Below are 56,489 nucleotides of genomic sequence, written 5' to 3'. Positions count from 1 at the left end.
ATTCCGGTTCCCACCAGAACACGCCCTTGCCGCGATTGCCCGGCACGCCCTTCACGATATCGACGACCGCCGCGAGGAATTGCGCCTGACCGGCCGGCGACGGCGGAAAGCTCGTCGAGCCGGTGTTCGTCATCGCGTTCGGCTCCGAATCGCCGTCGCTCGTGGTCCACGGATACGCGGTTTCGACGACGATCAACTCCTTGTCGTAGCGCACCGCGAGATCGTTCGCGTTGTTGCGCAGGTCGTCGAGCGCGCCTTGCCATTGCGGGTAGTACGACAGGCCGATCGCGTCGAACGCGACGCCGCGCTGCGTCGCGCTGTCGAACCACCAGCGGCTCTTGCCGTTGTCGCCGCCGCTGTCGATGTGCAGCATCACCTTGATGCGCGGATCGACGGCCTTCACCGCGTCGTGACCGGTCTTCAGCAACTGCGCGAGGTTGTCCCACTGGTCGTAGCGGCCGAGCGGCCACAGCATGCCGCCCGTGATCTCGTTGCCGATCTGCACCCACTCGGGGCGCACGCCGGCACGTTGCAGCCGGCGCAGTACGTCGGTCGTGTACGCCGACAGCAGCGCGCACGTATCGACGAGATTCTTGCCGGCCCATGCATGCGGCGGATATTGCTTGCCGGGGTCGGCCCACCAGTCGCTGTAGTGGAAGTCGATCAGGATGCGCATGCCGAGCGCGGCCGCGCGCTGCGCGAGGGCAACGACGTGCGCGGCATTGTTGTAACCCGCTGCGGCGCTCTGGTTCGCGGGGAAGAAATCCGGATTGCCGGGATCGTTCCAGACCTTGATCCGGATCGAATCGACGCCGTGCGCGCGGAGAATTTTCAGGCAGTCGCGCGGCGCGCCGCCGCGGTCGAAGAAAGTCGCGCCATGCGCTTCGAGTTCCGGCAACGTCGAGATGTCGGCCCCCATCGCGAACGGGCTCGCCGCCGCAGTGGGCGGGGTGGGCTTTGCAAAGGCGGGCAGCGGGGCGGCCAGGTCGAGGCACGCAAGCGCCGCGCTCGACATGCTCCAGCGCAGCATCGATCGTCTGTTCATCGTCATCCTCCATGTCATGGACCCCGTCGGACGCGGGGTCGGCTTCAGGGTCTTTAAGCGCTTAAATTTCGGCCCGCGATACGAGGCCGAATGGAGCGTAGCGCACCTGTCGCCGCCCATGCAAAGAACGCACGCGTTGCCTACTATCTGGCGAGCACCGTCACGCGCGGCGCTTCATCGCACCGCGAGCCGGCAGAAGAAGCGATCGGCGCGGAGGCGGCCGTCGGCGTGCATTCGACGCCGCACCGCGGTCGGCGCGATCGCGGCTTACGCGCCGCGCTACGACCGGTCGCGATTCCGGGCGCGCGTCGCACCCGTGATGACCGCGATGCCGAACAGGATGACGGCCACGATCTCGATGATGTGCTGAGAGACGTGCAGCGTCATCAAACCCCAGGCGACGCCGCCGATGAAAATGATCCATCCGACCAGATAGATAAGCAGGGTCATCGTTCTTCTCCTTGCCGTGTTGGCCCATGGCGCCGACTGCCGGTCGTGCAAAATTTACCGCTTACGCGGCGAGGCGCGACGAATGGCACGATCCGCGAGGGCAGGAGCATATTGTGCGCCTGGCCTTGCGGAACCTGACGGCGTTCCCGAGGGACGTCGCTCGCCGGGTATTTCATTCCGGCGCCGCAGCGTGCGCGTGCAGCCCGAGCCGCGCCATCAGCCGCCCGGCGTCGAACGGCGCCTGCGTCTTCGTGTCGTTGTCGAAATAGCAGTACACGTCGCGCGTCTTTGCACGCGGCGGTTGCAGGCCCGGTGCGACGAGGTGCGCATCGTCGGGCTGCGCGCCCCGGCTCCACGCTTCGATTCTGCGCGCCCATCGTTCGAGCGCCGCATCGGCGTATTCGCCCGAATACTTCGTTTCGGTGCCATGCAGCCGCATGTAGACGAACCGCGCGCTCAGATCCTCGAACTGCGGCCACGCCTCGGTCGAATCCGACACGACGAGCGCGACCTTGTGGCGGCGCAGCAGCTTTACGAACGCCGGGTCCACGAAGCTGTCGTGCCGTACTTCCACCGCGTGGCGCAACGCTCGCTTGCGGTCGATCTGCAGATACGGCTCGCGCACGCGCGCATCGTGCCGCCGGGCGAGCGCGAGCGCCGCTTCCGTGTCGGGCGGAAGCAAGCTCAGGAAGCGTTCCATGTGCGCCGGATCGAAACGCAGCGACGGCGGGAATTGCCACAGCAGCGGCCCGAGCTTGTCCTTCAGCGCGAACAGCCCCTGAGCGAAAAAATTCGCGCACGCGATCGTGGCCGTTTCGCCGTGAAAGCGCAGCATGTGCGTCAGGTAGCGCGAGCCTTTCACGCTGAACACGAACCCGGGCGGCGTGTCGGCATACCAGCGCCGCCAGCTGTCAGGTGCCTGCAAGCTGTAGTGCGTGCCGTTGATTTCTATCGTCTGCAGTCGACCCGATGCATAGCGCAGCTCGCCGGGCTGCTTCAGGCCGGCCGGGTAGAACGTGCGTCGCCAGCCTGGGTAGCGCCAGCCCGAAATGCCGATGCGAATCCTGCCGGATATGCGTGTCACGTCGATGCCCGGCTGTGCCGGGTTCCTGATGCGGTTCCGGTGACGAGCAATCTGCATGCCGCGGCGGTCGTCGATCCGAATTCTTTTTTAAAGACCGCGCCACGTTCGGCCGGTATGATCGCTGCGCTCGCGAACGATGCAGTCGGCCGGTGCGGTCCGATCCACGCGTCACCGCCTTCGCCGGCACGGCAATCACGACACCATCGGACGGACGCGGCGGCACGCGGCCCGTCGATTCGGCCGAACCGGCCAACCCAGCACGACGGAGTATCGAGACAATGTGGACCGACAGGGGAGCGGGGCGGCACGCGACGATGATCGCGGCGGGCGGCGCGTTGTGCGTGGCCGCCGCGGGCGCTGCGCAGGCATCGGCGCCGGGCACGGCGGTGGCCGTGCTGCCGGCCATCGACGTGCGAGGGCCGGCCCACGCCTCGTCCGTCGGGCTCGTCGGGCAGCGTACCGCAACCGGCACCAAGACCGACACGCCGATCGACGAGATCCCGCAAACGATCAACATCGTGACCGCGCAGCAGATCGAGATGACCGGCGCGGCCGACCTGAACCAGGCGCTGCGCTACGTGCCCGGCTTCTCGACGTTCGGCGCCGACAGCCGGACCGACTGGTATGCGGCGCTGCGCGGCTTTACGCCGACGTTGTACGTCGACGGCCTCGCCGCGCCGAATACGGCCGTGATCGCGAACTGGCGCGTCGATCCGTACACGATCGACTCGATCGCGGTGCTGCGCGGGCCGACGTCGGTGCTGTACGGCGCGGGCGAGCCCGGCGCGATCGTCGACGCACACACGAAGCTCGCCGACGGCGAACGCGTGCGCGAGGCCGGCGTGCAGATCGGCAACGATGCGCGCAAGCAGGCCATGCTCGACGTCGGTGACACACTCGACCCGGACGGCAAGTACGCGTACCGGTTCGTCGGCGTCGCGCGCGACGGCAACGCGGTGACGGGCCCCAACGGCGACCGGCGCGTCGCGCTGGCGCCGTCGTTCCGCTGGCGGCCGAATGCCGACACGTCGCTGACGGTCTCCGCGACGTTCCTGCAGGACAGCGGCGACATCTCGTCGAACTTCCTGCCGGCGTCGGGCACCGTATTGCCGAACCCGAACGGACGCCTGTCGCAGGACATCTACATGGGCGACCCGTCGTTCAACGACTACCGCAAGAAGCAATGGTCGCTCGGCTACGCGCTGGAACATCGCGTGAATGCAATCTGGACATTGCATCAGGACGTGCGCTGGTCGCACCTGTCGCTCGACGATGCAACGGTGTTCGGCAATGGCTTCGCGCCGCGCAGCACGACGAACATGATGCGGTTCGCGGGGCTGTTCCAGCTCAACTACAGCCGGCTCGACATCGACAATCACGCGCAGGCGCGCTTCGGCACGGGGCCGCTCGAGCACACGCTGCTGTTCGGCGTGCAGTTCGACCGGCAGACGACGACCAACAGCGTGTGGCTGGCGCTGGCGCCGTCGCTCAACTTGTACCATCCCGTCTACCGGCCGGTGACGGCCGCGATCTTCTCCGGCCCGACGTCGCTCGGCCATATCGACCAGTACACGGCGATGAACGCGTTCGGCCTCTACGCGCAGGACCAGATCCGCTGGCAGCGCTGGACGCTGACGCTCGGCGGACGCGAAGACTTCGTGAATGCCCGCTTCGACGACCGGACGGCCGGCACACAGACGCAGCAGGACGTCAGTGCGTTCTCTGGGCGCGTCGGGCTGACCTATCAGGGCGATGCCGGGTTGTCGCCGTACGTGAGCTATTCGACGTCGTTCGATCCGGTCGTCGGCGTGCGGATGTTCGGCGGCGGCCTGGCGAAACCGACGCGCGGCGCGCAGACCGAAGCGGGGCTGCGCTGGCAGCCGCCCGGCAAAAACCTGATGCTGAGCGCGGCCGTCTACCGGATCGACCAGACCAACGTCGTGACGCCGACGCCGGTGAATCTCGACCCGACCGGCACGACGTCCGTGCAGACCGGCAAGGTGCGCTCGCGCGGCATCGAGCTGAGCGCGGTGGGCAAGGTGACGCGCGAACTGTCGATCGTCGCGTCGTATGCGTACCAGGACGTCAAGAACGTGCAGGCGAACGATGCGTCGCTGAACAACTGGCCCGTCTCCGTGCCGCTGCCGCGGCAGATGGCGTCGATGTGGGCCGACTGGACCTGGCACACGGGCACGCTGGCGGGGCTCGGAATCGGCGGCGGCGTGCGGTACCAGAGCGCATCGGCCGGTGCGCCCGACAACTCGCTGACGGTGCCGAGCGCGACGTTGTATGACCTCGCGTTGCATTACGACATGCCGCACTGGCGCTTCGCGCTGAACGTCGCGAACCTGTTTGACCGGCGCTACGTCAGCGGCTGCCAGTCGTACGCCGTATGCGTGTTCGGCAACGAGCGGACCGTGCTCGGCAGCGCGAAATACAACTGGTGAGCGCGAGCGTGCCGGCCGTGCCTATGCGCCGCGTTGCGGCTCGCGGGTCGCGGCGCGCGGGCGCGCCTGGCGCTGGCGCCGCCACTCGGTCGGCGTGACGCCGAAGCGTTCGCGAAAGGCCGTCGCGAAATTGGCCGGCGTGGAAAAGCCGATTTCCTTCGCGATGCTTGCAATGCTGAGCGACGTCGAATCCAGCAAATCCTGTGCGATCCGCAGCCGTTCGTGCCGCAGGTACTCGAACACCGTCTGCCCGAGATTGTCGCGAAACGCGCGCGACAGCCGCTTCTCATGCGTGCCGACCGCGCGCGCCAGTTGCTCCACGGTCGGCGGATCGTTCAAGGTGCGCGACAGGTGCCGGATCGCCGCGCGCACGATGATGTCGTCGTCCTTGCCGGCCGCGAACGGGCTGTGTGCCGGCTCCGTACCGGCGGGCTGTTCACGCGTGGTCCGCGCGAGCTGCACGCGAATCCGGGCGACCACTTCCGCCGGCTCGAACGGCTTCACCACATAGTCGACGCCGCCGATTTCCAGCCCTTCGAGGCGTTCGTGCAATTCGCCAGCCACGGTCAGGAAAATCACCGGAATCGCGCGCGTGGCGGGATCCGCGGCGAGCAGCCGGCACGCGGTGAAACCGTCCATCCGCGGCATGCGGACATCCATCAGGATCAGGTCTGGCAACAGCGCCTGCGCGCGCTGGCACGCCTGCATGCCGTCGGACGCGATGCTGATCCGGCAACCCGTGCCGCGCAGGATGTCGATCAGCAAACGCAACTGGTCGGGTTGATCGTCGACGACCAGGATATGGACATCGCTCAATGTGGAGATCGATGAAGGCATCGTGCACCTGTTCTGGAAAGGCGGTTGGCGACGGTTCCGCGGGTGGCCTGCCCGGTTCGGGGGAAACGTCGTGAGCCGCTCTATGACGACGCAACCACGCATCGCACGCACGCATCGATTCCGGAGGATGCCGGCACTGCACGGCAGGCAGCCGGTCGCCGCATGACACGGCGTTCGTTTTTTTGATCACCGAGCCGGCAAGGACGCGGACGATTGCCATGCCCGCGTCGTGAAGATCGCGACTGCGGAAATCAATGCGAGCGGAATTGTAGGAGCTTATTTCGAATCCCGCCAGACGCGACGATGCTATTCGAGTCATGCTGCTTTCCCGATTTTAAAAATGGCGGTTTGCGACAGGAACTCGCGCGTTGATATGTGCCCATACTAATGGTTTACGCGAGTATCAGGTGTACGGTCGAACGGTCGGCCAGCTTTTTTATTGCCGCTTAATAATCCTTTTTAATTCAAATCTGCTTTGGCAAAGCATTTGTCCGCCCGGCAAAACATCCTGATTAATTTTGGTGGCGCGAAATCGTTTGCGAGATGCCTGTATTTAACGTAAGTCGTTGAATATATAGGATTTCACAATCTATAAAGAATGTCGCCTTTAATAATTTAATGTCGTGTCCCATAATTCGTCCGAACTTTGAATGCCGGATAGCACAGCGTAACGAACGGCGCCGCAAGTTGTGACGGACGTTGTGCGATTCGAATCCGATGCATCGATTGATGCGCGTCCGGGCGAATGCTCGTGGTGCGGAAGCGAAACGCCGGCTGCCGAAGACGAAATAAAAGAAGCGGGGTTGGTCGCGGTCGGCGCGACATCACACCAGAGGTATTTGTAACGGCAGGTTGAATCTCCGGATTCAGTCGGGGGTCGACTCGTCCATGAAAAGTAGTACGCATTCCTAATGCAGTTTCCTGATTGACGGAACGGGCCGTGAGAAGACGGCGTGCCCGGAGGCTTCGATCGTCCTGTCGAAACGGACGTCGATGCAGGCCGCTTCCGACAAGGCCACGCCGGATCCAGGAATCGGGTTCCGCACCGAAGTCGCAATCGAAATCGAAGTCGAAGCTGTCGAAGAAAGTAAGTAGTCCATATTCAAACCAGACGCTACACAACGGAGCAGAAGACCATGAAGAGGAAGCAGATTTCGGCGCTTGCCGCCGCGATGTTCACGGGCGCAGGTGTGCTGATCGCAGGTGCCGCGCACGCCGACAATTTCGTCGACCGCGGCAACCCGGACAACGCGCTGAACGGGCAGTGCATCGACGGCACCAACCCGCTGTGCGTTGCCACGAAGAGCGGCAATTTCGTGGCGGTGAGTACCGCGAACGTGACGCAGGGCACGAATGCGAAGGCCGGCACCAGCGGCATCGCGATCGGCGACCAGTCGAACGCGAGCAGCAACGGCGGCAGCAGCAGCGGCGGCGCGATCGCGATCGGTGTCGGCTCGCAGGCGCTGGCGAACTCGTCCACCGCGATCGGAACGGTGGCCGTCGCGCAGGGCAACACGGCGCTGGCGATCGGCCGGCAGTCGGCCGCGATCGGCGATTTCTCGATGGCGCTCGGCAACGTCGCGGATGCGCACGGCACGAGCTCGATCGCGCTCGGCCACTCGGCGCTGGCCAGCGGCGACCGCTCGGTCGCGATCGGCGGCGCGAACCCGACGTCGAGCGACGGCGTATCGGCCGGTGCTTCGTACGACGCGGCGACGCAGACGCGTGCCGCCGGCACGCAGTCGGTGGCGATCGGCGCGGGCGCGCAGACGAACGGCAACAACCAGGTCGCGATCGGGTCGGGCGCCATCGGCGCCAACAACGGTGGCACGCCGGTCTTCGGCGGCACGGCCGCGCCGGTCGGTGGCGCGGTGTCGTTCGGCGCAATCGGCAGCGAGCGCCAGCTCAAGAACGTCGCGGCGGGCGCGGCCGATACGGACGCCGTCAACGTCCAGCAGCTGAAGAACGTGAACAGCACGCTCAGCACGGGTATCGGCAATGTCGACGCACGCGTGACGTCGGTCGGCAATTCGCTGTCGACCACGATCTCGAACGTCGACCAGCGCGTGACCAACGTCGGCAACAGCCTCAGCACCAGCATCGTCACCGCCACGCAGGACGTCGTGAAGTACACCGACAACACGCATGCGGCGATCGCGCTCGACGGCGCCGGCGGCACCACGATCGGCGGCGTCGCGGCGGGCGTAGCCGATACCGACGCCGTCAACGTCGGGCAGTTGAAGGGCAGCGTCGCACCGCTGCAGACGTCCATTTCGACGGCAAGCTCGAACATCGCGAACCTGCAGAGCAGCGTGACCGGCATCAACACGTCGCTGAGCACGGCCGTGTCGAACATCGGCGGCCTGCAGGCGGCCGATGCGCGCAACGTCAAGTACGACGGCGCAAGCGGCTTCGACTCGGTGACGTTCGCGGGCACGAACGGCACGACGCTGCACAACGTCGCCGACGGCAAGGACGTGCACGATGCGGTCAACCTCGGGCAATTGAGCGGCGGCCTCGCGTCGCTCAGCACGAGCGTGACGAACAACCTCAGCACGACGCTCGGCAACCTGAGTACGTCGATCACGAGCCAGATCGGCGACGCGACGAAGAACGCCGTGCAGTACGACAGCGACGCACACAGCGGCGTCACGCTCGGCGGAACGGGCGCGGCAGCACCGGTCGGCCTGCACAATGTCGCGGACGGGGTCGCCGCGAACGACGCCGTGAACGTGGGCCAGCTGGGCAAGGCGACCGACACGCTCAACCAGTCGATCACGACCGTCGGCAACCAGGTGACGACGAATACGGGCAACATCGCGGCGCTCCAGCAGGATGCGCTCCAGTGGAACCCGGGCCTCGGCGCCTACGATGCCAGCCACGGCGGCCACGGCCCGCAGCTCATCAGCAACGTTGCGGCCGGCAAGGCAGGCACCGACGCGGTCAACGTCGACCAGCTGACCGCGGCGATTCATGACGGTACGAGCCAGCTCGACGCGCTGGCCGTGAAATACGACGATGCGAGCAAGCAGCAGATTTCGCTCGGCGCGGGCAACGGCGGCAGCCTGGTGCGCGTGACCAACGTCGCCGCCGGCAACGTGGCGGCCGGCAGCACCGATGCGGTGAACGGCGCGCAACTGCGCAGCGCGATCGACGGTACCGCGGCCGCACTCGGCGGCGGCGCGACGTCGAACCCCGACGGCTCGATCAGCGCACCGAACTACAAGATCGGCGGCAGCGCGTTCAACAATGTCGGCGACGCGCTGACGAACCTCGACGGCCGCGTCGGCAGCAACACGACGACGCTCGCGAATCACGAAACGCGCCTCGGCAATGCCGAAACGAACATCGCCGGCAACACGGCCGCGATCGCCGGGCTGCAGCAGGACGCGCTGCAGTTCGACCCGACGCTCGGCGCATACAGCGCGGCGCGCGGCGGTGCGCCGACGAAGCTGACGAACGTGGCCGACGGCAACGTCGCCGCGGGCAGCACGGACGCGGTGAACGGCGGCCAGCTGTCGGGCGTGAAAACCGCGCTCGAGCAGCAGATCACGAACGTATCGAACCAGGCCGGCGAAGCCGTGAAGAACGTCGTCAAATACGACGTCGACACGAACGGCAACCGGCTGAATTCGGTGTCGCTCGTCGGCGGCGACGTCAATTCGTCCGTCGTGCTCAAGAACGTCGCCGCGGGCACCAGCGATACGGACGCGGTGAACGTGAAGCAGCTGAAGGACGTGCAGTCGAACCTCAACCAGCTCGGCGCGCTCGCCGTGCAGTACGACGACAGCTCGAAGAGCACGATCACGCTCGGCGGCGCCGGCGGCACGCGCATCACCAACGTGCAGGCAGGCACGCTCAGCGCCGCCAGCACGGATGCGGTGAACGGCTCGCAGCTGTATGCGACCAACCAGCAGGTGTCGAAGAACAGCACCGACATCTCGAACCTGCAAGGGAGCGTGACCAACATCGCGAACGGCAAGGCCGGCCTCGTGCAGCAGCAGGATCCGAACGGCGCGATCACGGTCGGGAAGGACACGGGCGGCACCAGCGTGAACTTCTCCGGCACGGCGGGCGACCGCGTGCTGACCGGCGTTGCGGCCGGCGTGAACGCCAACGACGCGGTGAACGTGGGCCAGTTCAACACCGCGCTGCAGAATGTCGCGGCCAACGACAAGATCCGCGCGGCCGCGACCGACGCGAACACCACGTGGATCGCGCGTGCCGATGCGGGTGCGATCGGCTCGACGGCGACCGCGACCGGCAAGAACGCGGTGGCGGTCGGCCAGGGCTCGGTCGCCGATCGCGACAACTCGTTCTCGGTCGGTGCGAAGGGCAGCGAGCGTCAGGTCACGAACGTCGCGGCCGGCACGGCGCCGACCGACGCGGTGAACGTGCAGCAGTTGAACGACAACCTCGCGACGGCGTCGACGCAGGCGAAGGGCTACACCGACCAGCGCATCGGCCAGGTGTACAACTCGTTCAACGACCTGAAGAAGGACATGTACGGCGGTGTCGCGTCGGCGATGGCGGTAGCGGGCTTGCCGCAGCCGACCGGTGCGGGGCGCTCGATGGTGTCGGCGGCGACGTCGAACTATCACGGCCAGCAGGGCTTTGCGGCGGGGTACTCGTACGTGACGGAAAGCAACCGCTGGGTCGTCAAGGCATCGGTGACGGGCAACACGCGGTCGGACTTCGGCGCGGTGGTCGGCGCGGGTTATCAGTTCTAGCCGGCACGTTTGACGTGATGCAATCAACAGTCCCGTGCCGATGCTCGGGATTGCGGAACATCCCGATGTAATCGAACGCGGTCGGCACGTTTCTGGCAACGTGCCGACCCGATTTCTCCGTATCATACGGCTTCGCATCAAGCATTCACACCCTGCGGAGTTGCATCTTGAATGAAGCCAGCAAAGCAATAGCACGCCGTCTGCACGATGTCCGATTCGCTACGCGGTACTTCGTCGGCGACGGAATCGACGTGGGTGCGGGCGAGGATTCGATTGCGCAATATCATGAATTTTTCCCCGGCATGCGCTCGGTCCGTGCCTGGGACCTGCCGGATGGCGACGCGCAACTCCTTGCCGGCGTGCCGGACGAAAGCTTCGATTTCGTGCACTCCTCGCATTGCCTCGAGCACATGCGCGACCCCGCGGAGGCGCTGCACAACTGGTTCCGGGTGCTGAAACCCAACGGCCATCTGGTCTGCATGGTGCCCGATGAAGATCTGTACGAACAAGGCCAGTTCCCGTCCACGTTCAATGACGACCACAAATGGACGTTTACGTTATGGAAGGCACGGTCGTGGAGTTCCCGCTCGCTCAATCTGTTTGACTTGCTTCAGACGTTGGGACCGTGCGCGCAGCCGCTCAAGGCGGAGTTGCTCGATGCCACGTTCCGGTTCCGCCTGCCTCGAGCGGACCAGACATTGACGGCGGTCGGTGAAGCAGGCATCGAATTCGTGATCCGAAAGCGTCCCCCACCGGAAATGGTCATGCACGGGCGCCTCCCGGAAGCCGCCTGATCCGGCCGCGCGGCGCGGTACACGTGTCGTGCGTGGCCGGCCAGCCCGTCCCGAATGCGAGTAGCGCGTTCCGCCGCGATCGCCTCCACACGTCAACCGACGGCCCCGCACGGGTTTCACGCGCGGTCCGGACGCCTGTCCAATGCGAGTTGTTGAATGTGAGCCTTCGCTCGTATTCTGAAGTCGTCGGGCGGAACGGCATGGGGCCTCCGCCCATCACCGCATGCGAGAACACGACGATGACCGGCACCACACACACGATGAAGCTCAATCACCTGAGCTTCCCTTCGGCCGATACGCTGGCGACGGCCCGATTCTTCGAGCGCTACCTCGGCTTCACGATCGCGGGAAGCTGGGACCAATCCTGGATCCTGAAGCGCCCGGGCTTCGACGTCGTGATCGATCACGTCGGCGACGGCGTACCCGCATGGCCGGCGAATTTCCACGTCGGGTTCGAACTGCCGAGCCTCGATGCCGTGCGCGCGCTGTACGAGCGATTCAGGGAAGAGGGCGTCGCGATGGAAACGGACATCTTCAACAACGGGCGCGGTTCGCGATTCTTTTGCCGGGAGCCCGGTGGCGTGATGTTCGAGCTGAACACGCGCGCGGATGCCGCGCCGGAATACCAAGGCACGTTCGACGACTGACGCGGGGCGCCGCTCACGCCGTGCTCAACTGCCGGCGCGGGTATGCCTGTCGATGAACGCGCGAGTATGCGAGGGCACGGTGATTTCCGTCCATTGCAGATGCGCGTATTTCGGGTCCTCGCGCAGTTTCGCGAACTTGACGCGGTTCCGGTCGAACGTGGTGTACGACCACAGTAGCACCGAGTCGCGCGAGCAGAACGCCATCCGCAGCGATTCCCGGTTGCTGTGGGAAAGCTCGGTACGCGTCAGCCCACGGCCGAATGTTCAGGCCGCGTATTGTGCCTTATTCCGTGCCGTCCACACGATCGTGAAAGCGCTGGAACGCACCGAGCAGCCGCGCGCGCAGAGCGGCCAGCGCAGGATCGCGGCGATCGCGCGGCCGCGCGACCTCGACGCGAATCTCGTCGTCGACGCGCCCAGGGTTCGGCGCGAGCATCAGCACGCGATCGCCGAGATACAGCGCCTCGTCGAGATCGTGCGTGACGACGATCGCGGCCATCCGGTGCCGGTGGACGACATCGAGCAGCAGCGTCTGCAAGCGCATCCGCGTGATCGCGTCGACCGCGCTGAACGGTTCGTCGAGCAGCAACAGATCCGGCTCGCCGAACAGCCCGCGCGCGATCGCGGCGCGCTGGGCCATCCCGCCCGACAGCGTGGCCGGCAGTTGCCGCGCGACGCCGGCCAGGCCGACTTCGTCGAGCAGGCGCATGACACTCGGGTCGCGACCGCCGCGCGGGCCGGCCGGGAAGCCGACGTTGTCGGCGATCGACAGCCACGGCAGCAGCCGCGGTTCCTGGAAAATCACGCCGACGCGCGCGGACGGCCCGTCGAGCGCGATGCCGTCGATGCTCACATTGCCACGGAAATGCGCGTCGAGACCGGCGACGATCCGCAGCAGCGTGCTTTTCCCGCAGCCGCTCGGACCGACCACGCAGACGATCTCGCCGCGCGTCACCTGCAACGCGATGTCGGCGAGGATCGTGCGATCCCCGTATTGCTTGCGGGCGATCCGCAGGTCGAGCAGCGGCGTATCGGTATCCGCCATCGTGCGCGCAGAAGCCGCCGTACTCATGCCGAACCCTCGCGGGACGCGCCGTCGAATGCGTCGCGCCAGCCGAGCCAGCGCAATTCGATGCGCCGCATCGCGCCGTCGGTCAGCTTGCCGAGCAACGCGAGCAGCAGGATCGCGCCGAACACGAGATCGGGGCGCCCGGTTTCCCGGCCGTCGCTCAACAGGAAGCCGAGGCCGCGCGTCGCCGCGATCAGCTCCGCGGCAACCATGAACATCCACGCGAGACTGAGGCCGGTACGCAAGCCGGTGAAGATCTGCGGCAGCGCGGCCGGCAGCAGGATGCGGCGGAACAGCGCGAGCGGGCCGAGCCGATAAACCGCGCCGAGCTCGACGAGCTTGCGGTCGACGTCGCGAATGCCGGCGACGACCGCGAGGTGAACCGGGAAGAATGCGCCGATCGCGATCAGCGTGATCTTCGGCGCTTCGTCGATGCCGAGCCACAGCAACAGCACGGGTACCCACGCGAGCGACGGAATCGCGCGCAGCGCCTGGAACGTCGGCTCGAGCAGCGCGTCGATCCGGCGGCTCAGGCCCATCGCCGCGCCGACGGCGAGCGCGAGCCCGGCGCCGGCCGCAAAGCCGGCCGCGACCCGCAGCGTGCTCGCGCCGACATGGCGTGCGACACGCGTGACGCCCAGATGCGCGAGCGCATCGAGGATCTCGCTCGGTGCCGGGACGAGGTGATCGGGCAGCCAGCCGCGCCGCACGACGCACTCCAGCAGCACGAGCGCAGCGAACGGCAGCGCGACGCCTGCGATGCGCCACGCGCGAAGCGGGTCGCGGCGGCCTGCACGGGCCGATGCCGCGTGACGCGTCGCGAGTGCGTTGCCGCGGGCAGCGGTGTCCGTCATCGCAATACCCTCACTTCGACGCGGCGACGAGCGGGCGCGCGAACGACGGATCGATCAACGTATCGACGATCTTCGCGGGATCGACACCCGGCTTGGTCAGTTGCTCGGCCGTCAGCACCGGCGCCGCAGCCTTCAGCGCCGCGCGCTGGGTGTCGCCCGGCACCGGGTCGCTGAAGTCGTTGCGCTGCAGCTGCAGCTTCGCGACCGGCAGCGACACCTTCGATTCGTCGGCCACGATCTGCGCGGTGTCGGCCGGATGCGCAACGATCCACTGGCGCGCGCGGTCGTAGACTTTCAGCACACGTGTGACCGCCTGCGGATACTGGCCGGCGAACGCATCGCGGACGTTCAGAAATCCATACGTATTGAACGCGACGTTGCGGTACAGGAGTCGCGCGCCGTCGTCGAGCTGCGCCGCGGCCATGTGCGGATCGAGCCCGGCCCATGCATCGACCTGACCGTTCGCGAGGGCCGTGCGGCCGTCCGGATGCTGCAGGTTGACGATCTCGACGTCGTCGCGCGTCAGGTCGGCCGTGTGCAGTGCGCGCAGCGTGAACAGGAACGGATCGGTGCCGCGCGTCGCGGCGATTTTCTTGCCCTTCAGGTCGGCGAGCGTGCGGATCGGCGAATCCTTGCGTACCACGAGCGCCGTCCACTCGGGGCGGGAGAACACGTAGACCGCGTGGATCGGGTTGCCGTTCGCGCGTGCGAGCACCGACGCCAGCCCGGCAGCCGAGCCGAAATCGACCGCGCCGCTGTTCAGGTATTCGAGCGCGCGATTGCTGCCGAGGCTCAGCACCCAGCGAATCGACGTGCGATCGGCCTTGAACTCGTCGTCGAGCCAGCCGAAGTGGCGGATCACGAGGCTCTCGGGCGAGTAGTACGCATAGTCGACGCGGATTTCCGCGGGTGTCGCCGCGTGCGCCTCTATCGATACGAGGCCGGCAAGTGCGGCAACGACGAGGGCCGCGGATTGCCACGCGCGGGACCAGAACGGCTTCATCGGGGAATCTCCGGAAGAGCGGCAACGCGCCGCGAACAGGCAGGTGATCGACTAATGTAACGAAGCGCGCGCGATCCGGTAACGAAGAAATCCGCGATTGAACATGCACGCTGCTGCTAAGCGTGCCGGTCGGGCAACTTTATGACGCAGGCCGATTAATTTATCGCTTTATATCGGTTGGGATACCCGGATCGGGGGAACAGAATGCCCGCTGCCGGAACGCAATGACGGCGCCTGTCGACGCGCCCGCGTTCCGTCGAGATCCCGCCTGTCGCGAATGCACGAGCCCGGTTCCCGGCTTCACGCCGAACTCGGCGTGCATTCCGCCAAACACTAAGGAATGCGATGAGTTCGATCGATCTAAGCCCCGCCACACCCATTTCTTCCCCCATCCGCTCGGCCAGCGATGTCGCGCGCCTGATCAATACGGTCGACAGTTCGGTCAGCCATGCGCGGATGATCGTGCTGCTGGCGCTCGGCGGCGTGTTTCTCGATGCGTACGACCTGACGACGCTGTCCTACGGCATCGACGACGTCGCGCGCGAATTCGGGCTGACTCCCGCGCTGACCGGGCTCGTCGGTTCGGCGATCATGATCGGCACGATCTTCGGCAGCCTGATCGGCGGCTGGCTGACCGACCGGATCGGCCGCTACCAGGTGTTCATGGCCGACATGCTGTTCTTCGTGGTCGCGGCGATCGCGGCGGGGCTGGCGCCGAACGTCTGGGTGCTGATCGGCGCCCGCTTCGTGATGGGCCTCGGCGTCGGCATCGACCTGCCCGTCGCGATGGCGTTTCTCGCGGAATTCTCGAAGTTCAACGGGCGCGGCAACAAGGCGTCGCGGCTCGCGGCGTGGTGCCCGATGTGGTACGTCGCGTCGTCGGTCTGCTTCCTGCTGATCTTCGGCCTGTATTTCCTGCTGCCGGCCGAACATGCGGGATGGCTGTGGCGCGCGTCGCTGATCTTCGGCGCGGTGCCGGCGCTCGTCATCATCCTGTTCCGGAACCGGTTCATGAACGAATCGCCGCTGTGGGCCGCGAACCAGGGCGACCTGGCGAATGCCGCGCGCATCCTGCGCGAGTCGTACGGCATTCACGCGCACGAAGCCGAGGATGCGCCGCGCGAGCCGAGCCCGCCGCCCGTACGGATTCGCGTGCTGTTCCAGCGCCCGTATCTCGGGCGCACGATCGTCGCCAGCGTGATGAACCTGTGCATCCCGTTCGAGTACACGGCGATTGCGTTCTTCCTGCCGTCGATCCTGTCGCAGTTTCTCGGCGCGGGCGTGTTCGAGACGATCGCGGCCTCGCTCGCGCTGAACGTGCTGTTCGCATTCACCGGCGGGCTGCTGGGCATGCGCCTCGCGTATCGCTATCCGTCGCGCCATGTCGCGATCGCGGGCTTCGCACTGCAAACGGTCGCGCTCGTCGCGCTGGCGCTGGCGGGCCATCCGCACGGTGCGCTCGCGGTCGGCATCGTGCTGCTGATGCTCGGGACCTGGCTGTTCGCCGAGGGCTTCGGGCCCGGTGCGCAGATGATGATCTATCCGACGCTGTCGTATCCGGCCGCGATCCGCGGCACCGGCGTCGGGTTCGGGCGTTCGCTGTGCGGCATCGGCCAGGCGCTCGCGCTGTTCGTGCTGCCGATCCTGCAGGCGCGTCTCGGCACCGACATGTTCTGGGTCGTCGCGATCAGTGCGGTCACGCCGATCGTGTTCCTGCTGATCGTGCGTTACGAACCGACGGCGTACGACGTCGATGACGAACGCGTTGCGTAGGCGCGACGGGGACGCTCGCCGTCCCCGGAAAACACCAACGGCTTCGTCGGACCGCACGAAGCCGTTTGCACTGCAGCCGGTCGCCGCGCGAATGCGGGCAGACCGGCCTCGACGTCCCGCTATGCGCTGACGGCCTCCCGCTCGGCTTCACGCTTGACCTGCTCGATATCGCGAAACTGCGCGGCAGGATGCTCGTCCGGCAGTCGTGCCGTGCCGCCGAACAGCTTCTCGCGCAGCGTGCCCGGCGCATACGCGGTCGGGTACACGCCACGCCGCTGCAGTTCCGGAACGAGGTGACGCACGACGTCCTCGAAGGTTTCGTGCGCGACCGCATACGCGAGATTGAAGCCGTCGACGTCGGTCGCCGCGACCCATTCCTGCAGGATATCCGCGACGGTCGCGGCGGAGCCGACGAACACCGGGCCCAGCCCGCCGATGCCGCCCCATGCGGCCAGCGCCTCGATCGTCCACGCCGTGTCGCCGCCCGACAGGTGCTCGACGGCCGACACGATGGCATTCGTTTCGACGCGCCGGACGGGATCGGTCGGCGCATACTGGCCGAAGTCGATGCCGGTCCAGCCCGACATGAATACCAGCGAGCCGTCGTACGACACGTAGCGGCGGTATTCGTCGAACTTGGCCTGCGCCTTTTCGTCGGTTTCGTCGACGATCACCGTGACGAGGTTGTAGATCAGCACCTTGGCCGGATCGCGGCCCGCCGCGGCAGCCTGCGCACGCACGTCGGCCACGTAGCGCGCGAGCTGCTCGCGGGTCGGTGCCGCGACGAACACGCATTCCGCGTGCTGCGCGGCGAACGCCTTGCCGGGGCCGGACGCGCCGGCCTGGAACAGCACCGGCGTGCGCTGCGGCGACGGTTCGCACAGATGGTAGCCGGGCACGTCGAAGAAGCGCCCCTTGTGGCCGATCTCGTGCACTTTCTCGGGATGCGTGAACACGCGGCCGTCGCGATCGCGCACCACCGCGCCATCCTCCCAGCTGCCCTCGAACAGCTTGTACAGCACCTCGACGTATTCGGCTGCGACCGCATAGCGGTCGTCGTGCGTGCGCAGGCCATGGTCGCCGACGTTCTTCGCGCCGCTCTCGAGGTACGACGTGACGATATTCCACGCGAGCCGGCCCTTCGTGTGATGGTCGGCCGTCGACAGCCGGCGCGCGAACGTGTACGGGTGCTCGAACGTCGTCGACGCGGTGATGCCGATGCCGAGATGCTCGGTCGCCATCGCGATCGGCGCGGCGAGCTGAATCGGATCGTTGACCGGGATCTGCGCGGCCTGGTGCAGCGCGTGATAGTTGCTGCCCTTGTAGACGTCGTAATAGCCGATCACGTCCGCGATGAAGATCGCATCGAAGATCCCGCGTTCGAGCACGCGGGCGAGGTCGGTCCAGTAGTCGAGATCCTTGTACTGCCACGAGCGGTCGCGCGGATGCGCCCACAGGCCCGGCGACTGGTGGCCGACGCAGTTCATCTCGAACGCGTTGAAGCGAATCGTCTTGCTCATCGTGCGGCCCCCGTTTCCGCGCCGGCGCCCGCACCGTTGCCGACGCGCCAGACGAACGGCGGCGTACGGCCGTTGATGACCCAGTCGCCGACGATCCGCGCCTTGTAGACGAGCGGATTGTGCGACGACACCGTGCGTGCGTTGCGCCAGTGGCGGTCGAGCGCGGTCGTGGTGCGCGTCGCGGACGCGCCGAGCGCGTCGAACAGGCGCGTCGCCGCGCGCAGCACGAGTTCGGACACGACGAGCTGGCTCTGCGCGGATTCGATCTCGGCCGCGACGTTCGCCGCGTGCTCGGCCACTTCGTCGTCGCCGAAGTGCGCTTCATAGGCCTGCTGAAGCGGCTGCGCGGCGCGCAGCGCGAGCGCGTCGGCCGCGTACGCCCACGAAGCAATTTCGCCGATTACCTGCTGCAGTTGCGCGTCGTCGCCCGCGCGTGGTGCGTTGCCGTGGCTGTACACGCGCGTCCGGTTGCGCACGAGCTCGCCCGCGTCGCGCACGATCGCATGACCGATGCCGGCCAGCGTCGCGACGTGGAACAACTGGTAGAACGCGGTCTGGTATTTGAAGCGGCGCGCGAAGTCGATCACGTTGTCGGCGTCGACGGCCGCATCCTCGAAGCGCGTGGTGCCGCTGCCGGTCGTCGTCTGGCCGAAGCCGTCCCAGTCGTCCTCGCGGATCACGCCGGGCTGCGCGGTCGCGACGGCCACGATCACGTCGCTGCCGTCGTGTGCGCGCTGCGCGAACACGTCGATCCAGTCGGCGAACAGGCTGCCCGTGCTGTAGAACTTCCGGCCGTTCAGCACGAGCCGGCCGTTGCGTTCCGACACCTTGGTGACGGTCTGGCCGAGCGGCACGTCGCCGGCCTCCGACCACGCATTGCCGACGAGCTGGCCGCTGGCGAAGCGGTCGAACCAGGTCGTGCGCTGCGGCCCGGGCGGGGCGTTCAGCCAGTCTTCGACGAACGCGAAATGCCCGCGCAACGCCTGCGGCAGATTGGAATCGGCGGCCGCCAGCTCGGTCAGCAGCCGGAACAGCTGCGGCAGCGATGCACCGGCGCCCCCTGCGCTCGCCGGCAACCGTATCGCGCCGAAACCCGCGGCCTTCAGCCAGCCGATCGCCTCGTGCGGCAGTTCGCGGCGGCGTTCGCGCTCGGCGGTGCCGGCGGCGATGCGCTCGAAGATCGGCCTGAACCGGCTCGCGAGCGCGTCGTAGTCGGTGCCGGTGGAAAGGTCGTGGGCTGCGTGCGTCGAAGTCATGCGGTGTTCCTCGAAGAGCGGGGCCGATTGCGCCGGGAGGCCAGTATAGGAAGCGCGACGCGAGCGTTCCAATAACGGATTCGCAGATCGTTATCGTCGATGCGTATTACCGTTGCCGGACGGAGATGCACCGACGTTGACGCGTCGATTTCGATGCCGAAGCGTGTCGTCGCTGGCGCTCATCGCCAGGTCGTTTGTTATCCAAAGGAATATCGTTTCGAGAATCGCTCGTTTTTCCGGCCCGCGCTGCGCTGCTAGATTGAATGCTTTCGCCACTCGACAGGAGAATCCGATGTCAGACACGAGCGCCACGATCCAGGAGCAGCCGGCCGATGCGCAAACGCACGCGGCCCGCGTGATCGCCGACGATGCGCAGGCGATCACGGCCGCGCACGCGCTGGCGAAGCGGCTCGCGGAAGGTGCGGCCGAGCGCGATCGCACGCGCCGCCTGCCGCGCGACGAAATCGAATGGTTCTCGCAGTCGGGGCTGTGGGCGATCACGGTGCCGAAGGCATACGGCGGCGCAGGCGTATCGCATGTCACGCTGACCGAAGTCATCAAGATCGTCGCAGCGGCCGATCCGTCGCTCGGGCAGCTGCCGCAGAATCATTTCGGGCTGGTCGACGTGATCACGCTGACCGGCACCGACGCGCAGAAGCGTCATTTCTTCGCGGAAGTGCTGAGCGGCAAGCGCTTCGGCAACGGGTTCTCGGAGAAGGGCACGAAGCACGTGCTCGACCTGAAGACGCGCGTGCGGCAAGACGGCGACCACTATGTCGTCGACGGCACGAAGTTCTACTCGACCGGCGCGCTGTTCGCGCACTACGTACCGGTGCTCGGCCTCGACGATGCGCATCAGGCGTGGCTCGCGTACGTGCCGCAGCCGACGCCGGGGCTGACGGTGATCGACGACTGGTCGGGATTCGGGCAACGCACGACCGCGAGCGGCACGGTCGTGCTCGATGCGGTGCGCGTGCCGGCGTCGCACGTGCTGCCCGCGCAGCGCGTGTCGGACGTGCCGACGCTCAACGGTCCGCTGTCGCAGATCATCCAGGCAGCGATCGACGCGGGCATCGCGAAGGCGGCCATCGACGATACGCTGGCGTTCGTGCGGACCCGCACGCGCCCGTGGGTCGACAGCGGTGTCGAGCGCGCTGCCGACGATCCGCTGACGATTCGCGAGATCGGCCATCTGCACATCCAGCTGCACGCGGCCGAGGCATTGCTCGAACGTGCGGCACGCACGCTCGACGAGATCACGGCGCGCGGCGACGTGACCGAGGACGACGTCGCGCGCGCATCGGTCGCGGTCGGCGAAGCCAAGGTGCTGACGACCGAGGTTGCGCTGCTCGCGGGCGAGAAGCTGTTCGAGCTGGCCGGCACGCAGTCGACGCTCGCCGAGCACAATCTCGACCGGCATTGGCGCAACGCGCGCACGCATACGCTGCATGACCCGGTGCGCTGGAAATATCACCTCGTCGGCAACTACTACCTGAACGGCGTGCGTCCGGCGCGCCATGCGTGGAACTGAGCGGCTCGCGGGCCGGCCGATCGCCAGCCCGATCGATCGCGGCCCGATCGTCGCGCTAGCGATCGGCCGCCAGCACGGCGCGCGCCAATAGCCGCGCGATACCGTCGAGCGCGAACCCCAGTGCGCCGATGACGAGAATCACCGCCGTCAGTTCGGAATACGCGAGCCGGTCGCGCGTGTCGAGGATCAGATAACCGAGCCCCGCGCTGACGCCGAGCATCTCGGCGGGCACCAGCACGATCCACAGGATGCCGATCGCGAGCCGGATCCCGTTGAGCAGCGGCCCCGCGATGGCCGGCAGCACGATGTGGATCAGCAGTTCGCGGCGGGTGGCCGACAGGCTTGCGCCGAGTTGCAGCCAGCGCCGGTCGATCTGCGCAACCCCGGCGGCCGTGCTCATCAGCACGGGCCACAACGCGGCGAAACCGAGCAGGAAGTAGATCGCGCGGTCGCCGATGCCGAACGACATCACGGCGAGCGGCATCCACGACAACGGCGACACCATCCGCAGGAACTGGAAGGTCGGCGACAGCATGCGCTCGACCCATTGCACGCGGCCGATCAGCAACCCGAGCGGGACGCCGGCCAGCAGCGCCGCGCCAAGCCCGACGCCGATGCGCCGCAGGCTGACGAGCGCATGCTCGACCAGAAGATCGTCCGAACACAGCGCCCGCAGGCTGGCGAACGCGCTGTCCGGCGCGAACTGCCGGCCGAGCGAGCCGGGCGCGGTCAACACGTGAATCGCGGCCCACCAGACGACGACGGTCGCGACGAGGCCGGCCACGCCGAGCCATCCGGCGGTAGCGCGCACCGCGTAACGGGCGCCGCGGGTCCGGTGCGTTTCGCGAGCGGACGAGCGGTGGCTGGCAAGCGCGTCAGACAACGATGATCTCCTCACGCTTGAAGGCGCCGGGCAGGCCGAACGCGGCCATCCCGCCGACCGCGTCGATGCTCTTGCGCACGAACCGGTCGTCGACGAGATCGCGGGCCGCGAACGCGGGGTCGAGCGACGCCAGGAATGCACTGTCGCCGTCGACCACCGTGCGCTTCAGCCGCTGAACCAGCGCCTCGGTATAGCTCGGAAACGGATACGGCTGGAAATCGATCCGTTTTCCGTTCCAGTCGGCATGGCGGATCGCGCCGCTCGCACGATAGGTATCGGCAAGCGACGCCGACGGCACCAGCACGCGATCCAGCGCCGCGGCCGTATGCGGCGAATAGCGGTGAGCGCCGTCCTTCGACATCAACTGCGCGGTTTCCTGCGGATGCGCGCGCGCCCACACCTGCGCCTTCACGATCGCGTCGACAACCTTCTGCGACCACGCGGGGCGCCGCGTCAGATCGTTCTCGTGCATGAAAACGACGCAGCACGCGTGGTTCTTCCAGACATCGCCGGTGAAGCGCAGGATCTTGCCGATCTTCATCAATTCCGCCGTCGCGTTGAACGGCTCCGCGACGATATACCCGGCGATCTGGCGCGCGGCGAGCGCGGGCAGCATGTCGGACGGCGCCATGACGACCAGATTCACCTCGTTCGGCGCGGGCGTGCCGCGCCGCTTGAGCACGGGCACGAGCCCCTGCTGGCGCAGCATGTCCTGCAGCACGACGTTGTGGATCGAGTACCAGAACGGAATCGCGACGGTCTTGCCGCCGAGATCGCGCAGCGAATCGACGTCGGGCGCGACCGTCAGCCCCGAGCCGTTCACGTGATTCCACGCGACCACCTTCGCCGGCGCGCGGCTGCCGTAGCGCGCCCAGAGCGTCATCGGCGACAGCAGGTGCACGACGTTGACCTGGCCGGACAGGAACGCTTCGACGAGCTGCGCCCAGCTGCGCAGCAGCTTCGGTGGCTCGACGTTCAACCCTGCGGACGCGAAGTAGCCGTTGTTGTGGGCCACCAGCAGCGGCGCCGCGTCGGTAATCGGCAGATAGCCGATGCGAACGGGCGCGTCGGGGTCCGCCGCGGCGTGCGCGTTCGCCGTGGACAGCAGCGGGGCGGCCCCCGTCGCGGTGAACAGGGCCGCAAGCTTCAGCCATTCGCGGCGCGACATCGGAATCTGGCACATGGGTAGTCAGGTCAGGGAGGAGGGTTCGGTGACGTGCGGGCGCTTCATGCCGGCCTGCAATGCTTTCAGGATGTCGATGCGCATCGTGCCGAGTTCGCTGACGAACGCGTCGCGCGGATGCGGGAAATCGACCTGCCATGCATCGATGAAGCGGCCTTGCGTACCGAGCAGCACGATGCGGTCGGCCACGAGCAGCGCTTCGTCGATGTCGTGGGTCACGAGCACCGTCGCGCATCGTGTGGTCGAGACGATGTTCACCAGCAGCCGTTGCATCGCGGCGCGCGTGACTTCGTCGAGCGCCGAGAACGGCTCGTCGAGCAGCAGGGCCTGCGGTTGACGCGCCAACGCCCGCGCGAGCGCCGCGCGCTGCGCCATGCCGCCGGAGAGCTGGGCCGGACGCAGCGCCGCGGCGGCTTCGAGCCCGACCGCACGCAGCGCCGATTGGACGCGCTCGCGTTGCTGGTCGCGCGTGAGGCGGTCCTGATGCTTGAACGCGAGCCCGAACGCGACGTTGCTTTCGGCCGACAGCCACGGCAACAGGCACGGATCCTGAAACGCGATCGCAATCCTCGGATGCGGTCCCTGCAGCGTCGCGCCATTGACGGACACGGTGCCCGATTGCGGCCGCTCCAGGCCGGCCAGTGCGCGCAGCAGGCTCGACTTGCCGGTGCCGCTCGGGCCGATCAACGCGACGATTTCGCCCGCATCGACCGACAGCGAGACATCGGCGATCACGATGTTGCGCGGCGGTTCGCCATAGCCGAGCGTCACGTTGCGGGCATCCAGCAGCGCGGGCGTCATGCGGCGATGCTCCGCGTCCGTGCCGCGAGTTGCGCCTTCAACTGCACCACGCTCGGCGTGACGATCGGAATGAACGCCGCTTCGCGCCAGCGCCGATCGAAGCCGAGCCCGGCATCGCGCAGATAGCCGCGGCCGCCGCTCGCTTCGAGTTCGAGGTTCACGGCGGTCGCCACCAGCGTCGCGAGCGTGATGCGCAGCTCGAACAGGCGATCGGGGTGCATGCGCAGGCTGCCGTCGACCATGCCGGACGACAGCAGCGCACATGCGGCGCTCAGTTCGGCCGCGCAGGATTCGACTTCGGGGCCGAGAATACCGCGCGTCGTTTCTGCCGCGCGGCGCGCTTCGGCCAGCGACCGGCGCGCGAGCCCGATCGAAAGCCCGCACTGCAAGCCGAGGAACGCCGGTCGCACCGCGGGCAGGAAAGCCTGTGCGTCCGCATGGATCAGCCACGCGGCACCGGTCGGGACGTCGGCGAGATGCAATGCGGCGGTGTTGCTGCCGCGCAGCGCGATCAAGTCGAGATCGGTACTCCGTGTCAGGCCGGATGCGTCATGCGGGATGGCGACGATCGCGGACGGCCGACCGTCGCGAAACGACACGGCTGCCGCGACCACGAACTGCTCCGCGCGCAGGTTCGTCACCCAGGCCATCCTGCCGGTCAGGCGCCAGTCGTCGGTCGCTTCGATCTGAAGCGACTCGATTCCGCACAGATATTTCATCGCGTTCGACAGGCCGCTTGCACCCGCGCAGGTGCCGTCGAGCAGTGCCGGCAGCCAGCGCTCGCGCAGCGCGGCATTGGGGCTTTGCAGCAGATACTCGATGAAGCTGCGCTGGCCCCAGAGCACGAATGCCGCCGCCAGCGAATGCTCGGCCACCGCGGCGATGCTCGCGATCGCATCCGTGGTCGTGCCGCCCGCGCCGCCGAGGCTCGCCGGCACGCCGATCCGGAACAGCCCGGCGGCCGCGAGGCGCGGCACGACCTCGGCTTTCAGATCGGCGCTCGTGTCGAGCTGCGTCGCGTGCGAGTCGAGCCAGTCGACGAGCGATGCGTCGAGTGCGGGCGCCGTCAGGCGGCCTGTGTCCGGGGTTCCCATCGGTATGCCGCCAGTTCGGGGTTGAGTTCGTTGCGCGCCAGGTTGTTCGCGAAGTTGCACAACGTCGCGAGGCTCACGCCCAGCACCACCTCGAGCGCGTTTGCTTCGGTGAAACCGGCCGCGACGAACGCGTCGAGCGCGTCGTCGGCCACGGCGCCGCGGGTCGCGATCACGGCGCGCGTGAATTCGGCGACGGCGTCCAGCCGCGCATCGGCCACCGGCTCGCCGTCGCGCAACGCGTCGACGTCGGCGCGATCGACGTGCGCCTTTTTCAAGGCGGCCGCGGTGTGTCCGGCCACGCAGAACGCGCAGCCGTGAACGGCCGCGGCGGTGATCTGCACGGCTTCGCGCTCGGCGAACGTGAGGCCCGCGCGGCTGTTGATCTCGGCGACGGTCAGATAGGTTTCGAGGGCGACCGGCGCATTCGCGAGCGAGCGCACGAGATTCGGCAGGAAGCCGTTCGCGCGCTGCGATTTCTCGAGGAATGGCTGGCTGGGCGCGGGCGCCGTTTCGACGGTGGGCAAGGGCAGACGGCTCACAGGATTCTCCGGAAGGGCAGTGAGATCATTGTCGAGCCGGCACCGCCGCCGGACAATGCGCGAACATCCGCGATTCCTGTGCATTCGTCCCGCGAAGCGCCGTCGCGCCGTCCGGCTAGTGCAGGCGGGCGGCCGATTGCGAAGCGCCGTCGCGGTCGCGACGCCATGCGCCGGGCTGCATGCCCATCGTGCGCTTGAATGCGTGCGCGAATGCGGACTCCGACTGATAGCCGACGCGCTCGCCCGCGCGCGAAATCGGCAAGCCCTGCTGCAACAGGTCCGCCGCGAGCCGCATGCGCACCAGCGTGACGAATTGCATCGGCGAATGGCCCGACGCTTCGCTGAAGTGCTTGCAGAAGGCGGTGCGCGACATGTTGGCGAACGCGGCCATCGACCCGGTGGTCCACGCGTCGCCCGGCGCGTCGATGATCGCGGCCACCAGCGTGCCGAAGCCGGTCCGCTGCATCAGCGACGCGAGCCCGCTGGCCACGGAATCGTGCCCTGCGGCGTCACGGACTGCGTAGAACAGCAGCAGTTCGACCAGTTTGTCGATCAGCGGCGAAGGTTCGTCGACGCCATGCCGGCCCTCGGCGCGAATCAGGTCGAACAACCCATGGATGCCGCGATGGGCGCCGTCGCCGCGCCGCACGATCAGGCACGCCGGAAACAGCGACACGATCGCGCGTGAGAGGGTGGAGTGGAATTCGATGACGCCGCACGCGAGCCCGACGCTGCCGTCGACCGCCGGGTCGAGCGGTTGCATCGATCCGCGCCGCTCGACGGGCAGACCGCCGGCGACAGTGCCGGCCATCGGATTCACCGCGCTCGGCGACAGCCAGTGCGGGACGTCGCGCAGCAGGAAGACCGCTTCACCCTCGGAGACGAGGATGCTGTCGCGCCCGTCGGCAAAGTGAAGCCATGCGGTACCGTGCAGGATGATGTGGAAGCTCGCCTTGGCGCGGCCGGCGGTCGACGCCTGCCAGTCGCCGCAATACTGGCCGACGTGAAAGAGCTGGCTTCTGGGCTCCAGGCTGGAGAGCAGCCAATGGACGACCTTGTCTGTTTGCGCGGACATTCCGATGCTGGAGGGAGGGTGACGCGCCCATGCTACGGGCAGCGCCGCGCCGCTCAAACCAACGATTCGTAGAAAGCATTTTCCTGGCGCGGCGAAGGCGGGGCCGCCGTACGCCTACGACTCTCGTCGAACGCGTTCGAGCCCTTCAAAGAACTTCGTTATGGTCCAGGATGGCAAGCGCGTAGAACGCCACCTCGAAGCCTATCGCTTCGCAAGCGCTGGTCGGGTTCGATGCAATGATTGAGACGCTCCTTCTCGGGCACCGCGCAAAACAAGGCTCGCCTCATGGCATGCTCACGCCGTAAACCCGCGACCGGTGCGCCAGCGAGCAAGCCCGAAACATTACCGCCCGCTCGTGCTCGTTCTGCGGGGACGGATCGGCGCAGCGGCGCTGCAGCCGCGGTACGTCGAGCAAGCCGGCGATGCGGTCGGCGTCCGTTGCGAGTATTTCGCGCGTGTGCTGGCGCAATGACTCGCCGTTGCCTTGATCCTTGGGTAAGGCCGACTTCCTGCGCAGGCGCACGGCTTCCGGCAACGCACCGCGCGACGCTTCACGCAGCATGGCCTTTTCCACGCCATCACGTAGCGCCAGCTCGGCCGGAATGGTGGCAGCCAGGTTCAGAACTTCGGTATCGCTGAAGGGTACGCGCGCTTCCAGTCCATGTGCCATGCTCAACGAGCCCCGCACCGGGCTGCTCCGCACCGAGTTCGCCGCGGCGACCACCGGCGCGCTCAAGCGCGCGTTGCCGCTCACGCTTGAGACCGCCCGCGCGAGCCCCCTGATCTTGCATCTCTTGGTGAGCGTGTCCGGCATGCACCTTCGTCATGCCCTCCGACGGAAATGTGACGGCTTCAGGCCCTTGGCGCCGGCGCAGGAACGGATGCTGCATCCCGCCTTTTACCGGGCCCGGCTGGACGATCTCGGCCGCGCTCAAGCTCACGCATCAACTCGTGCATCTCGTGTTGTCGCCCGAGATGCCAGTCGGTCACGATGTTGAAGAACCCTCGCATCCACGAAAGCGGTGCCCACCGGAACGGGGCGACGATGCGCGGTTGGCGGGCTCGCAGCCCTTTGATGACGGCCTTGGCGACGTCATCCGGTTGTATCGGTCGCCGCAACGGTGCAGGAAACCCTTTTTCAATCAATTTCGTCGCTAGCGCATTTCCGCCAAAGCCGACCTTGGCAATTGCTGTAGCCACCCATCCCGGATAGAGCACGCTCGCGGTGGACCCGGTGCCGCCTAGCTCGGCGCGCAGCGAACGCGCGAGCATCTCGACTCCGGCTTTGGACGCTGCGTAAGGCGCATTGACCATGCCATTCACGAACGCATAGACCGACGCGGTGACCAGGACCTGGCCTCGATTGCGCACGATCTCCGGCAAGGCAGCCTTGATCGTGCGCCAGACGCCGAGCAGGTCGACCTCGACGATTCGTTCGAACTCCTGTTCATCGCAGCTGTACACGGTGGCGGGCACATCGTGCCATGAAATGCCCGCATTGGCGAACGCAATGTCGAGGCGACCGAATCGGTCGACGGCGTGTTGCACGACCGCCTTGGTGGCGGCAGCATCGGTAACATCGAGCGCCAGGGCGAGCGTGCGCTCGGAGTCAAACTCCGCGGCGAGGCGGTCCACTGAAGCCTGCGTCACATCGGTTAGAACGAGTCGTGCACCACATGCATGCAACGCACGCGCGGTCGCAGCGCCGATGCCGCCTGCAGCACCCGTGATAAGCACGACTTTTTCCTGAAGATCGTAAGCCACTTTGTACTGCTCCTCTGCCATTGGATTTCCATTGCTGCGCAAACAAGGGGCGATGGATGCCGGGCCATCGGCTCCGCTTATCTTGCGGAGCCGATCGGTTACCGCGGCCACCGGATTGCCATTCATTTCGCCGGGGCGTGCGCGGTCGAATCGTTCCAGCCAGTTGCCGACGCGAGACTGATGGCGCGTTCGATGTCCTCGCCGCGAAAGCCAGTGCGTTCGACGAAGCGCCTGAAGAAGCCGGGTGCCTTGGCCACGATCGTGTTGATCTTCGGGACGACGATCATGTCCGCGCGGCGCTCGATGCCTGCCACGATGTTCTGCACGACCTGCTCGCGCGGGATCATCTTCCAGAAGCCTCGATCGTTGCCTCCCCACAATGCCCGGCCGGCAGGATCGGCAACGACATCGTCCATCAGCGGCGTCGGGAAGAACGTCGGATGCGCGCTGCCGACCCCGATACCCAGATGACGAAGCTCCAGACGGATGCTGTCGCACATCGCCCAGACGCCCGCTTTGCTGGCCGTATAGGACGCCTGTAGCGGCGAATGCACAAACGCGGCCATTGACGAAATCGCCAGCATGTAGCCGCGCTGTTGCTGGACGAATGGCAAGCCGGCACGGAACGTACGCCACACGCCGTTGAGGTTGATGTCGATGACACGATCAAACGCGGCCGGGTCGATGGTGGCCATCGGGGCCATGGTGTCGATGCCCGCGTTTGCGATGACCACATCGATCCGGCCGAAGTGATGCGCCGCATTGGCCATGGCGGCTTCGAGGCTTTCGAAATCGCGGACGTCGGCAGTCCAGCCAAGAACGTCGGAAGGGTGGCCGAAGCCGCGAGTTTGCGCCGTGAGCCTGTCTGCCTCCAGATCGAAAAGTGCGAGACGCGCGCCCCGTGCATGCAGCGCTTCGGCCAGGGCCGATCCCAGGCCTCCGGTGGAACCGGTAATGGCCACCACCTTGTTCGCCAACTTATAAGTCGACATGCGTGCCTCCTTGCTTCGTAGGAACGTGACGGTGGAGAAATGCCAGCTGGTCGGCGACCACCTGTTCGAAGTCCTTGCCTACATAGATGTCGAAGTGGCCGGCCCGATACATGCGCACTTCCCCTTGGGGCGCGCGCCGGGCGTACCGTTTCGTCGGCCCCGCCGGAGCGACGGAGTCGGCTTCGCAAACGCAAAACAGAATCGGACAGGAAATGTCGCCTGCTTTGCGACCGGGTCGGTGCCGAACGATGTTCAGGCCGAAGCGTGCTGCGACCTGATTGCGAAATGCAGTACCGTCAGGTACCAGCGCGAGATAACCATCCAGGGCATCCGGTGCGGTCATCAACGCGGCAGAACCGGGCCGACCCGCCGTCGGCACCATCACCGGCGCCCCGCCGACGAGGGATAGCACTGCATCGCACAGAGCGAGCGCGGTGACCTTGAGCGCGCTACGCCAGTTCAACGCGAACAACGACGCGACCCCGTCCGTGAACGGGCATTGCGCGATGGCACCAGCAATCGTCCGGTCGCGTGCTGCGGAAAGAATCACATGACCGCCGCCGAAGGATGTTCCCCACAGGACCACCTGATCCGGACGGAGATTGCTGTGTCCGCGTGCAAAAGCGATCGCACCCGACCAGTCCTCCAGTTGACGATCGATATCTAGCAGTTGGCGAGGGGAGCCGTCGCTCGCGCCGAAATGTCGATAGTCGAACACGACGCACGCGTAGCCGTCCGCGCAAAAGCGCTGCGCATAGGCGTCGAGCCGCATTTCCTTGATTCCGCCCAGCCCGTGCGCCATCACGATGACAGGAAACGGGCCTGTCCCGCGAGGTTCGTACAGCCAGCCACGGCAATGTTCTCCGCGGCCGCCAGCCACGAACTCGATACTTGTCCGCCCGGCCATGTGTCCCTCCAAGATGTAAAATGCTAGATCGAAATCCAATGTTGGAATGCATTCTAAGATTGCAATACGTTCCAATTAATGAGGGAAAACCCCGTATGGAATCCAGAACTCAGCGCCGGGCAGCCGCGACCCGCCTGGCGATCGTGCAAGCCGCCGAGACTTTGCTGACGGAGGGCGGACTGGACGCGGTTACGCCTGAAGCGGTTGCGACCCGGGCGGATGTTGCAGTGCAGACGCTCTATAACCGTGTAGGTGGCCGTTCCGCGTTGCTCATTGCCGTGGCGGAGCGCGCGCTGGAGGAAAACCGCGAGTACATGGACGCGGCCTATGCATCCGATGGCGATGTGGAGACGAAACTACGTTGTGTGGCAGCTGCGTACGCGCGGTTCGCCAAGGAGCGCCCGCACCAGTTCCGTATCCTTGTCGAACCACCGAATGAGCCGGAAGCGCTCGCGCGCATTGCTGCCCTGATCAGGCAGCAAAACGCCAAATTGGCCGCATTGATCAGCCGAGGTATCGACGAAGGGTGGGTGCATGCAGACATCGAGCCGGAGCATGCGTCGACGGCGCTGTGGGCAATGATGAATGGCGTGATCAGCCTGATGTGGCGCCCCGACAGCCTTCGACTGGATGTCGATCACATCGACGATCTACTGGGTACCGCGATCTCGTTGTTGACCGGCGGTATCAAGAGGCGGGGCGATTGACGCGTTGAGTCCGGACAACTCGGCGCCTGCAGAAACCCTGCGTCACTCCGTCCAGGACGGACGTTCAACTTGGCTGCCTTTGCCAAGCACGGCATCTCGGCCGAGCGGCTACATGACGCCGAAAGGCCGCGCTGACCGATCGATTCGGTTTGGCTATCGCTTCATGCGAATTTCGGATTGTTCCGCTATTGCCGGGGCTTCAACATGGGCCCTGCAGAGGACATTCAATTCACATGAGGAGACGTTGCATGAAGTTGGTGCGCTTTGGTGTGCCGGGCGATGAGCGACCCGGCGTCATTGACGGGGACGGTCGAATTCGCGATCTGTCGGGTCACGTGGAAGACATCGCGTTGGACGCACTTTCCGACGAGAACTTGCGCCGCCTCGCGGCGCTCGATGCGGCGTCGCTTCCGCTCGCACCGGCCAACGTCCGGATCGGCCCGTGTGTCGGCCGGGTCGGCAAGATGATTTGCGTCGGCCTGAACTATTCGGATCACGCCGCGGAGTCGAACATGGCCGTCCCGACGGAGCCGGTACTGTTCATGAAGGCGACGAGCGCGATCGTCGGCGCGCACGACGACGTCGAGATCCCCCCTGGCGCGGAGAAGGTCGACTGGGAAGTCGAACTGGGTGTCGTCATCGGTCGCGAGGCTCGCTATGTGTCGCGCGAACGCGCACTGGAATACGTCGCCGGCTACTGCGTCGTCAATGACGTATCCGAGCGCGCGTACCAGCTGGAGCGCGGCGGGCAGTGGGACAAGGGCAAGGGATGCGACACGTTCGGCCCGCTCGGCCCGTGGCTCGTCACGCGCGACGAGATCCCCGATCCCCAGTCGCTGCGCCTGTGGCTCGAGGTCGATGGCAAGTGCTACCAGGATGGCAGCACGCGGACGATGATCTTCGACGTCGCCACGCTCGTTTCCTATATCAGCCAGTTCATGAGCCTGCAGCCGGGGGATGTGATTTCCACCGGTACGCCGCCCGGCGTCGGGTTGGGCCAGAAGCCGGAGCCGGTCTTTCTTCGCGCGGGCCAGACCATGCGGCTCGGTATCGACGGACTTGGCGAGCAGCAGCAACGCACGGTTGCCGCACGTATCCCGGAGGCGCGATGAACCAGATCGAATTGAGCGGCCGTGTGGTCGTGATCACGGGCGGCGCGCGCGGCATCGGCTATGCGGTCGCGCAGCGCGCGCTGCGCTCCGGTGCGGCGGTGTCGTTGTGGGACGTCGACGGGGATCGGCTCGCACGCAGCCAGCGCGAACTGTCGGAACTCGGCACCGTGTCGACCGTGATCGTCGAACTGACCGACGAAGCGTCCGTCGACGCCGCGGCCACGGCCACGTTCGAGCGGCACGGTGCGATCGACGTGCTGATCAACAGCGCCGGTATCACGGGGGGCAACGGTCTGACGTGGGAACTGCCGCCCGAGGTCTGGCGCCGCGTGATCGACGTGAACCTGATCGGCTCGTATCTGACCTGCCGCGCCGTGGTGCCGCGAATGCTCGAGAAGGGCTACGGCCGCATCGTCAACATCGCATCGGTGGCCGGCAAGGAAGGCAATCCGAACGCATCGCACTACAGCGCCTCGAAGGCCGGCCTGATCGGCCTCACGAAATCGCTCGGCAAGGAGCTGGCGACCCGCGGCATCCTCGTGAATGCAGTCACGCCCGCGGCAGCGAAGACCGAGATCTTCGACTCGATGTCGCAGCAGCATATCGACTACATGCTGTCGAAGATACCGATGAACCGCTTCCTGATGCCGGAAGAGGCTGCTTCGCTGATCCTGTGGCTCGCGTCCGAGGATTGCGCATTCAGCACCGGGGCCGTATTCGACCTGTCGGGCGGTCGCGCCACCTATTGATCGACGGTAGTCGACCCGCGCCAAGCGGGTCGCACGATACAGGGCGGAGCGACCGCCCGGACAAGGAGACACCACGATGCACGCGACGCAACCCACTGTCGAGCAGACGGTCGGCAGGGTCATGCGGAGGTTGCTGCCGTTCCTGTTGCTGATGTATGTCCTCGCATTTCTCGACCGGACGAATGTCGGCTTTGCCCAGCACGCACTGCAACGCGATGCCGGCCTGTCCCATGCGGCATTCGCTTTTGGCGCAGGCGTGTTCTTCGTCGGCTACGCGCTGCTCGAGGTACCGAGCAACCTGATCATGCATCGGGTCGGGGCGCGAATCTGGATGTGCCGGATCATGGTCACATGGGGGCTCGTGTCGGCGGGAATGGCGTTCACGAACAGCGCAACCACCTTTTACGTATTGCGTTTTCTGCTGGGCGTTGCCGAAGCAGGGTTCTTCCCGGGGATCATTTATTACCTGACGAACTGGTTTCCGCAATCGGCACGTGCCCGCGCGATCGGCGTGTTCTATTTCGGCGCGCCGTTGGCGTTCATCTTCGGCGCGCCCTTGTCGGGGTTGTTGCTGGATCTCCATGGCGCATTCGGCCTGGCCGGCTGGCGCTGGATGTTCATCGTGGAGGGCGGGCTGGCGTCGCTGGTCGGGGTATGGGCGCTTCGCTATCTCGACGATGCGCCGGCCGACGCGCAATGGCTCGGTGTGCCGGCTCGCCGCGTGCTGGTCGACGCGATCGAGCAGGATGCGAAGATCGCGACGCAACATGGCCCACGCAGCGTGATGGCTGCCATGACGAACGCGCGTGTGCTGGCTTATGCGGCCATCTATGCGTTGATCCAGATGAGCGTGTATGGCGTCATCTTCTTTCTGCCGCAACAAGTCGGTGCATTGCTCGGCCGACGTGTCGGCTTCGAAGTCGGGCTGGTCACCGCAGTGCCGTGGTTATGCGCGCTGGGCGCCGCATGGTGGGTACCGCGCCTGGCGGAGCGCTCGAGCGGACATCGGCGCTGGGCGATCGTCATGCTCGTGTGTGCCGCCGCCGGCATTGCGCTGTCGGGCATTGCGCCTGCGCCACTCGTCGCGCTCGCCGGGCTGTGCGCGGCCGCGAGCGGCTTCATTGCCGCCCAGCCGCTGTTCTGGACGTTTCCCGCGCGAGACCTGACCGGGGCGGCCGCCGCGGGCGGGATCGCGCTCATCAATTCACTCGGCAGCCTGGGCGGATTCATCGCACCGACGCTGCGCGCATCGGCCGATCGTTGGTTCGGTGCAGGGGCGGCCGGGCTGCAGGTTCTCGCGCTTGCCAGCTTGCTGGCGGCGTTGCTGATTGCGGTCATCGTGCCGCGTCGATCCGTCGGCATTGCCGCCGATCCATTCAAACCGCCTGTCCAGCGCATGCGGTAACCCAGCCAAAACATTCGGAGCTTATTCTTCATGGCCATGCCCACCATCAAGCATGTGCGTGCGTTCACCGTTCGCGGCGGCGGCGCGGATTATCACGATCAGGACGACGGACACTGGATCGACGACCACATCGCCACGCCGATGTCGCGTTACCCGGAATACCGTCAGAGCCGGCGGTCGTTCGGCATCAACGTCCTCGGTACGCTCGTGGTCGAGATCGAAGCGAGCGACGGCAGTGTGGGCTTCGCGGTCACGACGGGCGGCGAAATCGGCGCGTTCATCGTCGAAAGGCATCTCGCGCGTTTCCTCGAGGGCCGGTGTGTGACCGACATCGAGACGATGTGGGACCAGATGTATTACGCGACGCTCTACTATGGGCGCAAGGGCGTCGTGCTCAACACGATCTCCGGCGTCGATCTCGCGTTGTGGGATCTGCTCGGCAAGGTGCGTGGCGAACCCGTCTATCAGCTGCTCGGCGGCCCGGTACGCGACGAGCTGATGTTCTACGCCACCGGCGCTCGCCCGGATCTCGCGAAGCAGATGGGCTTCATCGGCGGCAAGATGCCGTTGCAGCACGGTCCGGCCGAGAACGAGGAAGGACTCAGGAAGAACCTGGAGAAACTCGCCGACATGCGCAACCGCGTCGGCGACGACTTCTGGCTGATGTTCGACTGCTGGATGAGCCTCGACGTGCGCTATGCGACGCGCCTCGCCAACGCCGCCCATGAATACGGTCTGAAGTGGATCGAAGAATGCCTGCCGCCCGACGACTACTGGGGCTATGCGGAACTGCGGCGCAACGTTCCGCGCGGCATGATGGTGTCGACGGGCGAGCATGAGGCGACCCGGTGGGGCTTCCGCATGCTGCTCGAAATGGGATGTTGCGACCTGATCCAGCCGGACGTCGGCTGGTGCGGCGGGATTACCGAGCTCATCAAGATTTCGGCGCTGGCGGACGCGCACAACGTGATGGTGGTACCGCACGGCTCATCGGTGTACAGCTACCATTTCGTCGTGACGCGCCACAATTCGCCGTTCGCGGAGTTCCTGATGATGGCACCGAACGCGGACGAAGTCGTACCGATGTTCACGCCGCTGTTGCTCGACGAACCGGTTCCGGTCAACGGGCGGATGAAGGTGCCGGACCGGCCGGGATTCGGCGTGCGGCTCAATCCGGAGTGCGCGCTGGTTCGTCCATACACGCATTGAACGCAACGAGGAGAAACAAGGTGCTGCTCGAAGACAAGGTCGTCATCGTCACTGGGGGCTCGCGGGGCATCGGCCGGGCTATCGCCGTCGCCAGCGCGCGTGAAGGCGCGGACGTGGTCGTCAATTACTGGGGCGACAACGACGCGTCGTATGGGCGGCGCTCCGCCATTGCCGAAGTCGTCGCCGAAGTCGAGCGCGCAGGTCGTCGCGCGATCGCGATCGAGGGCAACGTCGCGCTGCCGCAAACCGGCATCGACCTGGTTCGCCACGCGGTCGACGCGTTCGGCAAGGTCGACGTGCTGGCCAGCAACGCCGGCATCTGTCCGTTTCACGCGTTTCTCGACATGCCTCCGTCGGTCCTGGAGCGCACGATCGGCGTCAACCTGAACGGTGCGTTCTATGTGACGCAGGCGGTCGCACGTCAGATGAAGGAGCAGGGAACCGGCGGCGCGATCGTCGCAACCAGTTCGATCAGCGCACTCGTGGGCGGCGGCATGCAGACGCATTACACGCCGACGAAGGCGGGCGTGCACTCGTTGATGCAGTCGTGCGCGATCGCGCTCGGCCCGTACGGTATTCGCTGCAATTCCGTGATGCCGGGGACGATCGCGACCGATCTGAACGCAGCGGATCTCGAGGACGAAGACAAGCGGCGCTATTTCGAGAAACGCATCCCGCTCGGCAGGCTGGGGCAGCCCGAGGACGTTGCCGATTGCGTGGTGTTCCTCGCGTCCGACCGTGCACGCTATGTGACGGGTGCCGCGCTACTGGTCGATGGCGGGATGTTCGTGAACCTGCAGTGAGCGAAGGGCCGCCTTCGGGGCCCGCGTGATCAGTTCGCGATCGGCTGCGAGAAGCGGCGAAGCAGGGCAATGAAGTGAACCGCCGGCTCGGACAGCGGTTCCTCCTTGCGTGTGAGGATCCCGTAGCCGGGCAGGCTCTTGCCGATCTCGATCGGCAGTGCGACGAGCAGCTTTGCGCGCACGTGGTCGCGGACGACCGATTCGGGAAGCATTGCGACGGCATCGTACGTGCCGACGAGCTGCAGGGTGGCGAAGATCGAGCCGCATTCCGTGATGTTGGCCGGCGTCGACAGATTCGCGCGGGCAAGCTCCTCTTCCAGGATGGCGCGCGCGGGGCTCGTGACCGGCTGCGCGATCCAGGGCCATGCGACGAGCTCGTCGAGCGACACGCGGGACACGTCGGCGAGCGGGTGTCGGGGGCGCACGACGAGCACGAGCGTCTCGCGTGCGAGCGGCTCGAAGCTGAAGTCGTTGTGCTGGAGCGATGCGGTCAGTCGGCCAAGTGCAAGGTCGACATCGCGTCGGTAGAGGAGCTGAACGATCTGATCGCTGGTTTCGCCCAGGATCCGCATGTTGAGGAGCGGGCGCTCGGTTTTCAGCGTGGCGACGGCGAGTGCCAGTACGTCGGGTGCGGCGCCCATGATCGCGCCGACCGTGAGCTGGCCGTGCCCGCCGCGGCGCTTTGCGTCCAGATCCTCGGCGAAGCGGGTCAGGTCGGACAGTGCGCGGCGAGCGTAGGTGAGCACGACCTCTCCCAGCGCGGTAGGAGACATGCCGCGGGCGTTGCGCTCGAACAGCCGGAAACCGAATGCGTCCTCGATATCGCCCAGCATGCGGCTCGCGCTCGGTTGCGCGACGTTGATCTCGTCCGCAGCCTGATGGAGGTTGCGCGTGTCGTCGAGCGCCACGAGGAGCGCGAGGTGCTTGAACTTCAGGCGGTTGATGAGAGAGACGGTGGCGTCGTGCGGACTCATGTGAGGAATGCGATTCGGTTTGTGGATCGCCCAATCACGAATACGGATTGGTTTGTTATCGGTGGCGGAATTATAGTCGCTGCCATACGCCGCTGGCGCACGAAAAACGGCATGACACGACGGAGATTCAAACATGGAGACGATCGCCTTCCGGATGGTGCTGAACCCCGGGCAGAGCGAGGAGTACAGGCGACGCCACCGGGAGATCTGGCCCGAGCTGGTCGACACGCTTCACGAGGCCGGCATTCGCGACTACTGGATTTTTCTCGACGATGCGACGAACCATCTGTTTGCCGTGCTGAAGCGCGAGCGCGATCACCGGATGGACCAGCTCGTGACCGACGACGTGATGCGCAAATGGTGGGGCTTCATGTCCGACATCATGGCCACCGGTTCGGACGGCGCACCGGCACAGAAACCGCTGGTCCCGATGTTCTATCTTCCCTGACCCGCACACGGAGAAGCAGCATGCAAGTTATCGATCCCCATGTGCATTTCTGGTCGCCCGGTACGCACCACTACCCGTGGCTCGAGAATCCGGAAACGTCGTTCGTCGGCGATGCGCTGCTGTTGAAGCACGATTACCTGCCCGATGATCTGTTGAGCGAGGCGGGCGAGATCGAGATCGTGAAGATCGTGCACGTCGAGGCCAATCACGATCCGGCCGACCCGGTCGAGGAGACGCGCTGGCTGCAGGCGCTCGCCGATGCAGGCGACGGCCGTGCTGCCGGATGGCCGAACGGCATCGTCGCTGCGGCGGATCTGAGCGCATCCGACGTAGAGGCAACGCTGGCCGGACATGCTGCGTTCGCAAACATACGCGGTATTCGCCAGATCCTCAACGTGCATGACAACCCGCTGTACGGCTATGTTCAACGGCATTACCTGCGTGATCCGGTCTGGCGGAAAAACTTCGGACTGCTTGCGCGATACGGCCTGTCGTTCGACTTGCAGCTCTACCCATCGCAGATGGACGAGGCGGCGCAGCTGGCGCGGATGTACCCGGACATCCAGATCGTGCTGAATCACGCCGGAATGTTCGTCGACCGTGACAGCCCCGCCGGCTATCGCGCATGGCGCGAGGGTCTGAAAACGCTGGCCGCGTGCCCGAACGTGGCTGTCAAGGTCAGCGGGCTGGCGATGTTCGATCATCACTGGACCGTGGAAAGCCTGCGTCCGTATGTGCTCGAGACGCTGGATACCTTCGGCATCGAGCGTGCGATGTTCGCGTCGAACTTTCCGGTCGACAGGCTGTTCGGCTCGTACGACGCGTTGTGGCAAGCCTACGCGCGCATCGTCGCAGGCGCGAGCGATGACGAGCGCCGGCAATTGTTCGTCGCCAACGCCGAGCGCATCTATCGAATCTAGCGGTGACGGCGGCCGCCGCAACACGTGACGGCCGCACAACGACAATATCGACGGAGACAACAGTGCAGACATCCTCAAGCGGCACGGCCGTGCCGCGGCTGGCGCTCAGCGGCGCCAGCAAGTCGTTCGGCGCGGTGCGCGCGCTGATCGACGGCAACCTCGCGATGATGCCGGGCGAAGTGCACGCGCTGCTCGGCGAAAACGGCGCAGGCAAATCGACCCTCGTGAAGATTCTCGCGGGCGTCCATGCGCCCGACACGGGCACGCTGACCATCGACGGAGCCGAGCGGCGATTTTCGTCGCCGGCCGATGCGCGCGATGCCGGCATCGCGGTGATTTATCAGGAGCCGACGCTTTTCTTCGATCTGTCGATCGCGGAAAACATCTACATGGGACGGCAGCCCGTCGACCGGTTCGGGCGCATCGATTACGACACGATGCACCGGGAAGTGGCCGAGTTGCTCGTATCGCTGGGCGTGAACCTGAAACCGCAGCAGCTGGTGCGCGGCCTGTCGATTGCGGACCAGCAGGTCATCGAGATCGCGAAGGCGCTGTCGGTCGACGCAAACGTGCTGATCATGGACGAGCCCACCGCGGCGCTGTCGCTTCCCGAAGTCGAGCGACTGTTCGCGATCGTGCGGACGCTGCGCGAGCGGGGCGCGGCGATCCTGTTCATCACGCACCGTCTGGAGGAAGTGTTCGCGTTGACGCAGCACCTGACGATCATGCGGGACGGCGCGAAGGTTTTCGACGCGCGCACGTCGGACATGACCACGGCCGACATCGTCGCGAAGATGGTGGGGCGCGATCTGGAGACGTTCTATCCGAAAGCGCAGGTCGAGCCGGGCGACGTGAAGCTGGCGGTGCGGGGACTCACGCGCACCGGCGTGTTCAAGGACGTGTCGTTCGATGTGCGCGCCGGTGAAATCGTCGCGCTGGCCGGCCTGGTGGGTGCCGGCCGCAGCGAGGTGGCGCGCGCGATCTTCGGCATCGACCCGCTCGATTCGGGCGAGATCCGCGTGGCGGGCAAGGTGCTCGCGCCCGGTCAACCCGGGCGGGCGATCAAGGCCGGGCTCGCGATGGTTCCGGAAGACCGGCGTCAGCAAGGACTCGCACTGGAACTCAGCATCGCGCGCAACGCATCGATGACGGTGCTCGGCCGCCTGACACGGTACGGTTTGATCTCCGCTGCGCGTGAAGTGGTGCTCGCGCATGAGTGGGGAGCGCGCTTGCGCCTGAAGGCGAGCGCCCTGACGTTGCCGGTCGGCACATTGTCTGGCGGCAATCAGCAGAAGGTGGTGCTCGGCAAGTGGCTGGCGACGGGGCCGAAGGTGCTGATCATCGACGAGCCGACGCGAGGCATCGATGTCGGCGCGAAGGCGGAAGTGTATGGGGCGCTGTCGGAGCTGGTCAGGGACGGCATGGCGGTACTGATGATTTCGAGCGAACTGCCGGAAGTGCTCGGCATGGCCGACCGCGTGCTCGTGATGCACGAAGGTCGCATCAGCGCGGAGATTCCGCGTGCGTTCGCGACCGAAGAGCGAATCATGCGGGCCGCGCTCGGGCAAGACGATATCGAACTGGGACGGGCGGCATGACAAGCGGAACGAATACGATGAATCGAACAGGGCGCCTCCCGAGGCGTGGGACACTGGCTGGCGGATTGTCTGCGGTCATGAGGCGCCGCGAGGCGACATTGTTCGTCGTCCTGGTGGCGCTGGTCGCATGCACGGCACTTGCCCGGCCGCAGTTTCTCAGCATGCAGAACCTGCGGGACGTGCTGCTGAACGTGTCGATCGTCGGTCTGCTGACCGCAGGCATGACGGTCGTGATGCTGATGCGGCACATCGACCTGTCGATCGGCTCGGTGGTCGGCATCAGCGCGTATGGCGTCGGTGCCCTTTATGTCGCGTATCCGGCCATGCCGGTACCGGTCGCGCTGGCGGCGGGGCTCGCCATCGGACTGGCGGCAGGTGCGATCAATGCCGGTCTGGTCGCCATCGGCCGCGTCCCGTCATTGGTCGCGACGCTGTCGACGCTCTACATCTTTCGTGGTGCAGACTATGCGTGGGTCCACGGCGGTCAGATCAACGCCACGAGCCTGCCCGATGCGTTCTCGCGGCTTGCAACCGGCTCGGTCCTGGGCATTCCGGTCCTGGCGCTGGTTGCCGCCGCCGTCCTTGCCGGATTGTCGATCTATCTGAAGCAGTTTCGCGGCGGGCGCGAGCATTACGCGATCGGTTCCAATCCGGAGGCGGCGCGGCTGGCCGGCATACGGGTCGATCGGCGAGTCATGACCGGCTTCATGATCTCCGGCGCGATCGCGGGCTTCGCCGGCGCACTTTGGCTCGCACGCTTCGGCACGGTCGATGCCAGTACGGGCAAGGGCATCGAACTCCAGGTGGTCGCGGCAGCTGTGGTCGGCAGCGTGGCCATCAATGGCGGCGTCGGCACGATCCTGGGCGCGACGCTTGGCGCGGTCGTGCTCGGTGTCATCAGCATCGCGCTCGCGGTGCTTCACGTCTCGCCGTTCTGGGAGCAGGCGATCCAGGGCGCACTGATCGTGGTGGCCGTCGCCGCCGATACGCTGCTCGCCCGCTCCATTGCAAAACGCATGATGAGGAAACGCGACCATGGTTAATCGATCCACGGCGGTTTCGGCCCGCCGATCCGCCACTGCCCTGAGCTGGGAAGTCCTGCTGGCCGTCATACTCGCAGCGTCGCTGGTGATGGCACGCGTGCTGTCGCCGGTCTTTCTCGACGTGGCCAACTTGACCAACATCCTGCTCGACATCACCGAAATCTCGCTGATGGCGCTGACGATGACGCTGATTGTCGTGACGGGCGAGATCGACCTGTCGGTCGCGTCGATCCTCGGTGCATCGAGCGCGCTGATGGGTGGGCTCTGGCATCTCGGCCTGCCGATGCCGGTCGTCATCATTCTGGTGCTCGCTGGCGGTGCGCTTGCCGGGTTCTTCAATGGCTGGGTGATCGTCCGCTTCGGGCTGCCATCGCTGGCGGTGACCATCGGTACGCTCGCGCTGTTTCGCGGCCTTGCATACGTGCTGCTCGGCGACCAGGCGATTGCGGATTTCCCGGCGGCTTACACGTCGTTCGGGATGAGCACGATAGGCGCGACATTCATTCCCGACCCATTCGTCATCGTCATCGTCGCTGCCGTGCTGTTTACCGTTTTGCTGCAGGCGACGGCATTGGGTCGCAGCCTGTATGCGATTGGATCCAACAACCAGGCGGCCGCTTTTTCGGGCATCGATGTCAAGAAGACGAAGCTGAAGCTGTTCGTGTTGTCGGGGGTGATGAGCGCGATCGCGGGCATCGTCTACACGCTCCGCTTTACGAGCGCGCGCGGCGACAACGGCGAGGGGTTCGAATTGGCTGTCATCGCTGCCGTGTTGTTCGGCGGCGTGAGTATCTTCGGCGGACGCGGCTCGTTGTACGGCGTGTTGCTGTCGCTGCTGATTATCGGTGTCCTGAAGAACGCGCTCACGCTCGTCGACGTCTCGAGCGAGACCTTGACGATCGTCACCGGCGTGTTGCTGCTGTCTTCCGTTCTGATTCCGAATCTCGTCGCAGGCTGGCGGGCACGCAGAGCGCGACGCGCGATCGCACATTGAACGGCACCGTGTGCCGAGTGTGAACCCAACGCATATCAACAACGCCGGGCGGGCGGCCCGGCGATTCATAGGAGACGTAGCATGATCAAGACACTGCGCATTGCGACGACCGTCGCGGTTTGCGGCCTGTTGTTCGGAGTCGGGGGTGTCGCCGGTGCAACCGGCGTGAAGGACGGCCTGAAGATCGCGTTCGTGCCGAAGCAGATCAACAACCCGTACGAGGTCATTGCCGACGAAGGCGGGATGGCGGCCATCAAGGAGTTCAAGGGTGACGGAAAGGTGGTCGGCCCTTCGGACGCGGGCGCGTCGTCGCAGGTTCAGTATGTCAATACGCTGATTACGCAGCGACAGAATGCGATCGTGATCGCGGCAAACGATCCCAATGCGGTCGTGCCGTATCTGAAGCGCGCGATGTCGCAGGGCATCAAGGTCGTCACGTTCGATTCCGACACGGCGGCGGATGGCCGCAATGTTTTCGTCAACCAGGCCAACGCCGAGAGTATCGGCCGCGGGCAGATCCAGCTCGTCGCGAAGCTGATGGGCGGGGAGGGCGAGTTCGCGATTCTGTCGGCAACGCCGAATGCCACCAACCAGAACACCTGGATCAAATGGATGCAGGAGGAATTGAAGAAGCCGGAATACGCGAAGATGAAGCTCGTCAAGATCGCATATGGCAATGACGACGACCAGAAGTCGTTTGTCGAAACCCAGGGCTTGCTGCAGGCCTACCCGAACCTGAAGGCGATCGTGTCGCCGACCTCGGTCGGTATCGCCGCCGCCGCACGCTATATCTCGACGTCGTCGAGCAAGGGCAAGGTGGCGGTGACGGGGCTCGGCACGCCGAACCAGATGCGAGCCTTCGTGAAGAACGGCACGGTCAAGGCGTTCCAGCTCTGGGATCCGGGCCAATTGGGCTACCTCGCCGCCTATGCTGCCGCCAATCTCGCATCGGGTGCGATCTCCGGCAAGGAAGGCGAGAGTTTCGAGGCCGGCAAGCTTGGCAAGCGCACGATCGGCAAGAGCGGAGAAGTGATCCTCGGGCCGCCCACGACGTTCGATGCGTCCAACATCGATCAATTCAACTTCTGATCCCAAGCTCCGCGACCCCGCCTGATGTCGGGCGGGGTGTCCCGCGGGACACGGCTCACGCATCCCGTGTTGCGCATTCGCGGCCACGCCGCGCACGTCGCGACCCGGTCCCGCGCATTCAACGCAGCATCTTCGAACTATCAATCAAATATGAACAGACAGGCGCTGTTTCAAGGCATGCGCGGATGGGTCGTTGCCGTGTCGGTCTGGGTATTCGGACCCGCGTGCGTGATGGCGCAAACCACCGATGGCGAGTTGATTCGTCCGGTTCGCGTCATCAGCACGGCGGGTAACGTGGCCAACGCCGACGCGTTGACCACGGGCGGCTCGACGACATTGACGATGGCGCCGGGCGGTCCGTCTCCGACCATCACGCTGGACTACGGGCGAGTGGTCGGTGGTCTGCCGGTGTTCCTGGTGAACTCGGTGTCCGGGCGTCCCGCGCTGCAGGCGGTCTATGCGGAAGCCCAACAGTACCTCGGCGCGAATGGAGACGGCTCCTATCCGGACGGCGCCGAGTTCAACGTATCTTTCGTCGGCAATGGCGGGGCGGTGAGCCTGTCGCGCGTGAACACGTATCGACCGAGCGGCCCAGGGCTGATCGTGAGTCGCCTGGTTCAGGGCGGAGAGCGCTTTCAGGTCATCCGGCTGACCCAGCCGGGCAGCGTGACGCTGTCTCGCGTGGGTATCCGTCCGCTCGTCCCCGCACCCCAAAAGCGCGCCGGCTATTTCACGTCCAGCGATCCGGCGTTGAACGAGATTTGGGATCTGGGGGCGCGCACGGTCGAGCTGGGTACGGTTCCGGCACGCAGCTTGCCGCCTACCTGGACCGTGACGCCCCAAGGTCTGGTCGTCAGGGACAGCACATTCTCGATCTACCAGGCCGGGACGAAATGGACCGGCTACACCGCGGAGTTCGACGTCCAGGTGCTGGAGAACGAGGCTGGCTGGATGGTCGGCGCGAGTCCGAGCGGCGGATTCAGGCTGGTACTTGCCGCGAGCGACGATGCTATCGGGACCCCGAATACGCTTCGGCTCACGCATCCTTTCGTGGCGGGCACGCTGGCCCAGGTCGCGTTGCCGTTCGAACTCAAGCGTGGCACGTGGCATCACGTGAAGACCGTGGCAGGAAGCGCCGTGCAGGTTTATGTGGACGACCGGCTCGTGCTCGACGCACCCATACCTTCACCGGGCTCATTCGGCTTCGCGGGATACGACGGCAGCGCAGGGCTGTTCCGCAACCTGAAGATTACCGGCGCAGGCGGTACGTTGCTCGATGCGAAGCTGACGGATCCGGCTGTCCTCGACGCCTTCGCCGCGGGAACGAACCGCTTTGCCGCGATTCTCGACGGTGCGAAGCGTGACCGGTACGTGTGGAGTGGCGACCTGGCCGTGAGCGCGCCCACGATTTACTACTCGACCGGTGCGACCGACGCCGTTGCCGGCTCCCTGGGGCTGGCTGCCGCCTATCAGCGATCGAACGGCATGTTCCCCGGCGATCTTCCGCCGCAACTGGCAGCCGGCGTGGCGCGCGCGGATGCAATGCCCGATGCGTACTATTACTCGCTGTCCTATTCGATCTATTTCCTGACGACCTTGTACGACTATTACCTGTACACGGGCGATCTCGACTTCGTGCGTTCGAATTGGGCAGCAGTGCGCCGTTCGTTCGACTATTTGCGCGGTCTGACCAATGCGAATGGCCTGATCGTGACGGATGCGTCGAATTCAGCGGACTGGCACCCGCACGATGCGTCGAAGTTGACCGGGACGGTGACGGAGTTCAACACCCTGTATTACGGTGCGCTGCGTGGCGGGGCGAAGCTCGCCGCGGCCGTGGCCGACCTTGGCGCCCAGCGCGACTACGATGCGCAGGCAGCCCGCGTGCGTGGGGCGGTCAACACGACGCTCTACGATTCCGGTAGCGGTCTGTACGTCATCAGCGACCAGATTCGCGGTCCGGTCGCCCAGGATGCAAATGCATTGGCGGTGCTTTACGGTATTGCGCCGCGGGACAGGTGGGCGACGATTCTCGGCAAGATGCGCACTGCGCTTTCCACCGTCAACGGTCCGCTCGCATTTTCGCCTGATTACCGGACGCCGCCGCTTCTCAGCCAGATCATCAGCCCGTTCGTTTCCAGTTTCGACGTTGCCGCGCGGTTTGAAGCCGGCGATGCGGGAGGCGCACTGTCGATCATTCGCACCGTATGGGGGCATATGCGAGCCGGCAGTCCTTACTACAGCGGTGCGACCTGGGAAGCGATCGCGCCTGACGGCACGCCCGTTCCGCCTGCCGACGCCGGCAACACCTACGCAAGCCTCGCGCACGGCTGGTCGTCAGGGCCGACGTCGGCATTGTCGAAATACGTACTCGGTGTGCGGCCACTCTCGGCCGGCTATCGATCGTGGCTCGTCGAACCCCAGCCGGGCGATGTGCGCTGGGCGCGGGGGAGGGTGCCGACGCCTTACGGCGGGATCGAAGTCGAGTGGCGGACTTCGGGAGTCGACTTCGAACTGACGGTCGTCGTGCCGCCTGGCACGACCGGGGCGGTTGGCGTTCCTGTTGGAGAGGGGCGTCGCACGATGGTCGTCAACGGGCGCACCGTGCAAGCCGACGTGTCGTCTGGCGGCCCGCAAGGCGTCAATCGTCGGAGCGGCTATGCTTATCTCGGCAATTTACGGGCTGGACGCTACCGAATTTTGGTGGGCAAACCTGGCTGAACCAGGATCGGCTCCGGGACGCGTGACGCCTCGCAAAAGTGCCGTGCGTCCGAAGTGAGGTCGCTTGCCTGGTCGATGGATCGATACGGTGACGTTGCAACATGCCGCTCGGCGGAGGATGCCCGGTTGGGCACCTCCACATTCCCGAAGGCGTAGATCGGATTTCTAGAATGCTGGCGAGTCGCCCAAACAGGGGCTTACTGGTGAGCAGCAACCGTGCGGTACTACCTCACTCTCCCTGCACCCGAAAATCAAGGCGATCACTCGGAGCATGTGTTCTTGCCGACGATTTTTTATCCAGAGCCCGCAGGTGCTCTGGCGCTTCTTTCCCAGCTTCAGATGACGCGGCCGGCCGTCTGCCAGGGCGGTTCAGACGAAAGCGGAGCGGCGGTCAGCGGGCATCGATGGATGACGGCCGTCATCCATCGTTCGGAAAATTGCACTTACTTCCGCATGCTCGCGACAATGGCCTCGGCCGCCCGGATCACCGGAAGATCGACCATGCGGCCGTCCAGGTTGAACACCGCTCCGCCGTGCTTCCCGGCTTCGTCGATCACGCGGCGTGCCCACGCCTGTTCGGTGTCCGAATAACCCATCGCGTCGTTCACGACGGCGACCTGCGTCGGGTGAATGCACAGCTTGCCGCCGAAGCCGAACGCGCGTGCGCGCCGGGCGTCGGCCGCGAGCTGCACGGCATCGTCGGTGCGAACGGTCACGCCGTCGATCGGCGCGGGTAGCCGGGCACGGCGCGACGCGGCCACGAGCGCATTGCGTGCAAAGGCCAGTTCCGGCTCGTCGGGCGACGCGCGCATGCCGAGGTCGAGCTGGAAATCCAGGTGGCCGAATGCCAGGCGCACGACCTGCGGATCGCGCGCCAGCGCATCCGCTGCATCGAGCCCGGCCAGCGACTCGATCAGCGCGACGATGCACGCTTCATCACCGAGCTGCGCGGCGACGGCGCGCAGCGCGTCCGGGTCTTCCGACTTCGGCAGCATCACGGCAACGCGTTGCGGCATCCAGTCGCGCAGCAGCGCGATATCCGCGTCGTGCCACGGCGTACCGACGGCGTTCACGCGCACGACGGTGCGCGAGCGCTGTGCCGAAGTCAGCCGCGGCAGGTGCTGCGCGAGTCGCGCGCGTGCGTCGTCCTTGCTGTCGATGCCGACCGCATCCTCGAGGTCGACGACGATGCAGTCGGCGCCCGAATCGAGCGCCTTCGCAAAGCGTTCGGGCCGGGTGGCCGGCACGAACAGGAGACTGCGGGCGTGCTGGACGGGGAGAGAGACCGTGGACATGGCTCAGATCGCGCCGGCGGCACGCAATTGTTCGATATCGGCATCGGTGCGCCCGAGCGCGCGGAGAATGGTCGTGGTGTGTTCGCCGAGCGCCGGCACCGGGGCCATGCGCACGTCGAAGCTGTCGAGCGTGGCGGGCGGCAGCAGCGCCTGCAGTTCGCCGGCGGGCGAATCGACGGTGCGAAACCGCTGGCGCGCATGCAGTTGCGGGTGCGCCCACAGATCGCCCACCTGGTTGACGGCTGCATTGGCGATCTGCGCGTCGTCCAGGCGTGCAATGACTTCCTGCGCGGTGAGGCCGGCAAATGCCGCTTCGATCACGGCCTTCAGTTCGGTGCGGTGTTCCGAGCGGCGCACGTTGGCGTCGAAGCGCGGGTCGGTCGCCAGCGCCGGGTCGCGCAGCACGGCATCGCAGAACACCTTCCACTCGCGCTCGTTCTGCAGGCCCAGCATCACCACGCGGCCGTCGCCGGCCGTGAACGGGCCGTACGGATAGATGGTCGCGTGCGCCGCGCCGCTGCGGCCCGGCTGCTGCTGGCCGTCATACGCGTAGTACATCGGGAAGCCCATCCACTCGCCGAGCGCTTCGAGCATCGAGATTTCGACGTGCGAGCCTTCGCCCGTGAGGCCGCGCTGCAGCAGCGCGCTGAGTATGCCCGTGTACGCATACATGCCGGCCGCGATGTCCGCGATCGACACGCCGGCCTTGCAGGGCTCGTCGGGCGTACCGGTAATCGACAGGAACGCGGCCTCGCTCTGGATCAGCAGGTCGTAGGCTTTCTTGTCGCGATAGGGGCCGTCGCTGCCATAGCCGGAGATGTCGCAGACGACGAGGCGCGGGTATCGCGCGTGCAGCGCGTCGAACGACAGGCCCATGCGCGCGGCCGCGCCGGGCGCCAGGTTCTGCACGAGCACGTCGGCCTGGGCCACGAGTTCGCCGAGCACGTCCTGCGCGGCGGGCTGCTTCAGGTTGAGCGTCAGGCTTTCCTTCGACCGGTTGGTCCAGACGAAATGCGACGCGAGGCCGCGGGTCCGTTGATCGTAGGCGCGCGCGAAATCGCCGACACCCGGGCGCTCCACCTTGATCACGCGCGCGCCGAGGTCGGCGAGCTGGCGCGTGCAGAAGGGGGCGGCGATCGCATGTTCGAGCGCGACGACGGTCATTCCGCTCAGGGGGCCTTTGCGTGCTTGCATGGTCAGTAGGAACGGGGAAGTTCCAGCACGTGCTCGGCCACATGCCCGAGAATCATGTTGGTGGAGATCGGTGCGACCTGGTACAGGCGTGTTTCGCGGAACTTGCGCTCCACGTCGTATTCGCATGCGAAGCCGAAGCCGCCATGCGTCTGCAGGCACGCGTTGGCGGCCTCCCAGCTCGCCTTCGCGGCCAGGTACTTGGCCATGTTGGCCTCGACCGCCGCGTTCCGGCGCGCATCGATCTTCTCGCACGCGCGCCAGCGCATCAGGTTCGCCGCTTCCAGCTCGATGAACGACTCGGCCAGCGGAAACTGGATCCCCTGGTTCTGCCCGATCGGGCGGCCGAACACCTTGCGCTCGACCGCGTAGTCGCGCGCCTTCTCCAGGAACCAGTAGCCGTCGCCGATGCACTCGGCCGCGATCAGCGTGCGCTCTGCGTTCAGGCCGTCGAAGATCACCTTCAGCCCCTTGCCTTCGGTGCCCAGCAACGCGTCTTCCGGCAGCTCCATGTCGTCGAAGAACAATTCGTTGGTCTCGTGATTGACCATGTTGGGGATCGGCCGCACCGTGAGGCCGTTGCCGATTGCCTGGTCCAGCTCGACGATGAAACACGACAGGCCCTCGCTCTTCTTCTGCACCCGGTCCAGCGGCGTGGTGCGCGCGAGCAGGATCAGCAGGTCGCTGTGCTGGACGCGCGAGATCCATACCTTCTGGCCGTTGACGACCCAACGGCCGTCTTTCTTCACGGCCGTGGTCTGGAGCCTGGTCGTGTCGCTGCCGGTGGTCGGCTCGGTCACGCCCATCGACTGCACACGCAGTTCGCCCGACGCGATGCGCGGCAGATAGCGCTGCTTCTGCGCATCCGTACCGCTGAACACGATCGTGTTCATCACGTACATCTGGCCGTGGCACGCGCCCGAGTTGCCGCCGGAGCGGTTGATCTCCTCCATGATGACGGATGCCTCGGCCATCGACAGGCCGGGGCCGCCGTATTCCTGCGGAATCAGCGCGGCGAGCCAGCCGGCCCGCGTGAGGGCGTCGACGAATGCCTCGGGATACCCGCGGGCCTCGTCGATCCTGCGGTGGTATTCGGCCGGAAACTGGTTGCACAGGCCGCGCACCGCGTCGCGGATGGCCTGGTGCTGGTCGGGGGCGGAAAAAACGGAAGCGCTCATCAATCCTGTCTCGTCACTGGCATCGTCGCGGTCCATAATAAGTTTTGATGGATTCGCCAAAAAATAGAATTTTTTGATCGATGGATCAGTTTTCGGTATCGAGGACCCTGCGATGGATCTGAAGCAACTGCGCGCGTTCGTCACCGTCGCGGAAACCGGCAACGTCACGCGCGCGTCGAGCCTGCTGAATCTCGTGCAGCCCGCTGTGTCGCGCCAGTTGCGCCTGCTCGAGGAAGACATGGGCACCGAGCTGTTCGACCGCAGCCGTAACGGGATGCAGCTCACGCCGTCGGGCAAGACGATGCTCGAATACGCGCGGCGCATCCTCAACGAAGTGGCGCGCGCCAAGGCCGAGATCCAGCCGACCGACGGTCCCGTCGCGGGCATCGTGAGCATCGGTCTGCTGGCCAGCACGTCGGATCTGCTGGCCACGCGGCTGGCGGGCGAGGTCGCGCGACGCTATCCGCACATCCGCCTGCGGCTCACGATCGGCTACGCGGGGCACCTGCAGGACTGGCTCGAAGCCGGCGACGTGGATGCCGCGCTGCTGTACGGGCAGAAGGAAACGCCTGCGCTGCACGTCAAGGCGCTGATCGAGGAAAGCCTGTGGGCCGTGGCAGCACCGTCGGCGCGTCTGGCGCGCAAGCGGCCAGTCGCGCTGTCGCGCGTCGCGAACGAGGCGTTCATCCTGCCGTCCGCGCCGCAGGGCCTGCGTGCGGCGATCGAGCACGCGGCGGCCGAGGCCGACGTGACGTTGCGGGTGGTGGCCGAAACCAATGCGCTGAGCGTGCAGAAGGAACTGGTCGCGCAAGGTCACGGGTGGACGATCCTGCCGGCCGTCGCCGTCACGCAGGAGATCGAGCAGCGCACGCTGAGCGCGGCGCCGCTCGCGCCGCCGGGGCTGCGGCGCACGATCGTGCTGGCGGCGCCCAGCAGCCGGCAGGCCACCGCGCCGGTTCGTTGCGTGGTCGGCGTGCTGCTCGACTGCGTGAAGACCACGTTCGAACAGGGCCACTGGCCCGACGCGCGCTGGCTCGGCTAGGGCTGCCGGACACACCGCGGCGGGCGTGTCCGGCAACTTTTTACGCGTCTTTCAGCCAGGGCATTTCCACGGGCGACACGACCAGTTGCCGGAATTCGCGCTTCAGGTCGAAGATGAACCCGACCAGGATCATCGAGTCGGCGTAAGGAATCGGAAAGACATGCGGATTTTCCGGCGTACGCAGCGGGCGCTCGGCGGTATCCGCCGTCGCCGCGGCATTCTCGCGAACGCTTTCCAGTTCGTCTGCCATGGCCGGGCCGGCACCTTTCAGCACACGGCTGCGCAGGTCGCTATAGGGCTCGATGCGCGCAGCGTCTTCGTGGTATTCGGGCACTTCGTATACGAACCAGGACATTTTCGTCTCCCATCACAAGGGGCGCTATTCTAACGCCGCGCGAGGGTTCACCGAAAATCGGCCGCGTCGTGCGATGGCCGCGGTCGCTGCGATGGAGTGCTAATCGTTCGCCATGAGATGGCTGATGATCAGCGCCGGATCCGCGATGTCCAGGATCAGCCGGCGAAAGATGCGCTTTCGCATGTGTTCTTCGTCGAGCATCCAGGGTTCGCCCTTTTTGCCGAGATAGTGTGCGAGCGCATCCTCGCTGGCCGCGTTGGCGGGAAGATCGAGGCGGGCGCACAGCAGCCCTGCCACGACATCGTCGATCTCGATGTCGAGCGGCTTCGAATCAATGTGAAGGACGAGTTTCATGTCGATTCCGGGCAAAAAGCGGCGCCGCATGCCGTATGCGTGCGTGCGGCGCCGAACGTGTCGCGCCGGCCGCGACTGTTTGGCCGGCGCATGCACGAACCGCTGCGAGGTCAGTACTCGAGCTCCGGTGTCGCAGGTTGCGCGGCCTTCTCGTCCTTGGGCGCATCGGCAACCGACGCGTCGGTCGTGAGGACCAGGCCGGCGATCGACGCGGCGTTTTGCAGTGCGGTGCGCGTCACCTTGGTGGGATCGACGACGCCGGCTTCGACGAGATCGCCGAACTCGCCGGTGGCGGCGTTGTAGCCGAAGTTGCCCGTGCCTTCCAGTACCTTCGCGATGACGACCGAGGGCTCGTCTCCGGCATTCGACGCGATCACGCGCAGCGGTGCCTCGAGCGCGCGCAGCACGATACGGATACCCGCGTCCTGGTCGCTGTTGGCGCCTTTCAGGCCCGTTATCGTCGAACGTGCGCGCAGCAGTGCTACGCCGCCGCCCGGCACGATGCCTTCCTCGACCGCCGCGCGCGTGGCGTGCAGCGCGTCGTCCACGCGGTCCTTCTTCTCTTTCATCTCGACCTCGGTCGCTGCCCCGACCTTGATGACGGCCACACCGCCCGCGAGTTTCGCGACGCGTTCCTGCAGCTTCTCGCGATCGTAGTCGCTCGTGGCTTCGTCGATCTGCGTGCGGATGGACTTCACGCGCGCTTCGATGCGCTGCGCGTCGCCCGCGCCGTCGATGATGATCGTGTCGTCCTTGCGCACCTCGACGCGCTTGGCCTGCCCCAGATCCTCGAGGGTCGCCTTTTGCAGCTGCTTGCCGGTCTCCTCCGAGATGACGGTCGCGCCGGTCAGGATGGCGATATCCTCCAGCATCGCCTTGCGACGGTCGCCGAAACCGGGTGCCTTGACGGCCGCGACCTTCAGGATGCCGCGCATCGCGTTCACCACGAGCGTGGCCAGCGCTTCGCCGTCGATGTCTTCCGCCACGATCAGCAGCGGCTTGCCTGCCTTGGAGGTCGCTTCGAGGACCGGCAGCAGATCCCGGATGTTCGAGATCTTCTTGTCGTGCAGCAGGATCAGCGCGTCATCCAGATACGCGGCCTGCTTCTCGGGATCGTTGATGAAGTAGGGGCTGACGTAACCGCGGTCGAACTGCATCCCCTCGACGACATCCAGTTCGTTGTCGAGCGACTTGCCGTCCTCGACCGTGATGACCCCTTCCTTGCCGACCTTCTCCATCGCATCCGCGATGATCTTGCCGATCGCTTCGTCGGCGTTCGCCGAGATCGAACCGACCTGCGCGATCTCCCTGTTCGTGGAAATCGGCTTCGACAGTTTGCGAAGCTCGTCGAGCACGGCGGCCACGGCCTTGTCGATGCCGCGCTTGAGGTCCATCGGATTCACGCCGGCGGCGACATGCTTCATGCCTTCCTGCACGATCGCCTGCGCGAGCACGGTGGCCGTGGTGGTGCCGTCGCCTGCCACGTCCGCAGTCTTCGACGCGACCTGCTTGACGATCTGCGCGCCCATGTTTTCAAAGCGGTCCTTCAGCTCGATTTCCTTCGCGACCGACACGCCGTCCTTCGTGATGGTCGGTGCGCCAAAGCTGCGCTCGATCAACACGTTGCGGCCTTTCGGCCCGAGCGTGACCTTCACGGCATCGGCAAGCAGGTTCACGCCCTTGACGATATGGGCACGGGCGCCGTCGTGGAATTTGACGTCTTTTGCACTCATGGTGTTGCTCCGGATAGTAGTCGTTGACTCGGCGCGTCGCGAACGACCGGCAGGTGTTCGCGACCGGCTCGGGATCTCAGGCGGCCTTGCGGGCGGCGCCGGTATCGGCTTCGAGCACGCCCATCACGTCTTCTTCGCGCATGACGAGCAGTTCCTCGCCATCGACCTTGACGGTCTTGCCCGCGTACTTGCCGAAGAGAACCTGGTCACCGACTTTCAACTGGAGCGCGCGCTGCGTTCCATCCTGGAGCAGCCGGCCGCTGCCGACCGCGACGACTTCGCCTTGTTCGGGTTTTTCTGCGGCCGAGTCGGGAATCACGATGCCCGAGGCCGTCGTCCGCTGCGTCTCGATTCGCTTGACGATAACCCGGTCGTAGAGGGGACGAATCTGCATTCTCATCTCCTGAGCGATTGAAGGTTCACGAAAAAGGAATCCGGCTGCCAGCCGTCGCGACGTGCGTGTCGCCGCCGGGCAGCCGCACCACTGTCTGGCGGAAACCGAAATAGAGGCGTCTGCCGCTCGCTTCAAGAGGGCGTAAAAACACCAATATGTAACAAAATGTTTCAGCTTGAGGCCTATCGAAAAGGATCATGAGGACTCCCCGGCGACATGCCGAACGGCATCTTGAAATTTTCGTTTCTTGCGCTATGTTAGGGATCGCCAAGGCAGTCGCATCAAGCGCTGCGTGTTTCGATTTGTTTGTCGGCGGGGTTTCCCCACGGGCAGGCGGACTGGAGCGCGTGGTTCCGTTCGTCTCTCGTGAAGGGCCCCGGTTTCAAGGAGCCAGTCATGAGCGAACTCTTCTTCGGCACCGATCTGCTGGGCGAATTCGATCGCCTGCAACGGCAGATGGCCAGCCTCTTTGCGGCGTATCCCGCCAGTCTGCGCGCCACGCGCAGCGAAACTTTTCCCGCGGTGAACATCGGCAGCACCGACGAAAGCATCGAGATCGTCGCGTTCGCGCCGGGGCTCGATCCGGCCGCGATCGACGTCTCGATCGACAAGGGGTTGCTGACGATCAGCGGCGAGCGCAAGCCGCCCGAGTCGAACGAGGACGACGAAGCGCGCGTCTACGCGAGCGAACGCTTCATGGGCGCGTTCCGGCGGGTGATCGAATTGCCGCAGCATGCCGATCCGGACAAGGTCGATGCGCGCTATGTGAACGGTTGCCTGACCATCAGCGTCGGGCGCTCCGAGGCATCGAAGCCGCGCGCCATTGCCGTCCAGTGAAAGTCGATCCAGGCACGAAACGAACGGAGGACATCATGAACGACAGCACCGAACTGACGAAGCGCGGGGCCGCCACCGGCGTGGCCGGCCGCGCCGAAGGGACGCCCGCGAAGCAAGTCACGCGGGTCGCGCCCGCCGTCGACGTATTCGAGGACAACCGCGGCATCACGCTGTATGCGGACCTGCCGGGCGTACCGCGCGAAAAGCTCGACGTGCGGGTGCAGGACGGCAACCTGACGGTGGAAGCCGAAGCGGTCATTCCGACACCTTCCGGACTGCGGCTTCAGCATGGGGAAGTTCGCCATCCTCACTTCTGGCGTGCGTTCAGCATCAGCCCGGACTTCGACGTCTCGCGCATCGATGCGCAGTTGCGCGACGGGGTCCTCAAGCTGACCGTTCCGCGCCGCGAGGAGGCGAAGCCGCGCCGCATCCAGGTGAACGTTGAATAGACGGCCGGCGCGGTGGGGGGCGGGGAAAACGATGCGCCAGGTGCGACCCGCGCTGTTTCGGTTCCATTGCTGACAGGAGGTGGACATGCTCAGTCCGCACGAATTTGCGACCCTGATGCTGGTCCGCCAGGCGCCGGACCAGATCGACATGAAGCGCGCCGAACTCGATGCGCTGCTCGAGCGCCAACTGGTCATGCTCGAGCATGGCGCGTCGGGCCGGCGCCAGGCCCACCTGACGCACAAGGGACGATTGCTGCTCGACGCACTCGATCCGGACAGCGCGCTTTACCAGGCGAGAATGCGCAAGGCGGGCGGGGACGTGGGCTGCAGCGTTCCGCTCGCCGGGGCGGTTAACCCCGTGGTGGACGGCTTTGCGCTGGGATGAGGTGTGCGGGTCCGGCGATCGAAGCAGCGTATCCATCGCGTTGGCGGCGGGTTCGGTTCGTCAGGCCTCTCGACGCATCCCGTCGAGACGGCCACCCAGCCAGACTGCCGAGGGCAGCAACACGGCCCAACCGCAACCGAGCAGCACCCACGCGGCGGGGCTCGCGGCGGTGGTCATCGTTGCCCGTTCCGCCGTCAACGTGCGGTGTCGCCGAGCAACTGGCGGCGCAACGATTGTGCACGGGTGCGCGGATCGAGCCAGATGTCGAAGAAGGCGCGCGCGAAGACCGGATCGGCGATGTCGGCCGTGAGGCGGCCGTTCGCGTAGAAGCGCGCGCCCTGATCGGGCAGATAGACGCCGCACAGCACGTCTCCGCGCGCGACGTCGGTGAATGCCCGCGCGATGTCGGCGCGCCACGCGTCGCGGGTCGCCGCGGGCAACGGCGCGGTTGCAAGGCGCTCGATTTCGGCCATGCCGGCCGCGACGAGCCGCGCGCCGCTCACGTCGTGGCGGTACGTGAGCGAAAGTGCGAACGGTGTGTCGAATGCCGCGGGCGACCGCTGCGCCCACAGTTGCGCGTCGTACAGACAGACGCCGAATACGCAGAACTGCCCGGCCCCGATCATCCGTGCCGACGCGACGTCGTCAACGCAGCGCGCGCCGGCCTCCGGCACCGCGGAAAACGCCGCAGCCAGCGCGAGGATCGCAGCCCGGCCAATCATGTTCATGTCAGCGCGCCGATGACACGACGAAATGCATCACGTCCGTGCGCCGCTCGGCGAACCCTGCCTCGCAATAAGCGAGGTAAAGCCGCCACGTGCGGATGAAGGTCTCGTCGAACCCCAGTGCGCGTACGGCGTCGACGTGATCCTCGAACGCCGCCCGCCATGCGCGCAACGTGCGCGCATAGTCGAGTCCGAACGCGAGCACCGGCTCGGCGGCGAGACCCGCGCGGCGCGCCGCGTCGACGAAGCGCTCGGCGCTCGGCAGCATGCCGCCCGGAAAGACGAACTCGCGGATGAAGTCGCTCGACGCGCGGTACGCTTCGAACTGCGACTCGGCGATCGTGATCGACTGGATCAGCGCGCGCGCGCCCGCTTTCAGGCGCTGCCCGAGTGTGTCGAAATACACGGGCCAGAAGGCTTCGCCGACGGCCTCGAACATTTCGATCGACACGATCGCATCGTATTTCCCATCGATGTCGCGGTAGTCGCGCAACTCGACCG

54 protein-coding genes (2 of these 54 cut by a window edge) are annotated in these 56,489 nt (G+C 65.9%); 23 read left to right on the top strand and 31 right to left on the bottom strand.

What is annotated here, in order from left to right; translation table 11 throughout:
• The 3 genes from U5798_RS02095 to U5798_RS02085 all read right to left on the bottom strand — a co-directional run.
• Positions 1–1,045, bottom strand: partial view of an arabinogalactan endo-1,4-beta-galactosidase gene (locus tag U5798_RS02095; protein WP_322081005.1) — the 5' portion only. Its footprint begins 119 nt before the window's first position; 1,045 of the gene's 1,164 nt are visible here — the first part of the coding sequence; its start codon is at positions 1,043–1,045; the stop codon falls past the left edge of the window.
• Between the two features lie 279 nt (positions 1,046–1,324).
• Positions 1,325–1,495: a hypothetical protein gene (locus U5798_RS02090; protein WP_006397039.1), complete on the bottom strand. Its 171-nt coding sequence runs from the start codon at positions 1,493–1,495 to the stop codon at positions 1,325–1,327.
• 172 nt (positions 1,496–1,667) lie between these two features.
• Entirely contained in the window at positions 1,668–2,579 is a 912-nt protein-coding gene (locus U5798_RS02085; RefSeq protein WP_322081202.1) for a DUF72 domain-containing protein, read from the bottom strand.
• Between the two features lie 278 nt (positions 2,580–2,857).
• Between U5798_RS02085 and U5798_RS02080 the strand changes: the two genes are divergently transcribed.
• Entirely contained in the window at positions 2,858–5,026 is a 2,169-nt protein-coding gene (locus U5798_RS02080) for a TonB-dependent siderophore receptor (RefSeq protein ID WP_322081004.1), read from the top strand.
• Between the two features lie 21 nt (positions 5,027–5,047).
• Here the strand turns inward: U5798_RS02080 and U5798_RS02075 are convergent, their stop codons facing one another.
• Complete coding sequence (locus tag U5798_RS02075) at positions 5,048–5,863, bottom strand: response regulator (protein WP_322081003.1); 816 nt, start codon at positions 5,861–5,863, stop codon at positions 5,048–5,050.
• Between the two features lie 1,136 nt (positions 5,864–6,999).
• Between U5798_RS02075 and U5798_RS02070 the strand changes: the two genes are divergently transcribed.
• The 3 genes from U5798_RS02070 to U5798_RS02060 all read left to right on the top strand — a co-directional run bounded on the left by U5798_RS02070 (position 7,000) and on the right by U5798_RS02060 (position 12,034).
• A complete protein-coding gene (locus U5798_RS02070) occupies positions 7,000–10,593 on the top strand; it encodes a YadA family autotransporter adhesin (protein WP_322081002.1) in 3,594 nt (1,197 codons plus the stop codon).
• A gap of 167 nt (positions 10,594–10,760) precedes the next feature.
• On the top strand, positions 10,761–11,387 hold the full coding sequence (locus tag U5798_RS02065; protein ID WP_322081001.1) for a methyltransferase domain-containing protein: 627 nt from the start codon (positions 10,761–10,763) through the stop codon (positions 11,385–11,387).
• A 239-nt stretch (positions 11,388–11,626) separates the two neighbouring features.
• A complete protein-coding gene (locus U5798_RS02060) occupies positions 11,627–12,034 on the top strand; it encodes a VOC family protein (RefSeq protein WP_322081000.1) in 408 nt (135 codons plus the stop codon).
• 24 nt (positions 12,035–12,058) lie between these two features.
• Here U5798_RS02060 and U5798_RS02055 read toward each other — a convergent pair whose 3' ends face one another.
• The 4 genes from U5798_RS02055 to U5798_RS02040 all read right to left on the bottom strand — a co-directional run bounded on the left by U5798_RS02055 (position 12,059) and on the right by U5798_RS02040 (position 14,960).
• Positions 12,059–12,238 carry a hypothetical protein gene (locus U5798_RS02055; RefSeq protein WP_415859480.1) on the bottom strand — a complete coding sequence of 60 codons (180 nt, stop codon included), beginning with the start codon at positions 12,236–12,238 and terminating at the stop codon, positions 12,059–12,061.
• A 79-nt stretch (positions 12,239–12,317) separates the two neighbouring features.
• A complete protein-coding gene (locus U5798_RS02050; RefSeq protein ID WP_322080999.1) occupies positions 12,318–13,106 on the bottom strand; it encodes an ABC transporter ATP-binding protein in 789 nt (262 codons plus the stop codon).
• A complete protein-coding gene (locus U5798_RS02045; RefSeq protein WP_322080998.1) occupies positions 13,103–13,957 on the bottom strand; it encodes an ABC transporter permease in 855 nt (284 codons plus the stop codon). The genes U5798_RS02050 and U5798_RS02045 overlap by 4 nt, the downstream gene beginning before the upstream one ends.
• 10 nt (positions 13,958–13,967) lie before the next feature.
• On the bottom strand, positions 13,968–14,960 hold the full coding sequence (locus tag U5798_RS02040) for an aliphatic sulfonate ABC transporter substrate-binding protein (protein ID WP_124448318.1): 993 nt from the start codon (positions 14,958–14,960) through the stop codon (positions 13,968–13,970).
• A 345-nt stretch (positions 14,961–15,305) separates the two neighbouring features.
• Here U5798_RS02040 and U5798_RS02035 point away from each other — a divergent pair, with 345 nt between their 5' ends.
• Positions 15,306–16,733 carry an MFS transporter gene (locus U5798_RS02035; RefSeq protein WP_124448316.1) on the top strand — a complete coding sequence of 476 codons (1,428 nt, stop codon included), beginning with the start codon at positions 15,306–15,308 and terminating at the stop codon, positions 16,731–16,733.
• Between the two features lie 119 nt (positions 16,734–16,852).
• Here the strand turns inward: U5798_RS02035 and U5798_RS02030 are convergent, their stop codons facing one another.
• Together U5798_RS02030 and U5798_RS02025 are read right to left on the bottom strand one after the other, a co-directional pair.
• On the bottom strand, positions 16,853–18,253 hold the full coding sequence (locus tag U5798_RS02030; RefSeq protein ID WP_124448314.1) for an LLM class flavin-dependent oxidoreductase: 1,401 nt from the start codon (positions 18,251–18,253) through the stop codon (positions 16,853–16,855).
• Positions 18,250–19,509, bottom strand: coding sequence for an acyl-CoA dehydrogenase family protein (locus U5798_RS02025; protein ID WP_124448312.1), 1,260 nt, complete (start codon positions 19,507–19,509; stop codon positions 18,250–18,252). The genes U5798_RS02030 and U5798_RS02025 overlap by 4 nt, the downstream gene beginning before the upstream one ends.
• A gap of 292 nt (positions 19,510–19,801) precedes the next feature.
• Here U5798_RS02025 and U5798_RS02020 point away from each other — a divergent pair, with 292 nt between their 5' ends.
• Complete coding sequence (locus U5798_RS02020; RefSeq protein WP_124448310.1) at positions 19,802–21,040, top strand: SfnB family sulfur acquisition oxidoreductase; 1,239 nt, start codon at positions 19,802–19,804, stop codon at positions 21,038–21,040.
• A 55-nt stretch (positions 21,041–21,095) separates the two neighbouring features.
• Here U5798_RS02020 and U5798_RS02015 read toward each other — a convergent pair whose 3' ends face one another.
• The 10 genes from U5798_RS02015 to U5798_RS01970 all read right to left on the bottom strand — a co-directional run bounded on the left by U5798_RS02015 (position 21,096) and on the right by U5798_RS01970 (position 30,278).
• Positions 21,096–21,923, bottom strand: coding sequence for an ABC transporter permease (locus U5798_RS02015; protein ID WP_124448308.1), 828 nt, complete (start codon positions 21,921–21,923; stop codon positions 21,096–21,098).
• A complete protein-coding gene (locus U5798_RS02010; protein ID WP_124448306.1) occupies positions 21,916–23,106 on the bottom strand; it encodes an ABC transporter substrate-binding protein in 1,191 nt (396 codons plus the stop codon). Before U5798_RS02010 ends, U5798_RS02015 begins: the two co-directional genes overlap by 8 nt.
• A gap of 6 nt (positions 23,107–23,112) precedes the next feature.
• Entirely contained in the window at positions 23,113–23,907 is a 795-nt protein-coding gene (locus tag U5798_RS02005) for an ABC transporter ATP-binding protein (protein ID WP_124448304.1), read from the bottom strand.
• Positions 23,904–25,001: an acyl-CoA dehydrogenase family protein gene (locus tag U5798_RS02000; protein ID WP_124448302.1), complete on the bottom strand. Its 1,098-nt coding sequence runs from the start codon at positions 24,999–25,001 to the stop codon at positions 23,904–23,906. The genes U5798_RS02005 and U5798_RS02000 overlap by 4 nt, the downstream gene beginning before the upstream one ends.
• Entirely contained in the window at positions 24,974–25,540 is a 567-nt protein-coding gene (locus U5798_RS01995; protein ID WP_124448300.1) for a carboxymuconolactone decarboxylase family protein, read from the bottom strand. The genes U5798_RS02000 and U5798_RS01995 overlap by 28 nt, the downstream gene beginning before the upstream one ends.
• Before the next feature lie 115 nt (positions 25,541–25,655).
• Complete coding sequence (locus tag U5798_RS01990) at positions 25,656–26,615, bottom strand: AraC family transcriptional regulator (protein ID WP_124448837.1); 960 nt, start codon at positions 26,613–26,615, stop codon at positions 25,656–25,658.
• A gap of 283 nt (positions 26,616–26,898) precedes the next feature.
• Positions 26,899–27,429: an asparagine synthase C-terminal domain-containing protein gene (locus U5798_RS01985; RefSeq protein ID WP_260434808.1), complete on the bottom strand. Its 531-nt coding sequence runs from the start codon at positions 27,427–27,429 to the stop codon at positions 26,899–26,901.
• A gap of 38 nt (positions 27,430–27,467) precedes the next feature.
• Positions 27,468–28,505 carry an SDR family NAD(P)-dependent oxidoreductase gene (locus U5798_RS01980; protein ID WP_322080997.1) on the bottom strand — a complete coding sequence of 346 codons (1,038 nt, stop codon included), beginning with the start codon at positions 28,503–28,505 and terminating at the stop codon, positions 27,468–27,470.
• Positions 28,502–29,371: an SDR family NAD(P)-dependent oxidoreductase gene (locus tag U5798_RS01975; RefSeq protein WP_124448298.1), complete on the bottom strand. Its 870-nt coding sequence runs from the start codon at positions 29,369–29,371 to the stop codon at positions 28,502–28,504. Before U5798_RS01975 ends, U5798_RS01980 begins: the two co-directional genes overlap by 4 nt.
• A complete protein-coding gene (locus U5798_RS01970) occupies positions 29,358–30,278 on the bottom strand; it encodes an alpha/beta hydrolase (RefSeq protein ID WP_124448296.1) in 921 nt (306 codons plus the stop codon). The genes U5798_RS01975 and U5798_RS01970 overlap by 14 nt, the downstream gene beginning before the upstream one ends.
• A gap of 95 nt (positions 30,279–30,373) precedes the next feature.
• Here U5798_RS01970 and U5798_RS01965 point away from each other — a divergent pair, with 95 nt between their 5' ends.
• The 6 genes from U5798_RS01965 to U5798_RS01940 all read left to right on the top strand — a co-directional run bounded on the left by U5798_RS01965 (position 30,374) and on the right by U5798_RS01940 (position 36,263).
• A complete protein-coding gene (locus U5798_RS01965; protein WP_124448294.1) occupies positions 30,374–30,985 on the top strand; it encodes a TetR/AcrR family transcriptional regulator in 612 nt (203 codons plus the stop codon).
• 248 nt (positions 30,986–31,233) lie between these two features.
• Complete coding sequence (locus U5798_RS01960; protein WP_124448292.1) at positions 31,234–32,097, top strand: fumarylacetoacetate hydrolase family protein; 864 nt, start codon at positions 31,234–31,236, stop codon at positions 32,095–32,097.
• The gene (locus U5798_RS01955) at positions 32,094–32,846 is read left to right on the top strand and encodes an SDR family NAD(P)-dependent oxidoreductase (protein WP_124448290.1); all 753 of its coding nucleotides are present in this window, start codon (positions 32,094–32,096) and stop codon (positions 32,844–32,846) included. Before U5798_RS01960 ends, U5798_RS01955 begins: the two co-directional genes overlap by 4 nt.
• A 76-nt stretch (positions 32,847–32,922) precedes the next feature.
• Positions 32,923–34,251, top strand: coding sequence for an MFS transporter (locus tag U5798_RS01950; RefSeq protein ID WP_322080996.1), 1,329 nt, complete (start codon positions 32,923–32,925; stop codon positions 34,249–34,251).
• 30 nt (positions 34,252–34,281) lie between these two features.
• On the top strand, positions 34,282–35,460 hold the full coding sequence (gene rhmD, locus U5798_RS01945) for an L-rhamnonate dehydratase (protein WP_124448286.1): 1,179 nt from the start codon (positions 34,282–34,284) through the stop codon (positions 35,458–35,460).
• Between the two features lie 20 nt (positions 35,461–35,480).
• Positions 35,481–36,263: an SDR family NAD(P)-dependent oxidoreductase gene (locus tag U5798_RS01940; RefSeq protein WP_012363568.1), complete on the top strand. Its 783-nt coding sequence runs from the start codon at positions 35,481–35,483 to the stop codon at positions 36,261–36,263.
• 29 nt (positions 36,264–36,292) lie between these two features.
• Here the strand turns inward: U5798_RS01940 and U5798_RS01935 are convergent, their stop codons facing one another.
• Entirely contained in the window at positions 36,293–37,237 is a 945-nt protein-coding gene (locus tag U5798_RS01935) for a LysR family transcriptional regulator (protein WP_124448835.1), read from the bottom strand.
• 133 nt (positions 37,238–37,370) lie between these two features.
• On the opposite strand from U5798_RS01935, the gene rhaM reads away from it, so the two are divergent.
• From rhaM to U5798_RS01900, 7 genes are all read left to right on the top strand, one after another.
• Positions 37,371–37,685 (top strand): L-rhamnose mutarotase, encoded by a 315-nt coding sequence (gene rhaM, locus U5798_RS01930; RefSeq protein ID WP_060210706.1) that lies wholly within the window; start codon positions 37,371–37,373, stop codon positions 37,683–37,685.
• Positions 37,686–37,705: 20 nt separating this feature from the next.
• The gene (locus U5798_RS01925) at positions 37,706–38,605 is read left to right on the top strand and encodes an amidohydrolase family protein (protein WP_124448284.1); all 900 of its coding nucleotides are present in this window, start codon (positions 37,706–37,708) and stop codon (positions 38,603–38,605) included.
• A gap of 62 nt (positions 38,606–38,667) precedes the next feature.
• Positions 38,668–40,203, top strand: a complete 1,536-nt coding sequence (locus tag U5798_RS01920) for a sugar ABC transporter ATP-binding protein (protein WP_322080995.1) — start codon at positions 38,668–38,670, stop codon at positions 40,201–40,203.
• Between the two features lie 77 nt (positions 40,204–40,280).
• The gene (locus U5798_RS01915; protein WP_409364411.1) at positions 40,281–41,246 is read left to right on the top strand and encodes an ABC transporter permease; all 966 of its coding nucleotides are present in this window, start codon (positions 40,281–40,283) and stop codon (positions 41,244–41,246) included.
• Positions 41,239–42,240, top strand: coding sequence for an ABC transporter permease (locus U5798_RS01910; protein WP_124448280.1), 1,002 nt, complete (start codon positions 41,239–41,241; stop codon positions 42,238–42,240). Before U5798_RS01915 ends, U5798_RS01910 begins: the two co-directional genes overlap by 8 nt.
• Before the next feature lie 81 nt (positions 42,241–42,321).
• Complete coding sequence (gene rhaS / locus U5798_RS01905) at positions 42,322–43,329, top strand: rhamnose ABC transporter substrate-binding protein (RefSeq protein ID WP_124448278.1); 1,008 nt, start codon at positions 42,322–42,324, stop codon at positions 43,327–43,329.
• Between the two features lie 150 nt (positions 43,330–43,479).
• Positions 43,480–46,050, top strand: coding sequence for an alpha-L-rhamnosidase C-terminal domain-containing protein (locus U5798_RS01900; RefSeq protein ID WP_185658108.1), 2,571 nt, complete (start codon positions 43,480–43,482; stop codon positions 46,048–46,050).
• Positions 46,051–46,493: 443 nt separating this feature from the next.
• Here U5798_RS01900 and U5798_RS01895 read toward each other — a convergent pair whose 3' ends face one another.
• From U5798_RS01895 to U5798_RS01885, 3 genes are read right to left on the bottom strand one after another with little or no spacing between them, the layout of a single operon-like run.
• Positions 46,494–47,345, bottom strand: a complete 852-nt coding sequence (locus tag U5798_RS01895) for an HpcH/HpaI aldolase/citrate lyase family protein (RefSeq protein WP_124448274.1) — start codon at positions 47,343–47,345, stop codon at positions 46,494–46,496.
• A gap of 3 nt (positions 47,346–47,348) precedes the next feature.
• A complete protein-coding gene (locus U5798_RS01890; RefSeq protein WP_124448272.1) occupies positions 47,349–48,539 on the bottom strand; it encodes a CaiB/BaiF CoA transferase family protein in 1,191 nt (396 codons plus the stop codon).
• A gap of 2 nt (positions 48,540–48,541) precedes the next feature.
• Positions 48,542–49,714, bottom strand: coding sequence for an acyl-CoA dehydrogenase family protein (locus tag U5798_RS01885; protein ID WP_124448270.1), 1,173 nt, complete (start codon positions 49,712–49,714; stop codon positions 48,542–48,544).
• A 112-nt stretch (positions 49,715–49,826) separates the two neighbouring features.
• On the opposite strand from U5798_RS01885, the gene U5798_RS01880 reads away from it, so the two are divergent.
• Positions 49,827–50,756, top strand: a complete 930-nt coding sequence (locus tag U5798_RS01880; RefSeq protein ID WP_124448268.1) for a LysR family transcriptional regulator — start codon at positions 49,827–49,829, stop codon at positions 50,754–50,756.
• A gap of 40 nt (positions 50,757–50,796) precedes the next feature.
• Here U5798_RS01880 and U5798_RS01875 read toward each other — a convergent pair whose 3' ends face one another.
• From U5798_RS01875 to U5798_RS01855, 5 genes are all read right to left on the bottom strand, one after another.
• On the bottom strand, positions 50,797–51,111 hold the full coding sequence (locus U5798_RS01875) for a helicase (protein WP_124448266.1): 315 nt from the start codon (positions 51,109–51,111) through the stop codon (positions 50,797–50,799).
• Between the two features lie 99 nt (positions 51,112–51,210).
• Complete coding sequence (locus tag U5798_RS01870; RefSeq protein ID WP_124448257.1) at positions 51,211–51,465, bottom strand: hypothetical protein; 255 nt, start codon at positions 51,463–51,465, stop codon at positions 51,211–51,213.
• A gap of 110 nt (positions 51,466–51,575) precedes the next feature.
• Positions 51,576–53,198, bottom strand: a complete 1,623-nt coding sequence (gene groL / locus U5798_RS01865; RefSeq protein ID WP_322080994.1) for a chaperonin GroEL — start codon at positions 53,196–53,198, stop codon at positions 51,576–51,578.
• Positions 53,199–53,274: 76 nt separating this feature from the next.
• Complete coding sequence (locus U5798_RS01860; RefSeq protein WP_322080993.1) at positions 53,275–53,592, bottom strand: co-chaperone GroES; 318 nt, start codon at positions 53,590–53,592, stop codon at positions 53,275–53,277.
• Between the two features lie 25 nt (positions 53,593–53,617).
• Positions 53,618–53,791 (bottom strand): hypothetical protein, encoded by a 174-nt coding sequence (locus U5798_RS01855; RefSeq protein WP_322080992.1) that lies wholly within the window; start codon positions 53,789–53,791, stop codon positions 53,618–53,620.
• A gap of 197 nt (positions 53,792–53,988) precedes the next feature.
• Between U5798_RS01855 and U5798_RS01850 the strand changes: the two genes are divergently transcribed.
• The 3 genes from U5798_RS01850 to U5798_RS01840 all read left to right on the top strand — a co-directional run bounded on the left by U5798_RS01850 (position 53,989) and on the right by U5798_RS01840 (position 55,263).
• Positions 53,989–54,429 (top strand): Hsp20/alpha crystallin family protein, encoded by a 441-nt coding sequence (locus tag U5798_RS01850; protein ID WP_322080991.1) that lies wholly within the window; start codon positions 53,989–53,991, stop codon positions 54,427–54,429.
• A gap of 35 nt (positions 54,430–54,464) precedes the next feature.
• Positions 54,465–54,878 (top strand): Hsp20/alpha crystallin family protein, encoded by a 414-nt coding sequence (locus U5798_RS01845; protein WP_124448249.1) that lies wholly within the window; start codon positions 54,465–54,467, stop codon positions 54,876–54,878.
• An 85-nt stretch (positions 54,879–54,963) separates the two neighbouring features.
• On the top strand, positions 54,964–55,263 hold the full coding sequence (locus U5798_RS01840; RefSeq protein ID WP_322080990.1) for a hypothetical protein: 300 nt from the start codon (positions 54,964–54,966) through the stop codon (positions 55,261–55,263).
• A 194-nt stretch (positions 55,264–55,457) separates the two neighbouring features.
• Here the strand turns inward: U5798_RS01840 and U5798_RS01835 are convergent, their stop codons facing one another.
• Both U5798_RS01835 and U5798_RS01830 read right to left on the bottom strand, forming a co-directional pair.
• A complete protein-coding gene (locus U5798_RS01835) occupies positions 55,458–55,985 on the bottom strand; it encodes a chalcone isomerase family protein (protein WP_322081201.1) in 528 nt (175 codons plus the stop codon).
• A gap of 7 nt (positions 55,986–55,992) precedes the next feature.
• Positions 55,993–56,489 carry the 3' end of a cyclopropane-fatty-acyl-phospholipid synthase family protein gene (locus U5798_RS01830; RefSeq protein ID WP_322080989.1) on the bottom strand. The gene runs 721 nt beyond the window's last position, so only the last 497 of its 1,218 coding nucleotides appear in the window; its start codon lies off the right edge, out of view; its stop codon occupies positions 55,993–55,995.

This window comes from Burkholderia sp. BCC1972 (genome assembly GCF_905339605.1).
Classification (GTDB): domain Bacteria; phylum Pseudomonadota; class Gammaproteobacteria; order Burkholderiales; family Burkholderiaceae; genus Burkholderia.
This window is presented reverse-complemented; position numbering and strand designations above follow the sequence as displayed.

Coding starts and splice junctions, on each gene's coding strand:
- U5798_RS02090 (WP_006397039.1), bottom strand. CDS start 1,495: ATGACCCTGCTTATCTATCTGGTCGGATGGATCATTTTCATCGGCGGC.
- U5798_RS02080 (WP_322081004.1), top strand. CDS start 2,858: ATGTGGACCGACAGGGGAGCGGGGCGGCACGCGACGATGATCGCGGCG.
- U5798_RS02075 (WP_322081003.1), bottom strand. CDS start 5,863: ATGCCTTCATCGATCTCCACATTGAGCGATGTCCATATCCTGGTCGTC.
- U5798_RS02070 (WP_322081002.1), top strand. CDS start 7,000: ATGAAGAGGAAGCAGATTTCGGCGCTTGCCGCCGCGATGTTCACGGGC.
- U5798_RS02060 (WP_322081000.1), top strand. CDS start 11,627: ATGACCGGCACCACACACACGATGAAGCTCAATCACCTGAGCTTCCCT.
- U5798_RS02055 (WP_415859480.1), bottom strand. CDS start 12,238: ATGGCGTTCTGCTCGCGCGACTCGGTGCTACTGTGGTCGTACACCACG.
- U5798_RS02050 (WP_322080999.1), bottom strand. CDS start 13,106: ATGAGTACGGCGGCTTCTGCGCGCACGATGGCGGATACCGATACGCCG.
- U5798_RS02045 (WP_322080998.1), bottom strand. CDS start 13,957: ATGACGGACACCGCTGCCCGCGGCAACGCACTCGCGACGCGTCACGCG.
- U5798_RS02040 (WP_124448318.1), bottom strand. CDS start 14,960: ATGAAGCCGTTCTGGTCCCGCGCGTGGCAATCCGCGGCCCTCGTCGTT.
- U5798_RS02035 (WP_124448316.1), top strand. CDS start 15,306: ATGAGTTCGATCGATCTAAGCCCCGCCACACCCATTTCTTCCCCCATC.
- U5798_RS02030 (WP_124448314.1), bottom strand. CDS start 18,253: ATGAGCAAGACGATTCGCTTCAACGCGTTCGAGATGAACTGCGTCGGC.
- U5798_RS02025 (WP_124448312.1), bottom strand. CDS start 19,509: ATGACTTCGACGCACGCAGCCCACGACCTTTCCACCGGCACCGACTAC.
- U5798_RS02020 (WP_124448310.1), top strand. CDS start 19,802: ATGTCAGACACGAGCGCCACGATCCAGGAGCAGCCGGCCGATGCGCAA.
- U5798_RS02010 (WP_124448306.1), bottom strand. CDS start 23,106: ATGTGCCAGATTCCGATGTCGCGCCGCGAATGGCTGAAGCTTGCGGCC.
- U5798_RS02005 (WP_124448304.1), bottom strand. CDS start 23,907: ATGACGCCCGCGCTGCTGGATGCCCGCAACGTGACGCTCGGCTATGGC.
- U5798_RS02000 (WP_124448302.1), bottom strand. CDS start 25,001: ATGGGAACCCCGGACACAGGCCGCCTGACGGCGCCCGCACTCGACGCA.
- U5798_RS01990 (WP_124448837.1), bottom strand. CDS start 26,615: ATGTCCGCGCAAACAGACAAGGTCGTCCATTGGCTGCTCTCCAGCCTG.
- U5798_RS01985 (WP_260434808.1), bottom strand. CDS start 27,429: ATGCCGGACACGCTCACCAAGAGATGCAAGATCAGGGGGCTCGCGCGG.
- U5798_RS01980 (WP_322080997.1), bottom strand. CDS start 28,505: ATGAATGGCAATCCGGTGGCCGCGGTAACCGATCGGCTCCGCAAGATA.
- U5798_RS01975 (WP_124448298.1), bottom strand. CDS start 29,371: ATGTCGACTTATAAGTTGGCGAACAAGGTGGTGGCCATTACCGGTTCC.
- U5798_RS01970 (WP_124448296.1), bottom strand. CDS start 30,278: ATGGCCGGGCGGACAAGTATCGAGTTCGTGGCTGGCGGCCGCGGAGAA.
- U5798_RS01965 (WP_124448294.1), top strand. CDS start 30,374: ATGGAATCCAGAACTCAGCGCCGGGCAGCCGCGACCCGCCTGGCGATC.
- U5798_RS01960 (WP_124448292.1), top strand. CDS start 31,234: ATGAAGTTGGTGCGCTTTGGTGTGCCGGGCGATGAGCGACCCGGCGTC.
- U5798_RS01955 (WP_124448290.1), top strand. CDS start 32,094: ATGAACCAGATCGAATTGAGCGGCCGTGTGGTCGTGATCACGGGCGGC.
- U5798_RS01950 (WP_322080996.1), top strand. CDS start 32,923: ATGCACGCGACGCAACCCACTGTCGAGCAGACGGTCGGCAGGGTCATG.
- rhmD (WP_124448286.1), top strand. CDS start 34,282: ATGGCCATGCCCACCATCAAGCATGTGCGTGCGTTCACCGTTCGCGGC.
- U5798_RS01935 (WP_124448835.1), bottom strand. CDS start 37,237: ATGAGTCCGCACGACGCCACCGTCTCTCTCATCAACCGCCTGAAGTTC.
- rhaM (WP_060210706.1), top strand. CDS start 37,371: ATGGAGACGATCGCCTTCCGGATGGTGCTGAACCCCGGGCAGAGCGAG.
- U5798_RS01925 (WP_124448284.1), top strand. CDS start 37,706: ATGCAAGTTATCGATCCCCATGTGCATTTCTGGTCGCCCGGTACGCAC.
- U5798_RS01915 (WP_409364411.1), top strand. CDS start 40,281: ATGAGGCGCCGCGAGGCGACATTGTTCGTCGTCCTGGTGGCGCTGGTC.
- U5798_RS01910 (WP_124448280.1), top strand. CDS start 41,239: ATGGTTAATCGATCCACGGCGGTTTCGGCCCGCCGATCCGCCACTGCC.
- rhaS (WP_124448278.1), top strand. CDS start 42,322: ATGATCAAGACACTGCGCATTGCGACGACCGTCGCGGTTTGCGGCCTG.
- U5798_RS01900 (WP_185658108.1), top strand. CDS start 43,480: ATGAACAGACAGGCGCTGTTTCAAGGCATGCGCGGATGGGTCGTTGCC.
- U5798_RS01895 (WP_124448274.1), bottom strand. CDS start 47,345: ATGTCCACGGTCTCTCTCCCCGTCCAGCACGCCCGCAGTCTCCTGTTC.
- U5798_RS01890 (WP_124448272.1), bottom strand. CDS start 48,539: ATGCAAGCACGCAAAGGCCCCCTGAGCGGAATGACCGTCGTCGCGCTC.
- U5798_RS01885 (WP_124448270.1), bottom strand. CDS start 49,714: ATGAGCGCTTCCGTTTTTTCCGCCCCCGACCAGCACCAGGCCATCCGC.
- U5798_RS01880 (WP_124448268.1), top strand. CDS start 49,827: ATGGATCTGAAGCAACTGCGCGCGTTCGTCACCGTCGCGGAAACCGGC.
- U5798_RS01875 (WP_124448266.1), bottom strand. CDS start 51,111: ATGTCCTGGTTCGTATACGAAGTGCCCGAATACCACGAAGACGCTGCG.
- U5798_RS01870 (WP_124448257.1), bottom strand. CDS start 51,465: ATGAAACTCGTCCTTCACATTGATTCGAAGCCGCTCGACATCGAGATC.
- groL (WP_322080994.1), bottom strand. CDS start 53,198: ATGAGTGCAAAAGACGTCAAATTCCACGACGGCGCCCGTGCCCATATC.
- U5798_RS01860 (WP_322080993.1), bottom strand. CDS start 53,592: ATGCAGATTCGTCCCCTCTACGACCGGGTTATCGTCAAGCGAATCGAG.
- U5798_RS01855 (WP_322080992.1), bottom strand. CDS start 53,791: ATGATCCTTTTCGATAGGCCTCAAGCTGAAACATTTTGTTACATATTG.
- U5798_RS01850 (WP_322080991.1), top strand. CDS start 53,989: ATGAGCGAACTCTTCTTCGGCACCGATCTGCTGGGCGAATTCGATCGC.
- U5798_RS01845 (WP_124448249.1), top strand. CDS start 54,465: ATGAACGACAGCACCGAACTGACGAAGCGCGGGGCCGCCACCGGCGTG.
- U5798_RS01840 (WP_322080990.1), top strand. CDS start 54,964: ATGCTCAGTCCGCACGAATTTGCGACCCTGATGCTGGTCCGCCAGGCG.
- U5798_RS01835 (WP_322081201.1), bottom strand. CDS start 55,985: ATGATTGGCCGGGCTGCGATCCTCGCGCTGGCTGCGGCGTTTTCCGCG.